We start from the raw sequence: 56681 nt of genomic DNA on the forward strand, positions 1-56681 counted from the left end.
CGAGAGCTTGGTTCGTGTCCCGGTCGGCCACCCGGTTTCCCTGGCGACTTGGAGAACTTTACACGCCCCGGAAGGGCCCCGAAACAGGGGGGTACCTTAACTGCGTTTCCGCAGGTCAAGGCCCCTGTTTCGGGCCCGGGCCGCGGTCAGCCCCCGACGCGCACGCCGGCGACGTTGCGCTTGCCCTTGCGGACCACGAGCCAGCGGCCGTGCAGGGCGTCGTCCGCGGACGGCTTCCACTCCTCGTCGGCGATCTTCGTGTTGTTGACGTACGCGCCGCCTTCCTTGACGGTGCGGCGCGCGGCGCCCTTGCTGTCGACGAGCCCGGCGGCGATCAGCAGGTCGACGATCGTCGACTCACCGTTCGGGTCCACCTTGCCGTTCGGCACCTCGGCCATGGCGGCGTCGAGGGTCGACGAGTCGAGTTCGCGCAGCTCTCCCCTGCCGAAGAGCGCCTGGCTCGCGGCGATGACCTGCCGGGTCGCCGCCTCGCCGTGCACCAGCGTCGTGAAGTCCTCCGCCAGCTTCCGCTGCGCGGACCGCAGGTGGGGGCGCTGTTCGGTGTCCTCGGCGAGCGCCGCGATCTCCTCCTGCCCGAGGAAGGAGAACATCTTCAGGTAGCGGATGACGTCGGCGTCGGCGACGTTCAGGAAGTACTGGAACCACGCGTACGGCGAGGTCATCTCCGGGTCGAGCCAGACGCTGCCGCCACCGGTGGACTTCCCGAACTTGCGCCCGTCGGAATCGGTGACCAGGGGCGCGGTCAGCGCGTGAACATGCCCGCCGTCGGTCCGGCGGATCAGGTCGACACCGCCGACGAGGTTGCCCCACTGATCAGAGCCGCCGATCTGCAGCTTGCAGCCGTATTCGCGGTAAAGGTGCAGGTAGTCCTGCGACTGCAGCAGCAGGTAGCTGAACTCGGTGTAGGAGATGCCGTCGGTTTCGAGGCGGCGCTTCACCGTCTCCCGGTTCAGCATCATGTTGACCGGGAAGTGCTTGCCGACGTCGCGCAGGAACTCGACCACGCTCTGCTTCGCGGTCCAATCCAGGTTGTTCTCGATCACCGCGCCCGTCGGCGAGTCGTCGAAGTCGACGAACCGCTCCAGCTGCCCGCGGATCCGGTCGGCCCACGCGGAGACCGTGTCCACCGTGTTCAGGGTGCGCTCACCGGTGTCGCGCGGGTCGCCGATCATCCCGGTGGCGACCCCGGCCAGCACGATCGGCCGGTGTCCGGCGCGCTGGAAGCGCGAGAGCATCAGCAGCGGGACCAGGTTGCCGGCGTGCAGGCTGGGTGCGGTCGGGTCGAATCCGCAATAGAGCGTGAGGGGTCCTTGGTCGAGGTCTCGCCGCAGTGCGTCGGTGTCGGTGGATTGCGCGATGAGGCCGCGCCAGGTCAGCTCGTCAAGGATGTGCTCGCTCACGCCTGTAGATCCTCCCGCACCAGGTCAACCGACTATCGGCCGGGGGCCGCCGCCCGTCGCTTGCCGCCCCGGCGATAGGTGGAGACGGCGGGTGAGCCGTCGATCCAGAACCGCCACGGCGTGTCCATCGCCATCGCGACGCCGACGCGCGGCCCGGTGCGGATGGCCGTTTCCGGGACGCGTTCACCGGTGAACAGCCGGACGGGGGACGCGGGATCGGTCAGATCGACGCCGTTCTCGGCCCGGTCGATGCCGAGCACCGAGGTGAGGATGGCCGGTCCCTTGGCGAGTTCGCCGTTGCCCCGCGCCGACGGACGGCGCGCCTTGGCGATGTCCGCGCCGGCCACCACTTCCCCGGCCCGCAGCAGCACGGCACCCGGCTGCCCGTCTTCGGTGCCGACGACGTTGGCACAGAAGTGCATGCCGTAGACGAAGTACACGTACAGATGTCCCGCCGGGCCCCACATGACCGCGTTGCGCGGGGTCTTGCCGCGATAGCAGTGCGACGCGGGGTCGTCGAGTCCGCGATAGGCCTCGACCTCCACCAGGCGGACCGCGACGGTGCCGTCGGGACCGGTCGCTTCGAGCACCGCGCCGAGCAGGAGCGTGGACAGCTCCACCGGATCCAGCGCCAGCTCCCGCCGGGTGAACTGTCTGCCGGTCACCACGTTCCGCACTCTCCTTTTGCCCGCGATCTCCCTCAGCCGACCCTATCCCGGACCGGGGCCATCGACGCTTAGCGCACGGTTAGTGAGCCATGCCACGGTCGGTGCCCTGGGTCCCCGAAGAAAGGCCAAAAATGTCCGTCAAGACGTTTCTCACGCGTTTCGCCGTCCTCGGGACGCTCACCGCGGCGGCGTCGACCGCGCTCATGACCGGAACGGCCTCCGCGGCCTCCGAGAAGGTCTGTAGTTCCTACTACTGCAACACCACGAACGGGACGGCCAACTACGTGACGACCCTCGTCGCCTCGCGGAACTCGCCGCTCGTCGGCAAATACGGATACTTCAACGTGTACGGCCCCAACGGATTCAACTTGACCGGCCGGACGAGCACGGAGAGCCGCGACACGTTCGCGATCAGAAAGTCCTTCGATCCTGGCTCCCTGCTCTGTCTGCGCTTCTTCGAGAGTGTGGGAGGCGGTGCCTGGAAGCAGCGGGGTAACGCGGTGTGCACGACGACGCCGGTCGGCTGATCGCGACACGTCCGGGGTCGTGAGTGGTAAGTGCCGTTCTAACGGCACTTACCACTCACGACCCACTTGTCAGCTCAGCCAGGCGCGGTGTTCGGCGACCCGCGCGACCAGCCGGTCCCGCTGCTCGGCGACCCGCTCGGGAGCCGTGCCGCCGCGGGCGTTGCGCGAGCTCACCGAGCCCTCGACGGTCAGCACCTCGCGCACGGCGGGCGTCAGCGCCGGGTTGATCTTCTCGAATTCCTCGTCGGTCAATTCGTCCAGCCCGACACCGCGGCCTTCGGCCACGCGGACGCTCTCCCCCGCCGCTTCGTGCGCGACACGGAACGGAACGCCCTGGCGCACGAGCCATTCGGCGATGTCCGTGGCGAGGGTGAACCCGGCGGGCGCCAGTTCGGCGAGCCGGTCGGTGTGGAAGGTCAGCGTCTCGAGCATGCCCGCGATCGCCGGGAACAGCAGTTCCAGCTGTTCGACGGAGTCGAAGACCGGCTCCTTGTCCTCCTGCAGGTCCCGGTTGTACGCGAGCGGCTGCGCCTTGAGCGTCGCGAGCAGGCCGGTCAGGTTGCCGATGAGTCGTCCGGCCTTGCCGCGGGTCAGTTCGGCGACGTCCGGGTTCTTCTTCTGCGGCATGATCGAGCTGCCGGTCGCCCACGCGTCGTCGAGGGTGACGTAGCCGAATTCGGCGGTGTTCCAGATGATCACCTCTTCGGCGATCCTGGACAGGTTGACCGCGAGCATCGCGACGTCGAAGGCGAACTCGGCGACGAAGTCGCGCGAAGCGGTGCCGTCGATGGAGTTCTCGACACTGGTGTCGAAGCCCAGTTCCTCGGCGACGGCCTCGGGGTCGAGGCCGAGCGAGGAGCCCGCGAGCGCGCCGGAACCGTAGGGCGATTCGGCGGTGCGAGCGTCCCAGTCACGCAACCGGGTGACATCGCGCAGCAGGGACTGGCCGTGCGCGAGCAGATGGTGCGCGAGCAGGACCGGCTGGGCGTGCTGCAGATGCGTACGCCCCGGCAGGATCGCGTCCGGATGCCGGTCCGCCTGCGAAACCAGCGCGTCGACGACGCCCAGCGTGCCGGCGACGACCCGGCGGGCGGCGTCGCGCAGCCACATCCGGAACAGCGTCGCGACCTGGTCGTTGCGCGAACGCCCCGCCCGCAGCTTGCCACCGAGATCGGTGCCGGCCCGCTCCAGCAGGCCGCGTTCGAGCGCGGTGTGGACGTCCTCGTCGGCGACGGTCGGGGTGAACTCGCCCGAGGCGACGTCCTGCGCGAGGGTGTCCAGCGCGGCGAGCATGCCCGTCAGCTCGTCTTCGGTGAGAAGCCCGGCCTTCCGCAGCACTCGCGCGTGGGCCCGCGACCCGGCGATGTCGTACGGCGCCAGGCGCCAGTCGAAATGGGTCGAGGCGCTCAGTGCCGCCATCGCCTCCGCCGGTCCGCTGGCGAACCGGCCGCCCCACAGCTGCACCGGCTGCTCATTCCCGCTCACAACACTCCTCGGATTTCCTTGATTCTTCAGGCGACTGACCGGTCGAAGGTAGCGCCTGTGGTGAAGTCGTACAGCGCGCGCTCGTCGCGCGCGGAATTCACGACCACGTTCCCGCGGTGCAGGATCAACCGGACTTCGCCGGACACCTGCCCGAGGCTGACCTTTTCCAGTTCCTCGTGCGCGGTGACCAACGCGGCCGCGCCGGGACCCTCGTAGATCTCGCGGCCTTTGAGCCCGAAGGCGCCGATGCGGCGGTTCACCTGCTGGAAGGCCTCCAGCAGGGTCACGGTCTCCCCGTCGATGGCGACCGGCACCCCTTCGTCGAAGGTGACGACCAGCTTCTCCGGGTCATCCGGGAAGGCGAACCCCTCAGGCGTCACCTTCGGCCTCCTCACCGCCGTCCACCGTGGACGACCTTCGGGCCAGCGCCATGAAGCGCTCGGCCAGATCCTTGCCGGACAAGGGTTCTCTCGCGATCACCGCGACCGTGTCGTCGCCCGCGATCGAACCGACGACCTCCTCCAGCGCCGCCCGGTCGATGGCGCTGGCGAGGAACTGCGCCGCCCCGGGCGGGGTGCGCAGTACGGTCAGGTTCCCCGACGAATCCGCCGAAACGAGCAGCTCGGCGAGCAACCGTGAAAGCCGGGAAGTCCCGCCCTGCACTCCGCGTACCGGGCTGCCGTCCTCCGGGATGACGTACACGGGCGCGCCGGAATCGGCGCCCCGCAGCTTCACCGCGCCCAGTTCGTCGAGGTCGCGCGACAGCGTCGCCTGGGTGACGTCGATGCCTTCCGCGGCCAGGAGCTTCGCGAGCTCTGTCTGGCTGCGGATGGCCATCGTGGACACGAGTTCGGTGATCCGGGCCTGCCGGGTGACCCTGCTGCCGGTCATCGTCGCTTCTCGTCCAGGAGCCATACCAGCAGCGCCTTCTGCGCGTGCAGCCGGTTTTCGGCCTCGTCCCAGACCGCGCTCGACGGGCCGTCGATGACCTCGTCGGTGATCTCCCAGCCGCGGTGCGCGGGCAGGCAGTGCAGCACGATCGCCTCGTCCGCCGCCCGGCGCATCAGGGCGGCGTTGACCTGCAGCTCCCGGAACGGACCGACCCGGTCGAGACCGTCGTTCTCCTGGCCCATCGAGGTCCAGGTGTCGGTGACGACGACGTCCGCGCCTTCGACGGCGGCGTACGGGTCGGTGAAGACCGTGGTGCTGCCGCCGGTCTCGGTCGACCGGTGCTTGGCGTCGAGCATGACCTGCTGATCCGGCTGGAAGCCCTCCGGCGAGACGACGCGCACGTGCATCCCGGCCGTGGTCCCGCCCAGCAGCAGCGAATGCGCCATGTTGTTGGCGCCGTCACCGAGGTAGACGAGGGTGAGCCCGGCGAGCTTGCCCTTGCGCTCGCGGATGGTCATCAGATCGGTGAGCACCTGGCACGGGTGGAACTCGTCGGTCAGCGCGTTGATCACCGGGATGCTCGCCGCCGACGCCATCGCGTCGATGCGCTTCTGGGCGAAGGTCCGCCAGACGATCGCATCCAGGTAGCGCGAAAGCACCCGCGAGGTGTCCTCGATGGTCTCTTCGCGGCCGAGCTGCATGGAGCGTCCGTCGACGATCACCGGGTTCCCGCCGAGCTGGGCGATGCCCACCTCGAACGAGAACCGGGTCCGGGTGGAGTTCTTCTCGAAGATCGCCGCGACGGACTTGCCCTCCAGGGCGCGGGAGCTCAGCGGCTCGGCCTTCAACTGGTCGGCGAGGTCCAGGATCTCGGCCTGTTCGGCCGGGCTGAGATCGTCGTCGCGGAGAAAGTTGCGGAGCATCGGTTTCGTCTCTGTCCTAGGTGGTGGTGGAATCGAGCGCCCCGGGAAGGGCTTCGAGGAATCCGCTGGCCTCGTCGGCACTCAGGATCAGCGGTGGTGCCAGCCGGATGGCGTCCGGGGCGACCGGGTTGACCAGGTAGCCCGCCTCCTGCACGGCCTTGGCGACCGCCGCCGAGACCGGTTCGCGCAACGCGATGCCGAGCAGCAGCCCGGCGCCGCGGACCCCGGCCACCAGCGGATGGCCGAGCTCCTCCACGCGAGAGGCGATGTCCTTGCCCAGCGCGGAAACGTGGTCGTTCAGGTTGTCCTTGGCGATGGTCCTGAGCACGGCGAGCCCGGCGGCGCAGCAGATGGGATTGCCGCCGAAGGTGGTCCCGTGCTGCCCCGGCTTCACCAGTTCGCCCACCTCGCCGACGCCGATGACCGCGCCGATCGGCAGGCCGCCGCCGAGGCCCTTGGCCAGGGTGATGACGTCCGGGACGATGCCGGCGTGCTGGAAGGCGAACCACGCGCCGGTGCGGCCGATGCCGGTCTGCACCTCGTCGACGACGAGCAGCGTCCCGGTCGCCTTGGTGATCTCCCGCGCGGCCTGGAGGTAGCCGTCCGGCGCCGGGATCACTCCGGCCTCCCCGAGGATCGGCTCGACGAAGACCGCCGCCGTGTCGGTGTCCACCGCGGCGCGAAGCGCGTCGATGTCTCCGTACGGAACGTGGGTGACACCCGGAACCAGCGGCACGAACGGATCCCGCTTCGACGGCTGACCGGTCAGCGTCAGCGCGCCCATGGTGCGGCCGTGGAAGGCACCCTCGCAGGCGACGATCTTGGTGCGCCCGGTGAGCCTGCTGATCTTCAGCGCGGCTTCGTTGGCCTCCGCGCCGGAGTTGACGAACAGCACCTTCGCGTTGCCGGACAGACCGGCGACGTCCAGGAGCGTCTCGGCGAACTCGACGACGACCGGGTTCACGTAGAGGTTCGAGGTGTGCCCGAGTTTCGCGACCTGTTCGGAGACCGCGGCGACCACGGCGGGATGGGCGTGCCCCAGCGCGTTGACCGCGATCCCGCCGACCAGGTCGACGTACGGCTTGCCGTCGGCGTCCCAGACCTTCGCGCCCTCACCGCGGACCAGGGTCAGCGCCGGTGTGCCGTAGTTGTCCATGAGGGACGACTTCCAGTGCTCCTGGCCGTCTGCATTGGACTTGAGGGTGGTCACGGGAGCTCCGTTTCGGGGAAGACCATGGTGCCGATGCCACGGGAGGTGAAGACCTCGAGCAGCACCGAATGGGCGATGCGGCCGTCGATCACGTGCGCGCGGCGGACGCCGCCGCGGATGGCGCGCACGCAGGCCTCCATCTTCGGGATCATGCCGCTGGCGAGGCCGGGCAGCAGGGTTTCGAGGCGGTCCACGCGGACGCGGTCGACCAGCGAGCTACGGTCCGGCCAGTTGGCGTAGAGACCTTCGACGTCGGTGAGGACGACGAGCTTCTCCGCGCCCAGCGCGGCGGCGAGCGCGCCGGCGGCGGTGTCGGCGTTGATGTTGTGCACCACGCCGTCGACGTCCGGGGCCACCGTGGAGACCACCGGGATGCGCCCGGCGTTGACGATGTCGAGTACCGCGTCCGGGTTGACCTCGGAAACCTCGCCGACGAGACCGATGTCGACCTGCTCACCGTCCACAGTGGCCTGCTTGCGCTCGGCGGTGAACAGCCGCGCGTCCTCGCCGGAGATGCCGACCGCGTACGGGCCGTGCGCGTTGATCAGCCCGACGAGTTCGCGGCTGACCTGTCCGGTCAGCACCATGCGGACGATGTCCATCGTCTCCGGGGTGGTGACGCGCAGGCCGCCCTTGAACTCGCCTTCGACGCCGAGCCGGTTGAGCATGGCGGTGATCTGCGGGCCGCCGCCGTGCACCACGACCGGGCGCAACCCGGCCATCCGCAGGAACACCATGTCCTCGGCGAAGGCCTGCTTGAGGGTCTCGTCGATCATGGCGTTGCCGCCGTACTTCACCACGACGGTGGCGCCGTGGAAACGCTGCAGCCAGGGCAGGGCCTCGATGAGGATCGCGGCCTTCTCGGCGGCCGTCGCGAGCCGTTCGTCCGCGGGGATCGTGGATTCGGAAGGGCTCATGACGAGTACGCGCTGTTCTCTTCGACGTAGGCGTGCGAGAGGTCGGTCGTGTAGATCGTCGCCTCGCCTTCGCCCAGACCGAGGTCGACGACGATCGTGATGTCGCGTCCGGAGAGGTCGGCCTCGGAGCGGTCGGCGGCCGTGGTGCCCTTGGCGAACAGGGTGACGCCGTTGATCGTGATGGAGACCTTTTCCGGGTCGATCTCGGCGGGCACCCGGCCCAGCGCCATGGCGATCCGGCCCCAGTTGGGATCCGAACCGAACAACGCGGTCTTGACCAGGTTGTCCTCGGCGATCGTCCGGCCGACGGCGATCGCGTCGGCCTCGCTCGCCGCGCCGGTGACCATGACGTCGACGTACTTGGTGGCGCCCTCGGAGTCCGCGCGCAGTTGCAGCACGAGGTCGAGGCTGACAGTGGTGAGCAGTTCGGTCAGTTCGGTCTCGGACGGTTCGACGCCGCTGGCGCCGGACGCGAGGACGAGGACGGTGTCGTTGGTGGAGGTGCCGCCGTCGACGTCGAGCCGGTCGAAGGTGACGCCGGTGGCGGCACGCAGGGCCCGGTCGAGGACCTCCGGCGAGACGACCGCGTCGGTGGTGAGGACCGAGAGCATCGTCGCGAGGTTCGGGGCGAGCATGCCGGCGCCCTTGGCGAATCCGCCGACGCTCCAGCCGCTTTCGTGCTTCGCGACCGCCTGCTTCGGCTTGCTGTCGGTGGTCATGACCGCGGTGGCGGCGGCGAGATCGGTTTCGGCGCCGGTCCCGAGTTCCTTGACGGCGGTGTCCACGCCCGACAGCAGCGCGTCCATCGGCAGGCGCTCACCGATCAGGCCGGTCGAGCAGACGGCGACCTCGATCGCGCCCGCCTCGAGGAGTTCGGCGACCTTCTCGGCGGTCTTGTGCGTGTCCTGGAAGCCACCGGGGCCGGTGGCCGCGTTCGCGCCGCCGGAGTTGAGCACGACGGCCTTGAGCCGCTGCTGCTTCAGTACCTCCTGCGACCACAGCACGGGCGCGGCCTTGATCACGTTGCGGGTGAACACGCCGGCCGCGACCTGCAGCGGCCCGTCGTTGACGACGAGCGCGAGGTCGAGCTTGCCCTCGGCCTTGATCCCGGCGGCGACGCCCGCGGCGCGGAATCCCTTCGGCTGGGTGACGGTCACGGAGCGACTCCTACGGTCGGTAGTCCGGTGGTTTCGGGGAGGCCGAGCGCGATGTTCATCGACTGCACGGCACCTCCCGCGGTGCCCTTGGTCAGGTTGTCGATGGCCGCGACCACGATCAGGCGCCGGGTGTCGGCGTCGACGGTGACCTGCAGCTGGACGTTGTTCGAGCCGACCACCGAGGCCGACGACGGCCACTGGCCCGGCGGCAGCAGCTGGACGAACGGCTCGGCGGCGTAGGCCTTCTCGTACACCTCGCGGGCACCGTCGGCGTCCAGGTCGGCCTTGAGCGCGGCGCTCGCGGTGGTGAGGATGCCACGCGGCATCGGGGCGAGCACCGGGGTGAACGAGACCTTGACCTGCTCCCCCGAGATCGCCGAGAGGTTCTGTGCGAATTCGGGGGTGTGCCGGTGGGCGCCGCCGACGCCGTACGCGGAGGCCGAACCCATCACCTCCGAACCGAGGAGGTTCGGCTTGAGGCTCTTGCCCGCGCCCGAGGTCCCGGTCACGGCGACGACGGTGATCTCCGGTTCGATCAGGCCCGCGGCGAGCGCCGGGGCGAGGGCGATCGAACCGCCGGTCGGGAAGCAGCCGGGGACCGCGATGCGCTTGGTCCCGGCGAGACGCTCGCGAGCGCCGGGGAGCTCGGGGAGGCCGTACGGCCACTGTCCGGCGTGGTCGCCGCCGTACCAGCGCTGCCAGTCGGCCGCGTTCGCCAGCCGGTGGTCCGCGCCGAGGTCGACGACCAGGACGTCCGGTCCGAGCCGGGCGGCGATGGCCCCGGAGTGGCCGTGGGGCAGCGCGAGGAAGACGACGTCGTGCCCGGCCAGTGTCTCCGGGGTCGTCTCCAGCAGGACGCGGTCCGCCAGCGGCGCGAGGTGCGGTTGGTGCTGGATGAGCGGCGTCCCCGCGGAGCTGGCCGCGGTCAGCGCGCCGATCTGGACTTCGGGATGGGTCAGCAGCAGGCGCAGGAGTTCGCCGCCCGCGTACCCGCTGGCTCCGGCCACCGCGATCTTCACCGTCATACGAATGATTATGCACAGCAGTGCAAGTTCAATCAAACGGAAGCGCGCTCGAACACTGTCGCGTCGCTCACCCGATATAGGTCATCTGCTGTCCCCTTCCCAGGGCATCCTTACCGCATGACGGACACGCCCGCCCGGTTGCTCGGCCTGCTTTCGCTCCTGCAGACACCGCGTGAGTGGCCCGGCAGCGAGCTCGCGCGACGGCTGGAGGTCAGCCAGCGGACCATCCGGCGCGATATCGACCGGCTGCGTGAGCTCGGTTACCCCGTCGAGGCGTCGCGGGGCTCGGACGGCGGATACCGGCTGGGCGCGGGCGCGGCGATGCCACCGCTGCTGCTCGACGACGAGGAGGCCGTCGCGATCGCGGTCGGTCTCCGGAGCGCGGCCGGGCAGGCGATCTCGGGTATCGAGGAGTCTTCGGTGCGGGCACTGGCGAAACTCGAACAGGTGCTGCCCTCGCGGCTGCGTTACCGCGTCGGCGCGCTGGGCGCCGCGACCGTACCCCTGCCCGGAACCGGCCCCGCGGTCGATCCGGAACACCTCACCGTCTTCGCCGGCGCGATCGCCAACACCGAACGGACCCGGTTCGGCTACCGGACCGGCGACGGCACCGAAACCCGGCGGCATGTCGAACCGCACCGCCTCGTCTCGGCCGGGCGCCGCTGGTACCTGCTCGGCTACGACCTCGACCGCGACGACTGGCGGATCTTCCGGGCGGACCGGATCACCGGAGCACGAGCGACCGGCGGCCGGGCCACCCCACGGCGACCGCCTGCCGAGGACGTCGCCGCCTATGTCACCGAGAGGATGTACAGCCTCCTTCCCACCTACAGCGCGCGAGTGACCCTGCACGCGCCGATCAACCAGGTCGCCCCCGCGATCGGGGACCGCATCGGCGAACTCGAACCGCTCGACGACGGCACCTGCGTGCTGAACGCGGGAGCGGACACCCTCGACTGGCTCGCGTTCCGGCTGCTGGGGCTCGGCTGTGAGTTCACCGTGCACGAGCCGCCGGAACTGATCGGCCACCTCCGGGAGATGGCGGCGCGGATGAACCGCGCTACTTCGTCCACAGTGGACTGAGGGGTGGCCACGAGGGCGGGCCCTGCCCTCGTGGCCACCTGGATTCAGCCGAGTTCACCCACCTCTCGCTGACTGGGCGGGATCGGCAGGTACGCGCCCCGGCGCTCCGGGTCGCAGCCGACCCTGGGCAGCCGGGCCCGGATGCCACCCGGCGTCCGCTCGAACCGCCGCGCGATCTCCTCGACGCTTTCCCCGGCCAGCCAACGGCTTTCCAGTTCGGCGTCGAGTTCATCGGACCACGGCAGGCCCTGGTGCGCGGGACGGTCGGCCGATCTTCGGCGACCGTTCCGGCCGGTGCCCCGTCCGGCGAACGCCATCAGCGTGTCGGAAAGGACGGTCGCCAAGGCCGGTACGGCCTCGGCGTCGATATCGAGCCTGCCTTCGGCGACAGGCTCCTCATGCGGTCCGGCTCCGCCGACCATGACGGTCACCCAGCGGTCTTCCCCGGCCGCGCCGCCACCCTCACGGGCGGCGACCTCGATGCGGTAAACGGTGTCCTGCACGCGGATCTCGGTCCGGTGCTCTTCGACAATGGTCATGCCGGGGACGCTAACGGGCGGTGCCGACAATTCCCCGGCCCGGCGGCGGGAATCGGCGTCCGGACGGTGGATGACCGGTCCTTTCGGTGCGATCCGGGCCCAAAGGGTGCCGGTCATGACCACGCAATACCCGCATCCAGAGGACGAAATGCGAGTGCCCCGCTCCGGAAGGTATCCGAAGCGGGGCACCGAAAGGTCGCGAAGGGCGGTCAGGCTCAGAAAGGCAGCGCCTGGGCCAGCGCCTCCTTCTTCACCTCGGCGACGGACGAGGGCACGTCCGACTTCTTCGCCGTGGCCGACGCACCGTCCGGAACCGGCTGCGGGACCGGGGAGCACTGCACGTCCGAACCGTTGCCCGGCTTGCGCACGGGCAGCTTCCCGGTCAGCAGGTAATCCGCGATCTTGTCGTCCACACAGGACACACCGGACAACGAACCGGAGTGCGTGGTGCCGCCGGGCGCGCTGATCAGGCTGGAGTTCGGGTAACGCTTGCGGACCTCGAGGCTGCCGGGGTACGGCGTCGCGGCGTCGTTCTCCTCGTTGATCAGCAGGATTCCCGGCACCTTGCGCCCGTCGATCTCCACCGGCTTGCCCGGCTTCGCCGGCCAGTTGAGGCACGGCGCGTTGAACCAGGCGTTGCCCCAGGTCTCGAACGGCGCCCGGAAGTGCGTGATCCAGTTGTCGAACTTCCAGCGGTTCCAGTTCTGCGGCCACGCCACGTCGGTGCACTGCACGGCCGCGTAGACCGCGTACCCGTTGTCCTGACCCGGCGGGTTGGAGTCGTCGTACAGGCCCTTCAGGGTCTGCCAGTCACCCTTGTGGACCCAGCCGGAGAACGCGTTCGCGATGTCCTCCCAGCCGAAGACGTAGTACCCGGCCTGCAGGAAGATGTCCGTCCACTCGGAACCGCCGATGACACCGCCCGCGGGCTTGTCGTACAGCTTCTTCTGCTCGGCGTACCACAGCTTCTCCACCGCCGACGCGGTCTTGCCGAGGTGGTAGACGTCGTCGTACTTGGCGATCCAGCCGAAGTAGGTCTTGATGTTCTTGTCGAAGGCGATGTCCTGGTTCAGGTTCGCCTGGTACCAGACGTCGCGGGGATCGACCGTGCCGTCGAAGACCATCCGCCGCACGTTCTGCGGGTACAGCGAGCTGTAAACCTGACCGAGGTAGGTGCCGTAGGAGAAGCCGTAGTAGTTGATCTGCTTCTCGCCCAGCGCCTCGCGCAGGCTGTCGACGTCCTTCGCGACATCGATGGTCTTGATGTGGTCGAGGATCGCGCCGTTCTTGGCGCACGCCTTCGCGTAGCCCTTCGCCTTGTCGAGCCAGGTCTTCTCGATGGCCCGCGTGGTCGGCACGTACTGCGGGCGGTTGTAAGAGGCGTAGTTGCCGTCACAGGTCAGCGACGGCTTGCTCTCCCCCACCCCGCGCGGGTCGAAGCCGATCCAGTCGTACTCCAGACCCGCGCCCTTCGGCACGTACTGGCCGAGTGTCGAGAGGCCGAGGCCGGAGCCACCGGGGCCGCCGGGGTTGACCACCATGATGCCCTGCGACTGGGCGGACTTGTGCTTGACGCGCGAGACGGCGATCGAGATCTTCTCCCCGCCCGGCTTCGCGTAGTCCAGCGGGACCTCGAGGAAGCCGCATTCCGCGCCGGCCTTGACCAGGCTCGGACGGGTGCAGGCTCCCCAGCTGATGGGCTTCGGATCGAAGTCCGACGCCGAGGCGGCCGTGGCGGAGGGAGCGATCGCCATGGTGCCGACGCCGATCCCCGCGACCGCCAGGGCGGCAACGAATTTCTTCACTGTGTTCCTTTTCGTCCGCGTGCGACCCGGTCGGGCCGAAGCTACCGAGAACCGGCTTCAATCTCGCTGACCGACACGTCCGCCGCCATCCCTCTTTAGTCGGTATCCGGATCTCGATCCGGGCATATCCGTCTTGTCGGTCCCCTGTCGTACGCTCGCGGCGCCCGACTGGGAGAGGAGTGCGCGTGGACGTGGTGAAAAGCCTGGTATCGGCGGTTCGCAACGGTTTGGCCGGACTGGCCGATCCGGAGAAGGCGACGGCGATGCGGGCGTACATGAAGTCGGAAATGCCGTTCCTCGGTGTGCAGAAACCCGCTAGGGCGGCCCTGCTGAAATCGGTCTTCGCACACCATTTGCTACCCGATGAGGTGACTTTCTCCACCGCCGTGCTCACCTTGTGGCGCGAAGCGGAATTCCGCGAGGAGCGGTATGCCGCCATCGACCTTTCCGGTCACCGCGCCTACGCCCACCTGCAGGACAGCGGGCTGCTGGGCCTGTACGAAGAGATGATCGTGACCGGCGCCTGGTGGGACCATGTCGACGAACTCGCCATCCGCCGCGTAGGGCCGATCCTGCGGGCGGAGCCGGAGACGGTGGCCCCGCTCATGCTGACCTGGGCCTACGACGAGGACAGGTGGCGCCGCCGTACTTCGGTGATCTGCCAGATCGGCGCCAAAGACGCCACCGACACCGACCTGCTCACCCGCGCGGTCGAGGCGAACCTCGACGACAGGGACTTCTTTCTGCGCAAGGGGATCGGCTGGGCCCTGCGCGCGTACGCGAAGACCGAGCCGGACTGGGTGCGCGCGTTCGTCGCCGCGCATCCGGCGCTGTCCCCGCTGTCCCGTCGGGAGGCGCTCAAGCATCTGGGCGGTTGAGCACTAGGCGAGGAAAGGCTGTGAAGGTCTCTTTCCCTACTCTGAAGATCAGGGTCCCGGCAAAGTCGCAGAGTTGCTGGTCAGCGCCGCTCTTGGTGGTCCGGATGTGACATCGCTGGCGCCTTCGAGGTTCGAGTGTGGAGGATTTGGGACAGTGAACGTCCCAAATCCTCCACACTCGGGGTGCACCATGACGAAGAGGTGCCCGGACCCGCAAAATGCCGACCTTGCCGGGTCCCTGACTCTGAAGGTAGGGAATGAGGCCTTCACAGGCCAGGATATACGGCCAAACAGAAAGCAATCGGACATTTCTCCCGACGGGGTCCTTTGTGGACGGTCGGGAACTTCGGATGCCGCGCGTGAAGGCCCCCTTCCCTCGGTTGAGCCGAGGGAAGGGGGCCTTCACGCGCTGGGGAGCCGGGTCAGGCTCGCAGGCTCGCGCCGAAGCGCTCACCGGCGACCGCGATGGCGGCGTCGCGGGCCTTCGTGGCCTCGTCGACGGTCAGCGTGCGGTCCGCGGCGCGGAACCGCAGCTTGTACGCCAGCGAACGCTTGCCCTCGCCCAGCTGCTCGCCCTGGTAGGAGTCGAACAGCGTGATCTCTTCGAGCAGTTCGCCCGCGCCTTCGCGCAACGCCTCGGCGAGTTCGGCCGACGGCACGCTCGCCTCGGCGACGAGCGCGACGTCGAGCAGCACCGGCGGGTAGGCCGAGATCCGCGGCGCCGGACGTCCGTCCGGGATCGGGATCGCGTCCAGGTCGAGTTCCATCGCGACGGTACGCGGCGGCAGCCCGAGCGCCTCGACGACCTTCGGGTGCAGCTCACCGGCGTATCCGACGGGCCACTGTCCCACGCGCAGCTGCGCGCACCGGCCGGGGTGCCACGGCGGCTGGTCCGCGGCCGCCGTCGTCAGCTCGACACCGGAGGCCTGCGCGACCAGCCGGGCCGCCTGTACCGCGTCGGCCCAGTTCGCCTGCTCGCCCTCGCCCCACCAGCCCGCGCGGCCACGCTGGCCCGCGAGCACGACGGCGACGTGCATCGGCTGCGGCGGGACGGCCGCCTCCAGAACCGCGAGTTCCTCGTCGGCGGGCCGCCGGTCCACGCCGAGCGAAGGCATCGGGACCGGGTTCTCCGCGGGCAGCACGACCTGTCCGATGTGGAACAGCGACACATCCTTGAAGCCGCGGGAAACGTTGCGCTGCAACATTTCCAGCAGCCCCGGGAGCAACGTGCTCGCCATCCGGTCCTTGTCCGACTCCAGCGGGTTGCGGATCTGGACGGTGCGGCGGCGGACGTCGTCTTCGGGCAGCCCGAACGAATCCCAGACCGAAGCCGAGATGAACGGGAAGGGCAGCACCTCGACGTAACCCGCCTCGGCCAGCGCACGCGCGACCGAGCGGCGACGGCGCTGCGTGTCGGTGAGGCCGCGGCCTGCCGGAGCGTCGGGCAGCACCGACGGGATGCTGTCGTACCCCTCCAGCCGGAGCACCTCCTCCACCAGGTCGGCGGGCTGCACCAGGTCACCGCGCCAGCTCGGCGGGACCGCGGTCACCAGCGCGGTGCCGTCCTCGGCCGTGCCGACGTTGACCTTGCAGCCGATCTGCGAGAGGCGCCTGACCGTGACACCGCGTTCGTAGCGCACGCCGGCGACCTGGTCGGGCAGGCTGATCGGCATGGTCACCGGCGGGTTCGGCTCCACGCCGCCCTCGTCGGTGCGGCCGGGCAGGATCGAGCCGTCGCCGTACTGGCGCAGCAGGCGGGCGGCGAATTCGACGGCCACCGCGCACAGCTGCGGGTCGGTGAACCGCTCGAACCGCTTGGCCGCCTCGGAGAACAGCTTGTGACGGCGGGCCGTCCTGCTGATCGACGACGGATCCCAGTGCGCGGCCTCGAGCAGGACGTCGGTGCTTTCGGGGGTGATCTCGGTCGACGCGCCACCCATCGTGCCCGCCAGCGAGATGACGCCGGTGTCGTCGGCGATCACCACGTCGTCCGCGTCGAGGGTGCGCTCGACATCGTCCAAAGTGGTCAGTTTCTCGCCCGGCTTCGCCTTGCGCACCACCAGATCGCCCTTGACCGACGCGGTCGCGAAGGCGTGCAGCGGATGCCCGAGTTCGAGCATCACGTAGTTGGTCACGTCGACCGCGAGCGAGATCGAGCGGATCCCCGCCAGCATCAGCCGGCGCCGCATCCACCACGGCGTCGGCGCGGTCGCGTCGAGGTCCTTGACCCGGCGCAGCACGAACCGGCGGCAGCCCTCGGTGTCCTCGATGTGCACCGGCCAGGCGTCGGTCTCGGCCTCGGGGACGTCGATGGACGCCGGGTCGCCGAACGGGACGTCGAGCGCGTTGGACAGTTCACGGGCCAGGCCGCGGACCGACAACGTGTAGCCGCGGTCCGGGGTCTGCGTGACCTCGATGACGGTGTCGTCGAGGCCCAGCAGCCGGTTCGCGTCCTCGCCGGGGGTGGCGGTGCTCGGCGGCAGCACCAGGATGCCGGAGTGGTCGTCACCGATGCCGAGTTCGCGCGCGGAGCAGATCATGCCGTCGCTGAGCCGGCCGTAGGTCTTGCGCGAACCGATCTCGAAGCCGCCGGGCAGCACGGTGCCGGGCAGCGCGACGACCACCAGGTCGCCCTCGGCGAAGTTCGTGGCGCCACAGATGATCCCGCGGGTCTTGATCCCCGTCGGGCCGTCGTCCTCGAAGGGGCCTTCGTCATCGTCGTCGTCATCCGCGTCGACGTTCTCGTCGGGCTTGTCGGTGCCTTCGTCGGACTCGCCGACGTCGACCCGGCAGAACCGGACCGGCTTCTTGAACTCGGTCAGCTCCTCGATCTCGGCCACGCGGCCCACGACGAGCGGGCCGGTGACCGGTTCGAGCTTGCGGACGTCGTCGACCTCGATGCCGATGCGCACGAAGGCGTCGGCCAGATCCTGGGGGGTGACCTCCTCGTCGACGTCGAGGTGTTCGGTCAGCCAGCTGGCTGGGACCTTCACTCAGGCCTCCGTTCCGAAGGGCAGGGTGAACCTGATGTCGCCCTCCACCATGTCGCGCATGTCCGGGATTCCGTTGCGGAACTGCAGCGTGCGCTCGATACCCATGCCGAAGGCGAAGCCCGAGTAGACCTCGGGGTCGACGCCGCAGGCACGCAGGACGTTGGGGTTGACCATGCCGCAGCCGCCCCATTCGACCCAGCCGGCGCCGCCCTTCTTCTCCTCGAACCAGACGTCGACCTCGGCCGACGGCTCGGTGAAGGGGAAGAAGTGCGGGCGAAGGCGGGTCTTCGAGCTTTCGCCGAACATCGCGCGGGCGAAGGCGTCGAGGGTGCCCTTGAGGTGCGCCATCGTCAGGCCCTTGTCCACCGCGAGTCCCTCGACCTGCGAGAACACCGGGGTGTGCGTGGCGTCGAGTTCGTCGGTCCGGTAGGTGCGGCCGGGGCAGACGACGTACACGGGAAGGTCGCGGTGCAGCAGCGTGCGGGCCTGTACCGGCGAGGTGTGCGTGCGCAGCACCAGGCCGGAGCCCTCCTCACCGAGATAGAAGGTGTCCTGCAGCTGGCGCGCGGGATGGTCCTTGCCGAAGTTCAGCGCGTCGAAGTTGAACCACTCGGCCTCGAGTTCCGGACCGTCGGCGACCTCGTAGCCCATCGCGACGAAGGCGTCGGCGATCCGCTCCGACAGGGTCGCGATCGGGTGCCGGGCACCACGGGGCACCCGGTCCCACGGCAGCGTGACGTCGACGGTCTCCTCGCGGAGCACCTTTTCGTCACGCTCGACCTGGAGCACGGCACGGCGTGCGTCGAAAGCGGCCTGGATGCTCTGGCGCGCTTCGTTGACCCGCTTCCCCGCGTCGGCCTTCTCCTGCTTCGGCAGGGCGCCGATCTCGCGGCGCGCGAGAAGCAGCGGAGACTGGTCCCCGAGGTGGGCGGGTTTGACCGCCGCCAGCGCGTCGAGATCCGCCGCGGCGGCGAACTCCGTTTCGGCCCGCTTGACGGCGGCCGTCAACGTTTCCGGCGCGAGCGCTCCCGCCTGGGGATCCTGCTTGTCGTTGGCTTCGGACATAACTCCTCGGCGTCCGCTGGGACTGGTCCGGTGCACGCGAGCGCACACATGGGTTTAGCAGCTGCTGAATTCTATGGGACAGCGAACAGTGGCCCCCGATCACCCTCGGGCTGGGCACACCGTCACCCGGGAGTGCGAAATACGCGCGTTACGCCGTAAACAAGGTGCTGGAACGAACACCGCGTTCCATGAGGGCTCCCCTGTGTCGTGATCCGAAAGGCGTAGTGCCCACGACTCTACGTGGTCGCGCCCCGGGAGGCCATCGCATTCCCGCTCAGCGTCCGGCGAAGGCGCCCTCGAAGTCCACCTTGCCGAACTCCTCAGGGACGATCCCGTCCGCGGCGTAGCGGTACAGAGCGGTCTGATAGATCCCGGCCAGCGTCGTGCAGACGATGGACACCAAGAACCCCCACACGAGTGAAAGGCCGACGGCGACGAAGATCGTGATGGTGCCGCCGAGCAGGAAGGCCGCGCCCATGATGACCGTGAATCCGGCCAGCGACAGCAGAAAGCCGACCAACCCGATACCGAACCTTCCGGCGGCCTGCTCGCCCCAGGTCCGTTTGAGCAGCTCCGCCGAGCGCTTGGCCCCGTGCCGGACACCGGCGTCCTCGATCATCATCACCGGCAGGACGAGGTAGGTGATCAGGTTCCACGCCGCGCCGATCAGCCCGCTGACGAAATAGCCGACGAACGCGAAACGGCGCTCGATCTCGCGGAGGATCAGGGAAACCGTCGCCGTCACCGCCGCCCAGCCCAGCAGGGGCAGCCATCGGCGCCCCGCTTCGGCCAGACCGGCGGCCACCCGCGGGTCGTCACCACGAAGAGCGACGTCGGCCTGCGAGATGAGCGCGGCGTTGAAGAACACCGTGACGAACGCGGCCGCGAGGTAGAACAGGCCGAGCATCACGTACGAACCCGGCGTCAGCCGGGAGTGCTCGGCGATCTCGGCGTGGGAGATCCAGTAGCCCGAGCCGAGGAACACCGCGGCGACCAGCAGCCCGGCGACGGCCGCGAGCACCGGGAAGACGGCGAGTTCCTTGCGGGACCGCAGAACTCGCCAAGAAGCACCGAACAAGGCGAAAGAACGGGCGATACGCCCCATGATTCCCCCAGTGAATCATCGGAAATGGTGGAGGGGCAGCCTAGCGAGCCGTCCGCGACGCCATCGCGTTGGTGTACACGCAGATCGCCGCGGCCGTGGCGAGGTTCAGGCTTTCCGCCCGGCCGTACATCGGAATCCTGACCGCGAGGTCGACGGCGTCGAGCACCGTCCCCGGCAGGCCGTGCGCCTCGTTGCCGAAAACCCAGGCGACGGGCTGGTCGAAGGTCACCTGATCGAGTTCGGTGTCGGCGTAACCGTGTGCGCCGAAAGTGCGGAGACCGGCGGCGGAGCAGGCCTTCAAGGCCGCGTCGACGTCCCGGATCCGTGTGATGGCGGGGTGGAACAGGCTGCCGGCGGCCGCGCGGACGCATTTGCCGTTGTGCGGATCGACGCTGTCGCCCGCGAGGACGACCGCGTCCGCGCCGGCGGCGTCCGCGACCCGGATCACGGTGCCCGCGTTGCCGGGGTCCGCGACGTCGACGAGGACGACGACGAGCTTCGCGCCCGGCTTCAGGACAGTCTCTTGTGGACGGTCGACGAGCGCGCAGACCGCGACGATGCCCTGCGGCGTCACGGTCTCGGACAGCCCCTCGGCGGCGCGGTCGGAGATCGGCGAGACGGGGACACCGGCCTCGTGCGCGGTGACGAGCAGGCGTTCGTGCTGCCCGGCGGCGCGTTCGGTGACGAACAGCTCGTGCACCGTGCCGCCGTCTTCGAGGGCGTGGGTGAGCGCGGCTTCGACCGCGTTCGCGCCCTCGGCGAGGAACCGCCCGGTCTTCTCGCGTTCCGCCCGGCGGGTGAGCTTGCGCGCAGCAACAACCCGGGGCGTCCGTTCGGTGAACGGAGCCGCCCCGGGTTGCGGAAGAGCGCGGTGGCCGGTCAGGCCGACTTCTTCTCTTCGGTGTTCACGTTGGCCTTGGCCAGCTCGGCCAGCGCGGCGAACGCGGCGGCGTCGTTGACGGCGAGGTCCGCGAGGATCTTGCGGTCGACCTCGACACCCGCGGTCTTGAGACCCTGGATGAAGCGGTTGTAGGTGACGCCGTTGGCGCGAGCGGCCGCGTTGATACGGGTGATCCACAGCTGGCGGAAGTCACCCTTGCGGGCACGGCGGTCCCGGTAGGCGTAGTTCAGCGAGTGAAGCGTCTGCTCCTTCGCCTTGCGGTACAGCCGCGAACGCTGGCCGCGGTAGCCGCTGGCGAGCTCGAGAGTCGCGCGACGCTTCTTCTGGGCGTTGACAGCCCTCTTGACGCGTGCCACTGGGTCCATCCTGTCGATCTGGGGGCGCGCTGGCGCGCCCGGCGTTTACAAAGTGCGGGGTGTCAGCGGCCGAGAAGGCGCTTGACGCGGCCGACGTCGTTCTTGGCGATCTCGGTCGTGCCTTCGAGGCGACGGGTGAGCCTGTTGGACTTCTTCTCCATCAGGTGGCGGCGGCCGGCCTTCTGGCGGCGCAGCTTGCCCGAACCCGTGACGCGAACTCGCTTCGACGTCCCGCTGTGCGTCTTCATCTTCGGCATTACGTTGTCCTCTTTCGTGCGGCGGCACACCGGTGATTTCCGGTGTGCCGCTGACATGTGCTGGTCGGCGCTACGCGTCGGCGGGCGGCTCTGGCGAGTCGTCCTTGGCCGGCTTCGCGGCCTTGATCGGCTTCACGTTCTTGTGCGGGGCCAGCACCATGATCATGTTGCGACCGTCCTGCTTCGGCGACGACTCGACGAAACCGAGCTCGGTCACCTCGTCGGCGAGCTTCTGCAGCAACCGGAACCCGAGTTCCGGCCGGGACTGCTCGCGACCGCGGAACATGATCGTGACCTTGACCTTGTTGCCTGCCGCCAGAAAGCGCGACACGTGACCCTTCTTGGTCTCGTAGTCGTGCTGGTCGATCTTCGGCCGCAGCTTCTGCTCTTTGATGACGGTGAGCTGCTGGTTGCGGCGGGACTCGCGGGCCTTCTGCGCACTCTCGTACTTGAACTTGCCGAAGTCCATGAGCTTGCATACGGGCGGGCGTGCCTGCGGAGCAACCTCGACGAGGTCGAGATCGTTCTCCTGTGCCAGCCGCAGCGCATCTTCGATCCGGACGATGCCGACCTGTTCACCGGCGGGTCCGACGAGGCGGACCTCCGGTACCCGGATTCGGTCGTTGATGCGTGTCTCGGAGCTGATGGGGCCTCCCTGGTTCGAGGTAAATTCTTCTACCGTTTCGACCTGGTGCCCACATACCTAAGGCCCCGGTACCGTGCGGTACGCGGGGCCCACTCTTCCGATCGTGTTCGATCTCCAGAATCGAACACACCGCCTCGACGCCCGAAATCGTCTTGGCGAGACCGGACCCGGACACCTGGTGTTGCGGCGGTGACACGGGTGGGAGCGGGGCTCCACTTGCCGCCCCCGATCGCTCGGGGGCTGGTCGCTCGTGGAAGGGTACCAGACGTGTCAGATGAACCCGTTCAGCAACCCCCGTATTCCCCGGACGTCCGCGACCTGGAGGACATCCCGAGCGTCGAGGTGATCAGCAGGGCGGCCGTCATGCTGCTCTCCGCCGGCGCCGAACGGCTCGGCCTCGCCGACGAGGACCCGGCCAACTCTCCGCACCGCGACCTCGACGAGGCCCGTCGCCTGATCACCGCCCTCGCCGGGCTGGTCACCGCGTCGGCAGAGTACCTCGGCCTGCACGCGGGCCCGTTGCGCGACGGGCTGCAGTCGCTGCAGAAGGCGTTCCGCGAGGCTTCGGCCGTGCCGGACGCCCCCGGGCAGGGACCGGGCGAGAAGTACACGGGACCCGTTTACTAGCGGACCGGGCAGCCCCCGTGCCATGAAGGGGCCTTTCCTCTCATCCCATGCGGCGAAGGGCGCTTTCCTCGCATGAGATGAGAGGAAAGGCCCCTTCAGCCCCCGTCGCATCCCAGACCACGGTCCGTGAAGGCCCGACTCCAGGCCAAGGCGTGTTCTGAACGGGACTTTCATTGCGAAATTTGCAATGAAAGTCCCGTTCATGGCGTTTGCCGGGCGGCGAGGTGGGCCCCGCACGACGCCCCGCGCTTGTCATCCCTTCAGTTGACAGCTAACATTTCAGATGTGAGTGGGTTGGCGAAGGTGCCGAGGTCCCTCCTCAGGGACGAGGCCTACGAGAACATCCGCCGGGCGATCATCGACGGGACGCTGCCGCCGGGGACGAACCTGCGCGACGGCGATCTGGCCGATCAGCTGGGTCTCTCCCGCGCGCCGGTGCGCCAGGCGCTGCTGCGCCTCGTCGAGGACGGCCTCGTGGAGTCGAAGCCCCAGAGCTACACGCGGGTGGCGGGGTTCGTCCCCGACGACGTCCGTGACGCCCTGCAGCTGGTCCGCACCCTGCACGAGTTCGCGGTCCGGGCCGGCGCGCCCCGGATGGGCGCGACCGAGGTCGCGGTGATGCGCGCGGCCAACACCCGGTTCGCCGAAGCGATCGCCGCCGGGGACATCGCGGCCGCGATCGCCGCCGACGACGAACTCCACGACGTCCCGGTGAACGCCGCGCGCAACCGGGCGGTCGCCGCGACCTTGGCTCGCTACACCCCGCTGCTCCGGCGTCTCGAATACGCCCGTTTCGGCTCGCTGCCCGCACACCGGTCGGTCCAGCGTCATACGGAGCTGATCGACGCCATCGAAGCCGGGGACGCCGACGCGGCCTGCTCGATCACCGCCACGATCTGGACCGAACTCGAAGCCCTCCTGGAGACGTCATGACCCTCGCCGATTTCCCGCGCTACCCGCTGCTGTTCGGCCCCTCCCCCGTGCACCCGCTCGACCGACTCACCGCCCACCTCGGTGGCGCGAAGGTCTGGGCGAAACGCGAGGACGTCAACTCGGGTATCGCGTTCGGCGGCAACAAGACCCGGAAGCTCGAATACCTGGTCGCCGACGCGCTCGCCGCCGGGGCGGACACGCTGATCTCGATCGGCGGCGTCCAGTCCAACCACACCCGCCAGGTCGCCGCGGCCGCCGCGCGGGCCGGGCTGAAGGCCGTGCTGGTCCAGGAGAGCTGGGTGGACTGGAACGACCCGCTCTACGACAGGGTCGGCAACATCCAGCTCTCGCGCATCCTCGGCGCCGACATCCGGATGGTCGAAGCAGGGTTCGGCGTCGGCTTCAAGGAGAGCTGGGAGAACGCGGTCAAGGAGATCGAGGCCTCCGGCGGCAAGCCGTACGCGATCCCGGCGGGCGGATCGGACCACCGCCTCGGCGGGCTCGGTTTCGCGAACTGGATGGTCGAACTCGAAGCACAGGAGGCCGAACTCGGCGTCTTCTTCGACACGGTGGTCGTCTGCTCGGTCACCGGCAGCACCCAGGCCGGGATGGTCGCCGGGGCGGCGCTTTCCGGGAAGCCGCGGCGGATCCTCGGCATCGACGGTTCGGCGAAACCGGCCGAGACCCGCGACCAGATCACCCGTATCGCCCGCGCGACCGCGGAGCTGATCGGCGCCGGCGAGATCGGCGAGGTCGAACTGGACGAGCGCTATCACGCGGGGATCTACGGCATCCCGGACGAGTCCACTTTGGACGCCATCCGGACGCTGGCGCGGCTGGAGGGCGTGCTCACCGATCCGGTGTACGAGGGCAAGTCGATGGCCGGTCTGATCGACCTCGTTTCGCGCGGGGAGATCGCGAAGGACTCGAACGTCCTCTTCGCGCACCTGGGCGGGCAGCCCGCGCTCAACGGGTACACGAGCGTGCTCTGACCGCTGCCATGAAAGGTCCTTTCCTTGCGAAATTTGCAAGGAAAGGACCTTTCATGGCGCGTGGATCAGTCCGTCACGGCCAGGACGTCGATCTCCACCAGCAGCCCGGCAGGCAGGCCGACGTAGACGGTGGTGCGGGCCGGGTGCGGCGCTTCGCCGATCAGCTTGTTGTAGACCTCGTTGAACGCGCCGAAGTGGTCGACGTCGGTCAGGTACACGCGCACCATCATCGCGTCGGCCAGGCTCGAACCGGCGGCCTCGAGCACCGCTTCGATGTTCTTGAACGTCTGCTCGGTCTGCTCGCCGACGGTCTCGCCGACGATGGCGCCGGTGGCCGGGTCGAAGGCGACCTGGCCGGCCACCTGCAGGATGTTGCCCTTGCGGACCGCCTGCGAGAACGCGGCCACCGGCGTCGGCGCGTTCTCCGTGCTGATCGCGGTCTTGCTCATTCCAACTTCCCCTTTCGGTTCCCCGTCCATCCACTGTGGACGGAAGCTTCCTCGGCCGCGGCGAGCAGCTCGGGTACGAGCGCCATCAGGCCGTCGTAGTCGAGCAGTACCTTCGGCACCGAGACCGACACGGCGGCCAGCACCACGCCGCCCGGGCCGCGGACCGGCGCGGCGACGCAGTGGATGAAGTCCTCGTGTTCGGCGTTGTCCACCGCGTAGCCGCGGTCGGCGACGAGATCCAGTTCGGTCTCGTAGGCCGACGGCGTGGTGATCGTGTTCGGCGTGCGTGTGAAGAAGTCGATCCTCGACACCACGTCGGCCCGCTTCTCCGGCGTCATCGCCGCGACGAGCACCTTGCCGACGGCGGTGCAGTGCAGCGGGGCGCGTTTGCCGATGCGGGAGTACATCCGCACCGAATGCCTGCCTTCGAACTTGTCGATGTAGACGACCTCTCCGTCCTCATAGGACGCGAGGTGCACGGTGTGCCCGGTCCGCGCGTTGAGCCCGGCGAGCGCGGATTGCGCGGTGCGGCGGACGTCGCGGTCCTCCAGCGCCTGCTGGGCGAGGTCGAAGAGAGCACTGCCCAGCCGGTAGTACCGCTGGCCTTCCCTGCGCACGAAGTGGTGCGTCTCCAGGGTGCGCAGCAATCGCAGCACAGTCGACTTGTGCACGCCGATCTCCTCGGCGAGCTGGTCGAGTGTCTTCGGCTCGCGGGCGAGCCCGCTCAGCAGGGTGAGCGCCCGGTCCAGGCTCTGACTCATCCGCTCACCAATCCCTTGTCCGTCAGCTTCGCCGCCGCCCATGCTGCCTCATCCGCGGCGAGGAGTGTTTCGACGACGGATTCCGGGAGCGGAGTCCCCACGTCGTCGTGGGTCAGCAGGGTGGCCGCGGCCTGCAGATGACCGCGGCGGAGCCGGGTCGCGGGGTCGTCACCGCGCAGGGTGGCGGCGAGGAAACCGGCCGCGAACGCGTCACCGGCGCCGACCGGCTCCACGACTTCGACCTGGAGCGCGGGTGAGAACAGGGGTGGCTCGTCGCCGTCGACGAGCGTCACCCCGCGGGCCCCGTGCTTGACGACCAGCGTCTTCGGCCCGGGCACCGCGGCACGCAGCCGTTCCGGGTCGCCGGTCCCCCACACCCGCTCGGCCTCGTCCTCGCCCGCCAGCACGATGTCGGCGCGGGCGGCCAGTCCGGCCAGCACAGACGGATCGCGTCCGGTCCACAGCGCGGGCCGGAAGTTCACGTCGAACGACACCAGCGTGTCGCCCCGCGGTCGTTCCATCAGGGCCCGCACCAGGTCGAGACAGCCGTCCGACAGCGCGGGGGTGATCCCGGACAGGTGGATGACGCGCACCCCGTCGAGGTCGAGTTTCCCCAGCAGCCCGGCGTCCATCCCGGACGCGGCGGACCCTTTGCGGTAGTAGCGCACGGGGCTGCCGTCCGCTCCGCTCTCCTTGATGTACAGCCCGGTCGGGCGCGTCGGATCGACCACGACCGCGCTGACGTCCACCCCCGCTTCACCGATCTCCCGCACCAGCGCGCGGCCGAACGGATCGTCGCCGACGGCACTCACCCACGCACTGGCGAAACCCAGTGCCGGGAGATGACAGGCGACGTTCGATTCGGCTCCGCCGATGGTCCGCACCCACTTCCGTACCTCGTCGGGCGGCCCGGATTCGGCCGGTACGAACAAGGCCATCGACTCCCCGATGCACAACACGTCGGGCGCGCTCGTCACTTTCCGCGTCTCCTCGTTGTCACTGTCGTCACCCCGTTGACCGTTAGCGGACCGGATGCTACACCTATCCCACGCAATATGCGCAACGTCCGTTGCAACATACGCAACCGAGGTGAACCTCATGTTCCAAGCCGGCACCATCGATTCCGCCGCGGTCGCGGCCATCCGGGAGGAACGCGTCGACTGGCGCTTCCGCTCGGTGGCGCCTTCGCTGTCCGGGCTCACGATCGGCGAAGCCGCCGCCCGCGGCGCGAAGCTGTTCGACGACGGCTTCCTCGGCCCGTTCGTGGTCCTCGACGAAGAGGCCGTCGAACACAACCTCCGCACGATGGCGGGCTGGTGCGCCGAACGCGGGGTCGCGCTGGCCCCGCACGGCAAGACGACGATGGCGCCGCAGCTGTTCGAGCGGCAGCTGAAGCACGGTTCCTGGGGCATCACCTGCGCGAACGCCGGACATCTGCGGATCTACCGGGCGTTCGGGGTCTCCCGAATCCTGCTGGCGAACCAGCTGCTCGACCCGTCCGGCCTGAAGTGGCTCGCCGCGGAGCTGGACTCCGACGACGACTTCGAGTTCGTCTGCTGGGTCGACTCGGTCCGCGGTGTCGAGCTGATGACCGAGGCCCTGCGTGGTGCCCGCCGCAAGGTGGACGTCCTGGTCGAACTCGGCGCCGAGGGCGGCCGCACCGGTGTCCGCGACACCGAGACCGCGCTCGCCGTCGCCGAGGCCGCGCACGCGAGCCCGGCCCTGCGGCTGCGGGGTTCCGGCGGCTACGAAGGCGCGCTTTCCCACCACACCGACGAAAAGTCGCTCCAGCTGATCAGCTCCTATGTGGACGGTCTGCGCGAACTGGTCTTCGCGTTCGCCGAAAAAGGGCTACTCGACGACGCCGGCCAGATCATCGTCACCGGTGGCGGCAGCGCCTACTTCGACCGCGTCGCCGACGAGCTCACCAAGGACTGGGGCGACCTGGACGTCCTGCCGATCCTGCGCAGCGGCGCCTACGTGACCCACGACGACGGCTTCTACCGGGTCATCTCGCCGCTCGGCGAACATCCGCGCATCGGCGGCGTCGCCTCCTTCCGTCCCGCGCTGCGCGCCTGGGCCCAGGTGACGTCGAAGCCGACGGACGAACTCGCGCTGCTCACCATCGGCAAACGCGACGCGTCCTTCGACGAAGGCATGCCCGAGCCGCGCCTGATCCGCAAGGGCGACGGGCCGCCGTCCGCGCTCGAAGGTCATTCCATCCAGAAGATGAACGACCAGCACGCCTTCCTCACGTTGCCCGCGTCGTCGCCGGTCGAGGTCGGCGACTGGATCGCGCTCGGCCTGTCGCATCCGTGCACCGTGTTCGACAAATGGCCCCTCATCCCGGTCGTCGGCCCCGACGGCGAGACCGTGCTCGATTTCGTCCGCACCCATTTCTGATCCGTCCTCCACCGCCGCAGAGGAAGAATCACCATGGACATCGTTGTCCGCTCCGCACTGGTCGCCGACGGCACCGGGGATCCGCTCACCAGGCACGACGTGGGCATCTCCGACGGCCGGATCGCCAGTGTCGCCGAACCCGGCTCGCTCGCGGGCCGCCGCACCATCGACGCCGACGGACTCGTGCTCGCGCCCGGGTTCATCGACATGCATTCGCATTCCGATCTCCAGCTGCTCGCGAACCCGGACCACCTCGCGAAGCTCTCGCAGGGCGTCACGACCGAGGTCCTCGGGCAGGACGGGCTCTCGTACGCGCCCGTGAACGACGACGTCCTCGCGTCGCTGCGCCAGCAGCTCGCCGGATGGAACGACGACCCGGCAGGCTTCGACTGGAACTGGCGCTCGGTCGGGGAATACCTCGACCGGCTCGACGCCGGGGTCGCGGTCAACGCCGCCTACCTGGTGCCGCAGGGCACCGTCCGGATGCTCACCGTCGGCTGGGAAGACCGGCCCGCGACCGAGGCCGAGATGAACGCGATGAAGGAACTCATCGCGACCGGGCTGGCCGAGGGCGCCATGGGCATGTCGTCCGGGCTCACCTACACGCCCGGCATGTACGCCACCACCGAGGAACTCGTCGAGCTGTGCCGGGTCGTCGGGGAGAACGGCGGTTTCTACAGCCCGCACCACCGCAGTTACGGCAAGGGCGCGCTGGAGGCGTTCGGCGAGATGGTCGACGTCTCCCGCCGGTCGGGCTGCCCGCTCCACCTCGCGCACGCCACGATGAACTTCTCGGTGAACAAGGGCAGGGCACCCCAGCTGCTGGAGCTGCTCGACCAGGCGCTCGACGACGGCTGCGACATCTCGCTGGACACCTATCCCTATCTTCCCGGCGCCACTTACCTTTCCGCGCTGCTGCCGAGCTGGTCGACCGAAGGCGGCCTCGACGCCACCCTGGCGCGGCTGTCCGATGTGGACACCCGTGAGCGGATCCGCGCCGAGATCGAGGAGACCGGCTCCGACGGCGCTCACGGGGTGCCGATCGACTGGGACGCCATCGAGATCAACGGCGTCCGGCGGGACGAGAACTCCCACCTCGTCGGACATTCCGTCGCCGCTTCGGCCCGGCGGGCCGGGAAACCGGCCGCGGACCTGTACTTCGACGTCCTGCTCTCGGAAAAGCTCGGCACCTCCTGCCTGATGCACGTCGGGCACGAGGAGAACGTCCAGGCGATCATGCGCCACCGCACGCACACCGGTGGCAGCGACGGACTTCTCGTCGGAGCCCGGCCGCATCCCCGCGCGTGGGGCACGTTCCCGCGTTATCTCGCCCGCTACGTCCGCGAACTCGGCGTTCTCGACCTCGCCGAATGCGTCGCCCACCTCACCGGCCGTGCCGCGAAACGCCTGCGGCTGACCGATCGGGGTCTCGTCCGCGCCGGATACGCGGCGGACCTCGTGCTGTTCGACCCGGAAACCGTCGCCGACACCGCCACGTTCGACGAACCGCGGCAGCAGGCCGCCGGTATCCCCCATGTCTTCGTCAACGGTGTCGCCGCCATCGACGATGGTCAACCGACCGGCGCCCTCGCCGGCCATTCACTGCGCAACCCCGGGAGTGTCCGATGATCGATTGGCTCCAACATTCGACGGGAGGTCTCCTGACCCTCGCCGCCGTCTCGATCGCGGTGTTGCTGTTCCTCATCATCAAGGTCAAACTCGAGCCCTTCATCGCGCTGATCGTGGTCGGCCTGCTGACCGCGCTGGCCGCGGGACTGCCGGTCGGCCAGATCGTCGGTTCCGCGCAGAAGGCGTCGGACTCCCTGCTGGAAAAGGGGTTCGGCGGGATCCTCGGGCATATCGCCGCGATCATCGGTCTCGGCACCATTCTCGGGTCCATTTTGGAGCGTTCCGGTGGGGCGAAGGTGCTCACCGGCGCGCTGCTGCGTGCCATCGGTGAGAAGCGGGCCCCGCTGGCGATGGGTCTCGCGGGATTCGTCTTCGGCATCCCGGTCTTCTTCGACATCGGCATCTTCGTGCTGGCACCGCTGGTCTACGTCGCCGCCAAACAGGGCGGCCGTTCGCTGGTGCTGTACGCGCTGCCGTTGCTCGCCGGTCTTTCCATCACGCACGCGTTCCTCCCGCCGCACCCCGGCCCGGTGGCCGCGGCCGGCCTGCTGCACGTGGAACTCGGCTGGATCATCCTGATGGGCCTGGTCTGCGGTATCCCGGCGTTCCTCGTCGGCGGCGTCGCGTACTCGACCTGGATCGGCAAACGCGTCGACGTCGAGGTCCCCGCGGAATTCCTGGTCGCCGAGGAAGAGGGCGAAAAGGAGGAGAATCCGCCGTCGCTCCGCCTGGTGCTGGCGATCATCGCGGTCCCGCTGGTGCTGATCCTCGCCGGGACCTTCGGCAGCATCTGGCTGCCCAAGAACTCCGCGCCCGCCGGTGTGGCCGCGTTCATCGGTACCCCGGCGGTGGCGCTGACGATCTCGGTACTGCTCGCGTCGTGGCTGCTGGGCCTGCGCCGCGGTCTGACGGGTAAAGACTTGAGCGAGCTTTCCGCGAAGTCGCTTCGCCCGGTCGCGATGATCCTGCTGGTGGTCGGTGCGGGCGCGTTCTTCGGTGCCGTGCTGTCCGCCACCGGTATCGGCAAGGCCGTCGCGGGATCGCTGGACAACGCCGGCCTGCCGGTCATCCTCGCCGCGTACGTGATCAGTTGCGGGATGCGGATCGCGCAGGGCTCGGCGACCGTCGCGATCGTGACCACGAGCGGCATCGTCGCGCCGACGGTGGCGACGCTGGGCTATTCCCAGATCCAGCTCGCGCTGCTGGTAGTCGCGATCTCGGCCGGGTCGATCATCGCCTCGCACGTGAACGATGGCGGGTTCTGGATCATCTCGCGGTACTTCAACATGACCGTGCCGCAGACCCTGAAAACCTGGACCATCCTGGAAACCGTCCTTTCCGTTTCCGGTTTCGGCGTGGCAGCATTGCTCATGGCAGTGGTTTAAACCACCCGACATCTGGGAGAAATCACGATGACCGGACTCGATCGACGCACCTTCCTCGGCGCCGTCGGAGCGGCTGGACTCACCACCGTTCTCGGTTCCCAGCTCGCGAACGCTTCCGAACAGACCTGCGGACCGAAGGGAACCGGGGCCATCTACGTCAGCAGTTACACCAGTTCCGGGCACGGGCTCGATGTCGCTCACCGGGACGCGGCGACCAACGCGCTCGTCGTCGACCGGACCATCCCGGGGATCAGCAACGCCTCCTGGTTCGACATCAGCGCCGACCGCAAGACGCTGTATGTGACCAATGAGGACGAGAACGGCCAGATCTCCGCGCTGAGCCTCACCGATCCGGCGAAACCGAAGCTCCTCAACAAGAAGTCGGCGAAGGGCAAGCACCCGACGCATCTGAGCGTCCACTCGAGCCAGAAGTACGTGCTGGCCGCGAACTACAGCAGCGGCAGCGTCGTCGTCCTGCCGATCCTCGCGGGCGGGAAACTCGGCGACGTCGTCGATCTGGCCCAGCACAAGGGCGCCGAACGTGACGCGCACGCCCATCAGGTGGTCAACGATCCCACCGGCAAATGGGTGCTCGCGGTCGACCTCGGCGCGGATTCGGTCTACGTCTACAAACTCGACGTCGCGACCGGGAAGCTCAAGCTGAACCAGCAGCTGAAGCTCCCGTCGGGCGCGGGACCCCGTCACCTCACTTTCCATCCGAACGGCAAATACGCCTACATCCTCGGCGAACTCCGGGCCGAGGTGACCGTCGCGGCCTGGAATCCGGTCACCGGGAAGCTGACCGCCGGCCAGGTCGTCCCGGCCGTCCCGGCGGGCACGCCCGGCGCGCAGTATCCCGGCGAGATCACCATCTCCAAGGACGGAAGGTTCGTCTACGCGTCCGTGCGCGGTTCCGACACGATCGCGTCGTTCGGCGTCGGCGAGGACGGGAAGTCCTTGAAACTACTGGGGAACGCGCCCGTCGGCGGCGTGTACCCACGGCACATCACGCTGGACCCGGCCGAGCGCTGGTTCTACGTCTCGAGCGACAAGTCCGGCACGCTCAGCTGGCTGCCGCGCGATCCCGACACCGGTCTCCCTGGCGCCGTCGCCGGGAAACTGGCGCTCGCCCAGGTCAATTCCGTCTTTTTCACCTAAGGAGAAACTCCCATGAGAACTCGCGTCCTCATCGCGGGCCTCGCGGCGACCGGCCTCGTCGCGGGCTGCGCGCCGGCCCAGAACACCCCCGCCGCGAGCGGGGGTGACGAGAAGTCCGGCACGGTCCGGGTCTGGCTGTTCGACGAAGCCAACCGCGCGCCCAAGGAGGCCGCGGTCAAGGAGGCGATCGCCGAGTTCAAGGCGGCGCATTCCGGGGTCGAGGTCGACGTCCAGTGGATCCCGGTGGAAGGCCGCGCGGACAAGTTCTCCGGCGCCTTCAACGATCCGGCCAGCGCGCCGGACGTCGCCGAGTTCGGCAACACCGACGTCTCCAGCTACGCCGCCACCGGCGCGCTGGCCGACCTGACCGGCGATCTCTCGTCGTGGAAGGAAGGCGCCGACATCCTCCCGGCGGTACTGGAGACGGCGAAATCCGGCGGCAAGACCTACGGGCTGCCCTGGTTCACCGGCATCCGCGCGTTGTACTACCGCACGGACCTCTTCACCGAACTCGGCCTCAAGCCGCCCGCGACGCTGGCGGAGCTGACCGAGACCGCGAGGACCATCCGCGCCAGGAAGCCGGAGCTGTACGGCATCTCCGTCGGTGGCAAGTACACCTACGCGATGTTGCCGTTCGTCTGGGCGAACGGTGGCGAGATCGCGAAGCAGGACGGCGGCAAGTGGAAGTCAACTATGGACTCCGAACAGGCCAAGGCCGGGGTGACGGCGTACGCGAACCTGCTGAAGGCGGACATCTGCCCGCCGGAGCAGTGCGCCAACCTCACCGGGACGCAGAGCATCACGGCCTTCGCCGGCGGCAAGGCGGGGATGTCGATCGGTGGCGACTTCAACCGCAAGGCCGTCGAAGCCGGTCAGGTCAAGGGGAAGTACGCGATCATCCCGATCCCGGGCACCGAGGCGGGCAAGATCGCCCCGGCGTTCGCGGGCGGCAACCTGCTCGGCGTGTTCAACGCGACCAAGCGTAAGAGTCTCGCGGTCGAGTTCACCGAACTGCTCGGTGGCGCCAAGTACCAGGAGAAGATGTACACCGCCATGGGCAACCTGCCGACGCTCGCCAGTGTCCAGCAGAAGGTCGCCGCGAGCGACCCGTCGGTCAAGCCGTTCGTCGACACGCTCACCGCGGGCACGAAGTTCGTCCCCGCCACCGCGGCGTGGTCGAAGATCGACGCGCAGAACGTGCTGCCGACCGCGATCCAGCAGATCGCGACCGGTGGCAAGGATCCGGCGGCCGCGCTGGCCACCGCGACCGCCGAGATGAACAAGGCGTTCGGCTGATCCCATGGTGATCAAGGAAATCCCGCGCACCGCGGCCTCGCCCGCCCCGGCCCGGCGGTCACCCCGCCGTCGCCGGGACGGGCGGGCCGCGCTGCTCTACCTGGCACCCGGCGGCATCCTGCTGCTGGCGATGCTGGTCTACCCGATCTACCAGCTCGTCCTGATCTCGTTCTACGACTACGGCCAGCCGCAGGCCGTCGGCAACGCTCCGCTGGTGTTCCTCGGCTTCGGCAACTACGTCGAACTGCTGGAGAACGTCCAGTTCTGGGAAGTGCTGGCCAAGACCCTCGGTTTCACCGCGGTCTGCGTCATCGGCAGTCTCGCGCTCGGGACGGGGCTCGCCGTGCTGGCGACCCGGGTCCGGGCCTGGGCGCGGGTCCCGCTGTTCCTGGCGGCGCTGGCCGCGTGGGCGACACCGGCGATGGCGGGCTCGTACGTCTGGCTGTTCCTGTTCGACGCCGACTTCGGCCTGGTCAACGAGGTGCTTTCGGGCCTCGGGTTCACCGGCATGGCGAACCACTCGTGGACCTTCGACACCTACAGCACGTTCGGCCTGGTGGCCGCCGAGGTCATCTGGTGCTCGTTCCCGTTCGTCATGGTGACGATGTACGCGGGGCTCAAGGGCGTGCCGGAGGAGGTCATCGAGGCCGCGTACCTCGACGGCGCGTCGACCTGGCGCACCACCTGGTCGATCACCCTGCCGATGGTGCGGCCGCTGCTGACCATCGCCACGATCCAGTCGATCATCTGGGACTTCAAGATCTTCACCCAGATCTACGTGATGACCAACGGCGGCGGCGTGGCCGGGCGCAACCTCGTGCTCAACGTCTTCGCCTATCAACAGGCCTTCGCCGGACAGGAATACGGTCTCGGCGCGGCACTCGGAGTCGTGATGACCTTGCTGCTGCTGTCCATCACCGGGTTGTACGTCCGGTCGCAACGCCGGAGCGCGGGATGGGTGTGATCACGGCTCCCGCCCGGAGCGCCCGCCGGGTCAAACGGCCCGGCAGGCTGATCGCCGAGATCATCTGCGTGGTGATCGCGGGGATGGTCGCGTTCCCGGTGTACTGGATGGTGCTTTCGGCGTTCAAACCCACCGGGCAGATCCAGGCGGAGAACCCGCGCCCCTGGACGCTCACGCCGACGCTGGAGCATTTCGAACGGGTGCTCAGCGGCGAGGGCTTCGCGATGTTCTTCCTGAACAGCGTGATCGTGGCGGTCGTGGTGGTGGCGTTGTCGCTGCTGCTGTCATTCCTCTCGGCGGTGGCGCTGACCCGGTTCAACTTCAAGGGCAAGACCGTCCTGCTGGTGATGGTGCTGGTGGCCCAGATGGTGCCGGTGGAGGCGCTGACCATCCCGCTGTTCTTCCTGATGCGCTCGGTCGGCGACGTCGCTCCGGCGTTCGGCACCAACCACCTCGGCTCGCTGATCCTGGTGCACCTGGCGTTCAGCCTGCCGTTCGCGATCTGGATGTTGCGCGGCTTCGTCGCCGCGGTGCCGCAGGAACTGGAAGAGGCGTCGAAGATCGACGGGGCGAGCCGCATGCGGTTCACCTGGCAGATCCTCTTCCCGCTGGTGGCACCCGGGCTGGTGGCGATCAGTGTGCTGGCGTTCATCCACGCCTGGAACGACTTCCTGTTCGCCAAGACGTTCATCATCTCCAACACCGAGAATCAGACGCTCCCGCTGGCGATTCTCGTGTTCTTCAAACCGGAGGACACCGACTGGGGCGCGGTGATGGCGGGTTCGACCCTGATGACCATCCCCGTGCTGGTGTTCTTCATCCTTGTCCAACGACGACTCGTGTCCGTCATGGGCGGCGCGGTGAAGGGCTGACATGCCGGGATTCGAAACGCTCCTCCCCCGTCCCGTCTCGGTGGAACCGCTGCCGGGAGAATGCCCGGTACCGTCCGAAGTGGACGTCCGCGTGGCGGCCGGGCTGCCCGCCGAGGGCTACCGGCTGGAGATCGACCCCTCCGGTGTGACCCTGCACGTGGCCGACGCGGCGGGCGAGTTCTACGGCCGTCAGACGCTCCGGCAGCTCATCGGGCCGGACGCGTTCCGGGCCGCGTCCCTCCACAACGGACGGAAGATGATCCCGTGCGGTGCGGTCACCGACCATCCGCGGTTCGGTTGGCGCGGCTGTCTGCTCGACGTGGCAAGGCATTTCCGGACCAAGGCCGAGGTATTCCGGTTCATCGACCTGATCGCCGCGCACAAGCTCAACGTGCTCAACCTGCATCTGACCGACGACCAGGGCTGGCGGATCGAGATCCCCGAGTTCCCGAGGCTGACCGAGGTCGGCGGCTGGCGGAAGTCGTCCATGGTCGGGCGGCACGACGGACCGGAACGCGACGGGCGTCCGCACGGCGGGTTCTACACGACCGATGATCTCCGCGAGATCGTCGCCTACGCCGCCGCGCGTGCGGTGACGGTCGTCCCGGAGGTCGACATCCCCGGTCACGCGCGGGCCGCGATCGCCGCCTATCCCGAACTCGGGCCGGAAACCGCCGAACCATGGGAGGTCTGGACGAGCTGGGGCATCAGCACTTCACTGCTGAACACGGAGAAGTCCACAGTGGACTTCTTCAAGGGTGTCTTCGACCACGTGCTGAAGATCTTCCCTTCGGAGGTCATCGCCCTAGGCGGCGACGAGGTGCCCGGCGCGACCGAGGACCACGGCCGGTTCGTCCGCGAGATCGCGCGGCACCTGGTGGACCGAGGCCGTCGTCCGCTCGGCTGGGACGAGGTGCTGGAAGCGGGCGACCTGCCGCCGATGGTCATCGGCTCGTGGCAGAGCGAGGCGGCCGGGGCGCGGGCGGCGGCCGCCGGGCACGACGTCGTCATGTGCCCCGAGGACCACGTGTACCTGGACCACCGGCAGTCCGACCACCTCGACGAGCCGATCCCCGTCGGCTACCTGAGGACCTTGGAGGACTTCTACGGCTACGAGCCGGTGCCCGCCGATTTCCCGGCCGGGAAGTCGATTCTCGGTACCCAGGCGCAGGTCTGGTCGGAGCATCTCGACACCGTGCGGCGGGTGGACTACGCCGCCTTCCCGCGGCTGTGCGCGTTCGCCGAGGTGGCGTGGAGCAGCCCGGAGGGGCGGGACTACGCGGAATTCCTGCCGCGGCTGCGGGATCACCATCTGCCGCGGCTGGACGCGCTGGGCGTCGAGTACCGGCCGCTCGACGGGCCGCTTCCCTGGCAGACGCGGCCGGGAGTCCCGGGACGGCCTCGGTAGAAGTTGTGCCGCGCGGGCGGCTTGGTTTCCACGCCTTACCGCTCATTCCGGTGTGCCTTCCTTGCGCTTGGGTACCGGAAGGGGGCCATCATGGAGTGATGAGTGATCAGTCCGGGGTGGTGCGCCCTGGGCAGGGTGGGGTTTTCGTGGCCTGGGGTGTCCTGAAGGCCCCCTTTCGGACGTGGAACGTCTCGAAGGTTCCCTTCAGAACGGGATCTGGGCCCGTGTTTCGGAGCCGGTGTCCCCAATGCGGCATTGGAGACCTTGAACGTCTCCAATGCCACATTGGAGACACATTTGCCCTACCCCTCTTCCGGAAGGAAGTTCCTCCGCATCTCGCCGACCACGAGCTACCGGCCGACTCCTACTGCGAACAGGCCTACGATCTGCGCCCATGGTTCGGCCGGCGTTGACGGCGGCCAGTCCACCTCGACGAAGCGCGGCCGGTAGATCCGCACGTCCTCGAAGTTGTCACCGTGGTCCAGGCTGTTCACGTTGTACGACACCACAAGCTTCCCCGGACGGCTCAGCTGCGGATGCGCCGTCGCGTCGTAGACGATCCGCCGGTCGCTCGCTTCGGGTGCCCGGTAAAGAACCCGCGGCTCCCCGAACGGCCCGGTCGGCGAACTCGCGGTGTAGCCGAGCATCACCGGGCTGAAGCCGGGGCTGGTGTCCATGGTGATCAGCACGTACTCGCCACCGACGCGGGTCACCGAGAACGCGGTCCCGATCCCGGACAGCATCCGGGCGGAATCCTCCTCGTGCGGCGACCAGCCCGAGCCGGTCCAGAACCGCCACGGCCCGCGAAGGCCACCAGCGGGCACCCTGGCGAGCCGAAGCCGGCCCTGTTCGGCGCCGTAGATATAGGTGTATCCACCGTCTTCGAGCAGTTCCGAACCCCAGGCGACGCGCTCGCTGACCGGGATGACCAGCAGCTCGGACGGCGTCAGCGCGGGCAACCGGAAGGTGGCCAGCGACGTCCCGGCGCTCTTGAAGTCGAGTCCGCCGGATCCGGTGGTCCGGTACCGGTTGTAGAGCACCCGCAGGACGTCGCCTTCGACCACGCCGTCGCCGACCCAGTAATGCTCGGGCGAGCCCACGGGCCCGATCAGTGCCTTCGGGTCCTCAGCGGTACCGCCGTGCAGTGTCTCCCCGAGGGTGCCGTCGCGTTCCTGGACGACCAGGGTGTTGCGGGCGATCGGGCTGTCCGGCGGGCGGCTGTGGTCCGGGTTCACCTGGCCCAGGAAAGTGTCCGAGAAGAGCCACGCGGTGCGTCCGTCCGGCAGCGGGACCGACACCGTGCGGTCGCCGCCGGTCCAGTGACCGCCCTGATCGCCGTAGGTGTTCCAAAGCTCGTTCAGCCCGGTCTCGGGAATCACCGGCCGCGGCACAGGCGCGACCCCGCTGCTCGCCAGCACCGCACTGAGCAGCAGCGCGGCCGGTACGAGAATCCGCGACGCCCGGCGCATCGGATCATGCTAGAGCGGCGGACGTCTTTGTACGAGCCTTGTGCGGACGCCGGTTAGCTTCCGTGGGATGTCCTGGAAACTGCTTTCCGTGAGCGTGCTCGCCGCTGTCGCGTGCACCGGGTTCACGACGGCCGAAGCCGCTTCGAAGACTTACTACGTCGACCAAGTCGCCGGCAGCGACACCGCGAGCGGCACCTCGCAACAGACGCCGTGGAAATCATTGGCGAAGGTCTCCGCCACCACGTTCGCGGCGGGCGACACCGTTCTGCTGCGCCGCGGCGGAGCCTGGTCGGGCGGCCTCACCGTCAAGGGCTCGGGCGTCACGATCGGCGCGTACGGCACCGGCGCCCGCCCCATCGTCAAGGGCAACACCGAAGCCTGCGTGGACCTGCCCGGAAACGACAACGTCGTCCAGGATCTGCAGATCGGTGTCGCCGCCGACGCCGGTCGCTGCTCGTGGGCCGGGGTGAAGGTGACCGGAGACCGCAACAAGGTGCTGTCGAACCTGATCACCGGCGCCGGAGCGGGCGTGTACCTCGCGCCGTCGGCGGATCGCACCGAGGTCACCCAGAACGACCTCGTCGACAACAACCACATGACCGTCGTGACCCCGGGCGGCAACGACGACTCCGGCGCGTTCGCCGTGCTGGTCCAGGGCAACGACTCCGACATCGGCTGGAACCGGATCAGCGGCTCGATCGCGAAGGCCGACGACTTCGGTGGCCTCGACGGCGCCGCGGTCGAGATCTTCTACGGATCCCGCAACGTCGTCCACCACAACATCTCCGAGGACAACGAGACCTTCACCGAACTCGGCACGGACACCAAGGATCCCGACGGCGTCTCGACCGGCAATGTCTTCGAGTACAACGCCGTCTTCGGCGCCAAGACGCGCGGCGGGATCATCACGCGCGGGGCCGCGGACGGCAACGGCCCGGTCCTCGGCACCGTGTTCCGCAACAACTCTCTCCAGCTCAGCAACGCCGAGTCGGAGGGTTTCGTCTGCTACGGCGGCTGCACGAACCAGATGCTGAGGATGACGCAGAACGTCGTCCAGGCGGCGTACAAGGTCGGTTACGCGGACTCGACCTTCACCGCCACCGACCACAACGTCTACTTCGGCGGGCTCCGGCAGTTCACGGCGGGCGCGACGGACAAGGTGGCCGATCCGAAGTACACCTCGGCCACGAACCTGATCCTGCGGTCGGGCAGCCCGGCGATCGACCTCGGCACCACGAAATACGCCGACCGTGACGTCGACGGGAACGTCGTGTACGCCGGTGCCCGGGTGGACGCGGGCGCTTACGAGTTCTCGGGTTAGAAAATCTCGTGAGTGGTAATGACGGTTAGAACCGTCATTACCACTCACGAGGAATCAGTTGTAGATGCGCTGCATGGTGCCGGCCGCGAGGAACCCGTTGGCCCACAGCGAGTTGACCTTCGACACCTCGGTGGCGTTCGGCTTCGCGTTGGTGCAGGACGGGCCGGGGCCACCACCGGACATCAGCTCGGAGCACGGACCCTCGTAGTGGTCCGGCAGGCCGAGCGCGTGGCCGGTCTCGTGCGCGGCGATCCGCGTCTGGTCGTACTCCTTCGCCTGGGTGTAGTCGATGAAGATGGTGCCGCGGCCGTGACCGTCGGTCTGGGCGTACGAACCCGACGGGTCGTTGCCTTCGGTGTAGCGCAGGGTGGCCCCCGACGAGCTCTCCTGCAGCTTCACGTTGGACACCGAGTTGTTCCAGTTCGCCGCGCCCGCCTGGATGGCGGCACGGAAGCTGGGCGCTTCCGAGGCGTCGTAGTAGACCGTGGTCACCGCCGCGGCCTGCTGAGCAGGCTGGACCGCGGCCGTGGCCTGACCGGCGGTCACCGGGACGGCGAGCAGCGCCAAGCTCACGGACGCGGAGACGAAGAACTTCCTTGCCATGGACCCACTCCTTGTGAGGACAACGGAATGGTTCGTGAATCTAGGAGCGGAACCCGCTGGTGGGCACCGACTTTCGTCGCTTCCGACGGCTGGTGATTTACCAACACTTTCGTCCTATTGACATGCACACGTTCGCATACGACGATGTTCGGCCGGACCCGTTCAGGGCCGCAGCACCAGCTTGCCCGAGGTGGTCCGCGCCTCCAGTTCCGCGAGCACCCGGGGCCCGTCCGCGAGGTCGTGGACCGTCGGCGTTCCCGGCGCGCAGACACCGACAGCGACAAGCTCGCGCAGCTCGTCCATCAGATCCGCGAAGATCCCCGGCGCGTGTTCGATCAGGACACCGAGGTGCAGGCCGATCAGGTGGATCTGGTGCCGGAAGTTCAGTTCGCGGTTGGTGATCGCGGCTTCTCCCCCGGCGACGCCGTAGACCACGACCCGTCCGGTGACCCGTTTGGCGGCGGCGAGGCTCGCGGAGAAAGTCGCCCCGCCGACGGACTCGAGAACGAGATCCACCACGCCGGGATCCTCTCCGTAGCCGAGAACGCGATCGGCGCCCAGCGTCCGCACCAGGTCGTGCTTGCCCGGCGACGCGGTGCCGATGACGGTCGCGCCGTAATGCTTCGCCAGCCGGACCGCGGCCTGGCCGACCCCGCCCGCCGCCGCCTGCACCAACACGGTCTCCCCGGCGGCCAGCCGCCCGAGCGGTTTGAGCGCGGCGAGCGCGGTGGCCCAGTTCAGCAGCAAGCCGGATGCCTGTTCGTCCGACCAGCCCTCCGGCACCGGGACCACGCCGGCCGCGGGCATGACCATGTACTCGGCGAAGGCCCCGCCACCGGTTCCGACGACGTGGTCGCCGAGCGCGACTCCGGTCACCGCCTCCCCCAGGCCGACGATCTCCCCCGCGGCCTCGAAGCCTGCGATGTACGGCGCCTTCGGACCGCCTTCGTAGGTGCCCCGGGTTTGCATGACGTCGGCGAAGTTGACGCCCGCCGCGGTGACCTTCAGCAGGATTTCGCCTGGTCCCGGCACCGGAACGGACGCGTCGGTGATCAGGTGGAGATCTTCAGGACCGTTCGCGGAGTCCTGTCGCAACGCGCGCATCGAAGTCATGGCCGCACGCTAAAACCCTCACGTTTGCGTCAGGGTCAAGTCGCGCAGGTAAGCGTCGAGGGCGTCGCGATTGCGGGTCATGAGCGCGATCCGCCGGTCGAGCACTTCCCGCTGCCGCGCGACCTCGCCGATCATGTACTCGCACGGCGCCTTCGGCCGGACTTCCCCCGGCCCGTCGAGGTACGGGAGGACTTCGCGGATCAGCCTGACCGGCAGACCGGCGTCGAGCATCCCGCGGATCTGCAGCACCGCCTCGACCGAGCCTGGACAGAAGTCGCGGTAGCCATTGCCCTCGCGGCCCGGGCTGATCAAGCCCTCTTCCTCGTAATAGCGCAGCGCGCGGACACTGACCCCGGTCCTCCGGGCGAGTTCCCCGATCTTCACCCTGTTCAAGGTAACCCGTGCGCCGCGGTATAGGTCGTTATACGGTTTTCGGTTTGTACCAGACCTCGGGGCGGCCGACCTGGCCGTAGCGGGGTTCGCGCTGGGCGAGGCCGTTGTCGGCGAGGTATTCGAGGTAGCGCCGCGCGGTGACCCGGGAGGCGCCGATCGCGGTCGCGGCCGCCCCGGCGGACAGGCCGTCCGCGGCCGAAGCGAGGACTTCGGTGATGGCCTCGAGGGTCTGCGCGCTCATCCCCTTCGGCAGCGACTGCCGCTCGGTGGTGCGCAGGGTGCCGAGCGCCCGGTCGATCTCGGCCTGTCCGGTGACCTCTCCCGACGCGCCGTGGAACTCCGCGTAGCGCTCCAGTTTTTCCCGCAGAGAGGCGAAAGTGAACGGTTTGAGCAGGTACTGCACCACCCCGACGGACACCGCGGCCTTGACCAGCGCCAGATCCCGCGCCGAGGTCACCGCGATGACATCGATCGGGAGACCGGCCGCGCGCAGCGACCGGCAGACCGCGAGGCCGTGTGTGTCGGGGAGATAGAAGTCCAGCAGCACCAGGTCGACCGGCTCGCGTTCGCAGAACCGCAGCGCGTCGGCGCCGGAGTGGACGACACCCGCCACGGTGAAGCCGGGCATCCGCTCGACGTACACCCGGTGAGCGTCGGCGGCCACCGGTTCGTCCTCGACGACCAGGACCTTGATCATCGTGTCGGCTCCTTCGGCGGCTGCGGCGCCTTCAGTGGCAAGCGCACGGTGAACACCGCGCCCTCGTCGCGGCCGACGTCGATCGTCCCACTGTGCCGCCGCACCGCCTGACCCACCAGTGCCAGGCCGAGCCCGTGGCCGTCCTCGGGTTTGGTGGACCAGCCGCGCCGGAAGACGTCCTCGACGTCGTCCACGCCGGGCCCGGTGTCGGCGACTCGCAGCAGCAACTCCTCGGCGTCCGAGCGCACGGTCACCTCGACGCCGGGTCGCCCGCCGCTACCGGCGTTGCCCGCCGCGGCGTCGATCCCGTTGTCGATCAGATTGCCGAGGATGGTCACCAGATCGCGCGGCGGGACACCGGTGTCCGAATCCTCCATGACGGTGTCGGGCGTGATCGTGAACTCGACGCCGCGCTCGCTCGCCTCCGCCGCCTTGCCCAGCAGCAACGCCGCGAGCACCGGTTCGGCGACCGCGCCGACCACCCGGTCGGTGAGTTCCTGCGCCAGCGCGAGTTCCTCGGTCGCGAACTCGACGGCCTGTTCGGGACGGCCGATCTCGACCAGCGAAACGACCGTGTGGAGCCGGTTCGCCGCCTCGTGCGCCTGGGAGCGCAGCGCTTCCGCCAGTCCGCGCACGGTGGTCAGCTCACCGGTCAGCGCCTGGAGTTCCGTGTGGTCGCGCAGGATCACGACGGTGCCCATCGCCTTTCCGCGCGAGCGCACCGGCGCCGTGCTGACGACGAGCACCCTGGCCTCGGTGAGATGGAGTTCGTCGGTGCGCTCCTCCCCCGAGGTGAACATCTCGACGAGGTCTTCCGGAATGTCCAATGCGGACAGTTCCCGGCCGACCGGATCACCGTCGACGCCGAGCAGCGCGCGAGCGCCGTCGTTGCACAGCACCACCCGCCCGTCACCGCCGACGAGCAGCAGGCCTTCGCGCACCGAATGCAGCACGGCTTCGTGGTATTCGAACAGGTTGCTCAGTTCCTCGGGCGCGATCCCCCTGGTCTGCCGCCGGAGCCGGGCGCTGACCAGATAGCTGCCGATCCCGCCGACCACCAGGACGGCCGCCGCGACCCCGATCAGCGGCCACAGGCGTTCCCGGAGTTCGGCGTCGATCATTTCGACGGTGATGCCGACCGACACCAGCGCGACGACCTGCCCGGCGGCCCCGCGCACCGGGACCACGACGCGTTCGGACGGGCCGAGCGAACCGGCGTAGGTCTCGACGACCTTGCCGCCGCGTTGCGCCTCGCCGATGTTCCCGATGAACGGCTGCCCGATCAGCGCCGGATTCGGGTGTGTGTAGCGGATGCCGTTCTTGTCCATGATGGTCACGAAGTCCACGTCCGTATCCGCGCGGACACTCTGCGCGAACGGCTGCAGTGTCCGGGTCGGCTCCGAAGTGGACAGCGCGGCCAGTACCCCTGGCGCGTCCGCGACGGCTTCGGCGACCGCGGTCACCTTGTCCCGCGCGCGGTCTTCGGTGGCGCGGACGGAATCGAGGTAGGCGAAGGTCAACCCGGCCGCGACGAGCACGAAAAGCACGACGAGCTGGAGAATCAGCAGCTGGCGGGCGAGACTGCCACGCCTGGTCCGGGTCCGCGTCGTCGAGGGCACCCGCTCATACCAGCACACCGGCGGACCGGCCGCTCGCACCGCATGGCCGGAATTCCCCTAAAGGCACTCGCGCGAACTCAATGAACACAACCGTGACCCAGCTCACCTGGCCGGGTGATAGTGACCGGCAATCCCGGACACCATCCTGAGCTGGAGGCAAAGGTGCCTACAACGCCCGACGCGGCGCCGCGTCGCCGAGACAAAATGCATTACCTGTACCTGGCCGTGATCGCGGCGGTGGTCCTCGGCGTCATCGTCGGGTTCGCCGCTCCGGGTGTGGCCAAGGAGCTCAAGCCGCTCGGCACGGGCTTCGTCAACCTGATCAAGATGATGATCTCCCCCATCATCTTCTGCACCATCGTGCTCGGTATCGGATCGGTGGCGAAGGCCGCGAAGGTCGGCAAGGTCGGGCTGCTGTCGCTCGGCTACTTCCTGATGATGTCGACGTTCGCGCTCGCGATCGGTCTCATCGTCGGCAACCTCCTGCACCCGGGCGCCGGGCTGCACCTCGACCCGGCGGCCGCTGCGAAGGCACACAAGCAGGCCGAGGGCGGCGAAGGCACCGTCGACTTCCTGATGAGCATCATCCCCACCAGCTTCGGTTCCGCCTTCACCGAAGGCCAGGTGCTGCAGACGCTGCTGGTCGCGCTGCTCGCCGGATTCGCCGTGCAGAAGCTGGGCACCAAGGGCGAGCCGATCCGCCGCGGCATCGAGCACATCCAGCGGCTCGTGTTCCGGATCCTCGCCATGATCATGTGGGCCGCCCCGGTGGGCGCGTTCGGCGCGATCGCGGCGGTGGTCGGCGAAACCGGCTGGGGCGCGCTGCGCAGCCTCGCCGTCATCATGATCGGCTTCTACCTGACCTGCCTGGTGTTCGTGTTCGGCGTGCTCGGCTCCGTCCTGTGGCTCGGCGCCAGGATCAACATCTTCACCCTGCTCCGCTACCTCGGCCGCGAATTCCTGCTGATCCTGTCGACCTCGTCGTCCGAATCGGCCCTGCCGCGCCTGATCGCGAAGATGGAGCACCTCGGTGTCTCCAAGCCGGTCGTCGGCATCACCGTGCCCACCGGGTACTCGTTCAACCTCGACGGCACGGCCATCTACCTGACCATGGCGACGCTGTTCATCGCCACGGCGCAGGACCAGCCGCTGGGCGTCGGCGAGCAGATCTCCTTGCTGCTGTTCATGATCATCGCGTCGAAGGGCGCGGCGGGCGTCAGCGGCGCCGGGATCGCCACCCTCGCCGGCGGGCTCCAGTCGCACCGGCCGGAACTCGTCGACGGCGTCGGGTTCATCCTCGGCATCGACCGGTTCATGTCCGAAGCCCGCGCGCTGACCAACTTCGCGGGCAACGCCGTCGCGACCGTCCTGGTCGGAACGTGGACCAAGGAGTTCGACCGCGACCGGGCCAACCTGGTCTTCAGCGGCCAGGCCCCGTTCGACGAAGCCACCCTGATCGACGATCACGCCTCGGGCCCCCACGAGGACCGTGACGAAGACAGGGAGAAAGCCGTGGCACGCGTTTAGCCGTCGGCGAGAAGGAAACCGCGGTGCGAGGGTCCCCCGTCCTCGCACCGCGGTTCCTCGTTTCCGGGAAACTCACGGGTATGCCGGACGCCATCGACCGCTACGTGATCTCGCGGTACTCGAAGCTGCTGCACGGCAACTTCGACGGGATGATGCGCGGCCCCGAACGCGAGGTCTTCCTGCGCGACCTGGCCGAGGACGCCGCGCGGATCACCGACGAGGAACTGGCGTTCCTGTTCGACCACGGCTGGCGGGAACGGATCACCGCCGCGTGGCTGATCGGCACCGATCGGCGCACCGCCTGGCGCGGGCGGATCCGGGAACTGTTCCTGGAAAGCGACCTGGTCTTCGCCGGCCAGGGTTACTGTTTCGCGCTCGCCCGGTTCGGCACCTTCGCCGACGCCGAGATCCTCGTGTCCTATCTGGACCACTACCTCGCGCGGCCGGAGCTGCGCTACGACCAGGCGTGGGCGCTCGCCGCCCTGCACCACATCGACGCCGACCTCACCACCGCGTACACGTCCCGCTACCTGCGGCCGGGCGGCCTGTGGGAAAGCTGGTCGGCGGAGAACAGCACGGACCTGGCGTTCCAGAAGTGGCATTTCGACCTGCTGTGCTCACACGTCCAGCGGGCCGTGCACGCGGTGGCCGTCAGGCGCTGACCTTCTCGTCGTAGACGACGCGGGAGGCCGCGATCGAGTCCCGGTGGCGTTCCGCCCAGTGCAGCAGGCCGCTCAGCGACGCGTACAGCTCCTTCGCCATCGCTGTCGCCTCGTACTCCACCTTCGGCGGCACGGTCGGGTAGACGGTGCGGACGAGCAGGCCGTCGCGTTCGAGGTTGCGCAACGTCAGCGTGAGCATCCGCCTGCTGATCCCCTCCACCGACCGCTCCAGCTCGGTGAACCGCACGGGACCGCGCGTGGCCTCCAGCAGGATGCCGATCGCCCACTTCCCGCTGATCCGGTTGATCACCTCGAGCACGGTGCACACCTCGAGTTTTTCGGGATCGACGACCCTGGCCTGCGCGGTCACATCGGTGTTCCCCTGGGACATGAAAGTGCCTCCTTCCGGCAGGGAACAGAGTCACACAAGATGAGCGCTGTAACAAGTGATGCACCAAGGCATCACCTGGGGAAATTCTCCACGGAATTCACAGAGGGGTCCCTCCATGCCTCGACGCGCTCTCGCTCTCGCCGTACTCACCGCCGTTTCGCTGATGGTCGTCCTCGACGGTTCGATCGTCGCCGTCGCGCTACCCGCGATCCAGAACGACCTCGGCTTCACCTCGTCCTCGCTCGCCTGGGTGGTCAACGCCTACTTGATCGCCTTCGCCGGGCTCCTGCTGCTGTCCGGCAGACTGGGCGACCTGCTCGGCCGAAAACGGGTGTTCCTCACCGGGCTCGGTGTTTTCACCCTCGCTTCGCTGCTTTCCGGTATCGCCCAGGACCAGACCCAGCTCATCGCGTTCCGCTTCCTGCAGGGCGCGGGCGGCGCACTCGCTTCGGCCGTCGTACTCGGCATGATCACCACGCTCTACCCGGAACCGCGGGCGCGAGCGAAGGCCATCGGCGTCTACAGCTTCACCCAGGCCGCGGGATCATCCATCGGGCTCATCGCGGGCGGCACGCTCACCCAGCTGCTCGACTGGCACTGGACCTTCTTCGTCAACCTGCCGATCGGCGTGGTCGCGCTGGTGATGGCCGTCCGGCTGCTCGAAACCGACCGCGGCGCGGGACTCCGCGGCGGCACCGACGTCATCGGTGCCGGACTGGTCACCGGCGGCCTGATGCTGCTGGTCTACACGATCGTCAAGGCCGAGGAGTACACCTGGGCCGACGCCCGCACCCTCGGCCTGCTCGCCGTGTCGCTGCTGTTGCTCGCCGGGTTCGTGCTCCGGCAGGCGAAGACCAGCGAGCCGTTGCTGCCGCTGCGGATCTTCCGCGTCCGGGCGGTGTCCGGGGCGAACACGGTGATGGTCCTGATGGTCGCCGGGCTGTTCGGTTTCCAGTTCATCACCGCGCTCTACCTCCAGCGGGTCCTGCAACTCGACGCGCTGAGCACCGGGTTCGCCTTCCTGCCCGCGCCGGTCTCGATCGCGGTGATGTCGCTGGTCTTCGCCGAGAAGCTGAACCACCGGTTCGGGGCGCGGACGGTGCTCGTCACCGGGCTTTCGCTGGTCGCACTGGCACTCGGCTTCCTCGCCACGGTCGAAGCGGACGGGAACTACGCGACGGACGTCCTGCCCGCCCTCGTCCTGATGGGCGTCGGATTCGGCGCGGCGATGCCCGCGCTGATGGGGCAGGCGATGTCCGGCACCTCGCCCGCCGACGCCGGGGTCGCTTCGGGTCTGATCAACACCACGCAGCAGATCGGCGCCGCGGTCGGTACCGCGATCCTCGCGACCGCCGCCGCGTCCCGGACGGGATCACTGCTGGCGGAAGGCGTTTCCGCGCCCGAAGCGTTGACCAGCGGCTACCGGACCGCGTACGCGCTGAGCGCCGGACTGCTCGCTCTCGCCGTCTTCGTCGCGGCCGTGGCCCTGCGCGGGCGCGCGCCTCAGGAAGCCTCCCCGGTGATGGTCGCGTAGGCCCATTCGGAGAGTTCGCCGCCGAGACGCACCTCGGCGGCGCCTCCGGGTTTCCAGACCCCGCTGCCGCCGAACGCGGCCATGCCGCCGGTCTTGCCGGAATACTGGGAAAGCACCACCCACATCCCGTGGCCCGCCGCAACGCCGACCTGGTCGAGCAACCGGTCTTCCTGTCCCTCACTGAAAAGCGCGCTGAGGACGTAGACCTCGGCCCCGGCCTCGGCGAGTTCCCTGGGGTGCTCCGGATCGGCGGCGTCGAGACAGATCGCCAGGCCGAGCCGCCTGCCGCCGACCTCGATGATCACCTGCCGCTCACCGGCGTCGAACAGCTCTTCCTCACTGTTGTGCAGGTTCCGTTTCGCATACGTGGCAACGGTCTCCCCGGCCGGGCCGAGGACGAGCGAACCGATGTACCGCCGGCCGTCCTCCAGGAGCGGGAGCCCGATGACGGTGTGCACCGCGCTGGCCCGGCAAGCCTCACGGAGCGGCTCGAGACGCGGATCGTCCGGCGTCAGCCAGAGCCCGTCGTCGGCGGCGATCGCCTCGAATTCGAGACCGGTCAAGGAAAGTTCGGGGAAGACGCAGAGATCGGCGTCCGCGATCCGCAGCAGCCTCGCGTGTTCGGCGATGTTCGCGGAAAGGTCGGCGGGAACGGTGAACGGCTGCACGGTGGCGACACGCAACGTCATACCCGGGACCCTATCCCGCGAGGCCGAGCAGATACCCCCGTAATCCCTGTTGGCCGCGTCGCATCATCAGCGCGTGGTTGATCCGGAACACCGGCCTGGCGACACTGTCGAGCTTGCGCAGCAACGGTTTCCGGGCTTCGACCTCTTGGGTGATCTCCAGCCGGGTGCCGCTTTCCGCCGGGCTCAGCGCGCCGGCCAGCGTCCCTTCCAGATCCCCGCTGAGCAGGACCCGCACCCGGCCCTCGTGTTCGTCCTGCCGGTCGCGGTGCATCCGCACCGTCAGCGCGTACGGCAACCTCGACCGGCAGACGAGTTCGGCGGTGTCTTCGTCGACCTTGCTGACCGACCGGACGTCGCGCCACCACAGCGGATACGCGGCGAGGTCGACGACGGCGTCGAAAACCGCCTTGGGTGAGGCCGGGAGCACCCACGTGTCGCGGAAGCGGTATCGACCGCCTCCGCGCCCCGTGAGCGAACCCGTCATACCTGCGCCGACACCAGGTTCCGGCCGTCCAGGGTCACGACGTCGACCGAAGCCACGTCGTCCGGGGCGACCAACGCCGAACCGTCGATCCCGGTGCCCTCGCGTTCCCCCTTCGCCGAAACCAGCCAGCTGCCCGCGCTGACCCGCTCACCGCTCTTGGTCACCACGACGAGCTGACACTTCTCGCCTTCACGGACACCTTCGGCCTTCGCGTGGAGCCGGACCCAGCCCGCCGCCGGGACGACCCGGACCGCCAGCTGCGCACCCGTCTGCCGGTCGGTGGCCGCGAGATCGCGGGTGCCCGGTACCGGGGCGGTCACCGTCGGCACCGGCAGGGCCACCGTCGACGGTTCGGGCGACGTCTGCCGCCCGACCAGCACACCGGCGCCCAGCGCCACGACGACCAGCACGGCCGCCCCGGCCACGGCGAGGAACCGCCGCGGCTTGCGCTCCTGAGCGCCTTCTTCTTCGCGGACCTGACGCAGCGTGCGCTGCAGAAGCAGGTCGCCTCCGTCGGGCGGCCCTTCGAGGAACGCCTCCGGCGGCACCTCGTCGAGGTGATACCGCAGCTCCGCCAGCTCACGCACCTCACGCCGGCACGTCGGGCAGTTCGCCAGGTGCGTCTCGAACGTCGCCGCCTCCGCCGGGGTGAGGCCGCCGAGGACGTAGGCGGCGAGCTGGCCCTGGTCGTGTCCCACCGCACTCATCGCGCTACCTCCTTCCCGGTTCCCGACATCACGGCTCTGAGCGCTCGTAACGCGTAATAAGATCTCGACTTAACGGTACCCGGGGCGACGCCCAGGGATCTCGCCGCTTCGGCCACCGTCCGGCCCCGGTAGTAGATCTCCACCAGGACCTCACGATGTTCCGTGGACAGGCCGTCCATCGCCCCGAGCACGGCCATGGAATCCACGACGCTCTGCGCGTGATCCCGCTCCACCGCCGGGGTCGGCACGCCTTCCTCGGGCTCCGGCACTTCCGGCGGCCGCGCCGCCCTGGCCCGCGCGCGGTCGGTGATGATGTTGCGGGCGACCGTGAGCAGCCAGCCCCGCACCGAGCCTTTCGCGTCGTTCTGCAGGTCTTCGGCATGTTTCCAGGCCCGGACCAAGGTCTCCTGCACGACGTCCTCCGCGGCCGCGCGGTCCCCGGTCAGCCTCGTCGCGTACGCCAGCAGGCTTCTCCCGTGTTCGGCGTACAAGTGCCGGACCAGGTCCTCGCCCTTGGCCTTTTTCGGCCGCCAGCCACCGATCGCCACTCGTGTCCTCCCGACGGTCTTCTGGGTCGGCGAGGACAGTACTGCAACCCGCAGGGGCAAGGTGGATCGCTCGGCGCGCGCCGCGATCGAACTGTGCATCGGCACCGGCCTCTCCTCGGTTCTCCATGGCCGCCTCCTCTTGCCTCCCACACGGACGGCTTCGCGGAACGGTTCAACCGGGTCTTGCCGGGGGCTTGTCGATCACCGGGCGCGCTCGTATGCTGACGCCTCCGGACTCCGCCGCCGCCTGATTCCCGGGAGGGACGAGGCGTGCCAAGGAAACTCGCGGCCGTTCTGCTGCTGGTGGCGTTCGTGTCGGGCTGCGGCGAAGAACCCGGTTTCCGCGCGACGCTGACGGATCCGGTGAACGTCGAGCTGAGCTGGCCCGACGACGATCCGAACGCCGCAGGCCGGGTCGTCGAGTACACCACCGATCCGCACGGGGACTACACGATCCTGCGGTTCGTGCCGCCACGGCAGACGACCTACCGGCATCCGGACCTGATCCCGGAAACGCGGTTCTACTACCGGATCCGGCCCTTCTACGGTGCCGTCTCGGCGGCCGTCACGGTTTCGGGACCGGCCACTCCCGCCGCCTCCGGACCCGCCGTACCGCTGCGGGCGGGTGATCGAGCGGCGGCTCCCGCGTCTTTCCGGGCCGAGCCCGCGCCGGAGGAGATGGTGCGGTTCAGCTGGGCCGACCACTCCAGCGACGAAGACGGTTTCCTCGTGGAGATCAGGAAGCCGGGTGCTCCCGACTTCGTGCCCGTCGAGATGTCGGATCCGGGGACGACGTCGGCCGGGCTCGCTTCGCTGCCGGGCGAGGAGGGCTCCTCGTACCGGCTGCGCGCCTTCTACTACGGGCCCGCTTCGCCGGTGCTGGGCCGGACCACGGGGAAGGGCTAGTTCCCGCTTCCGAATGCTATGAAAGGTCCTTTCCTTGCAAAATTTGCAAGGAAAGGACCTTTCATAGCATTGGCGACCTCAGCCGAGAACGGTCTTCAGGAACTCGCCTGTGTAGCTCTCGGGCACCGAAGCGACATACTCCGGGGTGCCCTCGGCGATCACGGTGCCACCGCCCGAACCACCCTCGGGCCCCATGTCGATGATCCAGTCCGAGGTCTTGATGACGTCGAGGTTGTGCTCGATGACGATCACCGTGTTGCCCTTGTCCACCAGCCCGTTGATCACGCCGATCAGCTTGCTGATGTCCTCGAAGTGCAGACCGGTGGTCGGCTCGTCGAGGATGTAGACCGTCTTGCCGGTGGACCGCTTCTGCAGTTCACTGGCGAGCTTCACGCGCTGCGCTTCACCACCGGACAGCGTCGGCGCGGGCTGCCCGAGCCGGACGTAGCCGAGGCCGACGTCGACGAGGGTGGCCAGGTGCCGGTGGATCGCCTTGATCGGCTCGAAGAACTCGGCCGCCTCTTCGATCGGCATGTTCAGCACGTCGGAGACGGTCTTGCCCTTGTAGTGCACTTCGAGGGTCTCCCGGTTGTACCGGTCGCCCTTGCACACCTCACACGGGACGTAGACGTCCGGCAGGAAGTTCATCTCGATCTTGATCGTGCCGTCACCGGCGCAGGCCTCGCACCGGCCGCCCTTGACGTTGAAGGAGAACCGGCCCTGCTGGTAGCCGCGCACCTTCGCCTCGGTGGTCGCGGCGAACAGCTTGCGCACGTGGTCCCAGACGCCGGTGTAGGTCGCCGGGTTGGACCGCGGGGTGCGGCCGATCGGCGACTGGTCGACGCGGACCAGCTTGTCCACGTTCGCCAGGCCGTTGACCCGCGTGTGACGGCCCGGGACCTGGCGCGCGCCGTTGAGCTTGTTCGCCAGCACGGTCGCGAGGATGTCGTTGACCAGGGTGGACTTGCCGGAACCCGAGACACCGGTGACCGACACCAGGCAGCCGAGCGGGAACGACACGTCGAGGCCGCGCAGGTTGTGCTCGCGGGCGCCGACGACGGTCAGCTGCCGCTTCTTGTCGACCGGGCGCCGGATCGCCGGAACCTCGATCTTGCTACGGCCCGACAGGTACGCGCCGGTGATCGAGTCCTTGTTCCGCAGGATCTTCTTGTACGGTCCACTGTGGACGATGTGGCCACCGTGCTCACCGGCGCCGGGGCCGATGTCGACCACCCAGTCGCTGGAGCGGATGGTGTCCTCGTCGTGCTCGACGACGATCAGCGTGTTGCCGAGGTCGCGCAGCCGGACCAGGGTCTCGATCAACCGGTGGTTGTCCCGCTGGTGCAGGCCGATCGACGGTTCGTCCAGCACGTAGAGCACGCCGACCAGACCGGAACCGATCTGCGTGGCGAGCCGGATCCGCTGCGCCTCGCCGCCGGACAGCGTCCCGGAGGCGCGGTCGAGCGAGAGGTAGTTCAGCCCGACGTCGAGCAGGAAGCGCAGCCGCGCCTGGATCTCCTTGAGCACGGCGCCGGCGATCACCTGCTCGCGTTTGCCCAGCTCCAGCTCGTCGAGGAACTGCGACGCCTCCGCGATCGACAGGGCGCAGACCTCGGCGATCGACCGGTCGCCCTGGGTCTTGTGCTCCAGGGTGACCGCGAGGATCTCCGGCTTGAGCCGCGTGCCCTGGCAAGCGGGGCACGGGACCTCGCGCATGTAGCCCTCGTACCGCTCGCGCATGTACTCGGATTCCGTCTGCTCCTGGCGCCGCTCGAGGAACGGGATGACACCCTCGAAGGCCGCGTAGTACGAACGCTGGCGGCCGTAGCGGTTCTTGTAGCGGACGTGGACCTGCTCGTCGACGCCGTGCAGGACGGCCTTCTGCACCTTCGCCGGCAGCTTGCGCCACGGCGTGTCCATGCGGAAGCCGATGGTCTCCGAAAGCGACTCGAGCAGCCGGATGAAGTAGTCCGCGCTCTGGCCGCCCGCCCACGGCGCGATGGCGCCTTCACCGAGCGACAGCTCGTCGTCCGGGACCACCAGTTCCGGGTCGACCTCCTTGCGGACGCCGATACCGGTGCACTCGGGGCAGGCGCCGTAGGGCGCGTTGAAGGAGAACGACCGCGGCTCGAGGTCCTCGATCGCCAGCGGATGCCCGTTGGGGCAGGCCAGGTTCTCGGAGAAGCCGCGCACGCGGTGCGGATCGTTGTCCGGCAGGTCGACGAACTCCAGCTCGATCAGGCCGTCGGCCAGCCGGAGCGCCGTCTCGACCGAGTCGGTGAGCCGCTGCCGTGAGCTCGTCTTCACCGAGAGCCTGTCGATGATGACGGCGATCTGGTGCTTTTCCTGCTTCTTCAGCTTCGGCGGGTCGGTGAGCGGATGGATCGTCCCGTCGACCACGACGCGCGCGTAGCCCTGCTGCTGCAGGTTCTCGAAGAGGTCGAGGTACTCCCCCTTGCGCCCGCGCACGACCGGCGCGAGCACCTGGAAGCGAGTGCCCTCCTCCATGGCGAGCACCTGGTCGACGATCTGCTGCGGGGTCTGCTTGCTGATCGCCTCCCCGCACTGCGGGCAGTGCGCCTTGCCGGCGCGGGCGTAGAGCAGGCGCAGGTAGTCGTAGACCTCGGTGATGGTGCCGACGGTCGAACGCGGGTTGCGCGAGGTGGACTTCTGGTCGATCGACACCGCGGGCGACAGGCCCTCGATGAAGTCGACGTCCGGCTTGTCCATCTGGCCGAGGAACTGGCGCGCGTAAGCCGACAGTGACTCGACGTAACGGCGCTGCCCCTCGGCGAAGATGGTGTCGAAGGCGAGGCTCGACTTCCCGGACCCGGACAGGCCGGTGAACACGATCAGGCTGTCGCGGGGCAGGTCGAGATCCACGCCGCGGAGGTTGTGCTCGCGGGCGCCGCGAACAACGAGGCGATCAGCCACGCCAGGGTCCCTTCAGGTTTCATTCTCAGCTGCGGTCGCCGGCCCGGTCGATAGCTGCACGGGCGGCCGCTTCCATGCTACGAGGCACCACCGACAGAAACTGGTTCCGAGTCCTTGACCTGCGGTTTTCCAGGCTTTTCGCGTCGATCCCGGCGAGCGGTGAGCCACCGGTGGACCGGCCGTTCCACACCCGCGGTGACCGCCCAGCCCGCCAGTACGGCGGCGGCCAGCACGATGGGGAGACGCAGCCAGCCGGGGACGCCGACGTTCAGCAGGGCACGGGCCAGGATGTAACCCAGTTCCTGGTGCACCAGATAAAGACCATACGAGATGCCCGCGAGCCAGGTGACAGCCGGGGCGATCCGGGCGAGGCCGGGGAACCGCCAGTCCGGTCCGCGCGCGGCCAGGCACACCAGCAGCACCATGATCGCGAAGCCGATCGCCGAGGGCCAGCGCTCGGGATCGTTGGGCAGCGACTGGTGGAACGGGAAGACCTGCAGGTCCTGCGCGGCGCAGGCGGCGAGCAGGAAGAGCACGAGATGCCAGTGCGCCAGCCGCCGTTTCGCCCACAGCCAGATCGCGATGCCGATGGCGAAGACGTGCACGCGGTGCAGTCCCAGGCCGTAGAAGAAGGTTTCCGCGAGCTTCGGCGTCGAAACCGGGTGGAACACGACGAACCGCAGGAGCAGCGGGACCAGGACCAGTGCCCAGAGCAGCCCCACGGTGAGCCGGTGGGTACGCCACCGGCGCGGCCACAGCAGGGCCGCGGCGGTGAACGCCATGAGCTGCACCGGCAGCGTCCAGTACGCGCCGTCGAGGTAGTAGAAGAGTTCGTAGCGCCAGCCCCATTCCTGGACCATGCCCAGGTTGGCGAGCAGGTCGGCGCCGGTGGGGACGTACCACGGCGAGGGATCGGCCGGCGGTCCCTGCGGGATGCCGAACAGGAAGCCGGTGAGGCCGGGCGGGAACGGCAGGCCGCTGAAGCGGATCGTCGCGTACCGGGCGACGACGTAGGTGACGATCACGGCGACCAGGTACGCGGGCACCAGCCGCGCGATCCGGTTCCACAGCCACCGCCGAGGTTCACCCTTCCGAAGACTCGCGCACACGAAGTAGGCGGAAATCACCAGAAGGATGGCCGCACCGAACTGAGCGGTGACCCGAAAGGGGTACCCCACCAGTTCGGGATGCAGAAGAGCACCCTGATGGGTCACGTGCCCGAGCATGACCGCGAAGACGGCGACCACGCGAAGCAGGTCCCAGCTGATCCGGCGCGGGGTGCGCGTTCCGGTCGGCGGCGAAGGGTCGGGCACGGGTGTCCTGTGGTTCGGCTGGCGGGGCGGGGCGAGCCTACGTCCCGCGCCTGTGCGTCGCCTGTGCGGGTGGAACCGATTGCAGGCGAACGACTACCGTGTGCGCTGTGAACATCGTCGAGACCTACACCGGGCATGTCGAACCCGGCGGTGACGCCGCCCGTCGCACCCTGGACGCGCTCACCATCACGAAGCTGTCGGTCGGTCCGATGGACAACAACGCGTATCTGCTGGTCTGCCGCGCCGAGAACGAGGCGCTGCTGATCGACGCCGCGAACGACCCGGAACGGATCTCCGACCTCATCGGCCACGGCCCCGACAGGCCCGCGCTGAAGACCGTCGTGACCACCCATCAGCACCAGGACCACTGGCAGGCACTCGGCGCCGTCGCCGGCGCGAACGGCTCGAACACCGCCGCCCACCCGCTGGACGCCGAACCGCTGCCGATCCCGCCGGACTTCCTGGTCGAGCACGGCGACACGATCAAGGTCGGGCAGGTCACCCTCGAGGTGATCCACCTGCGCGGCCACACCCCCGGCTCGATCGCGCTCCTGTACCGCGACCCGGCCGGGCACCCGCACCTGTTCACCGGCGACTCGCTGTTCCCCGGCGGCGTCGGCAAGACCGGTTCGCCGGAGGACTTTTCTTCGTTGATCGATGATGTGTCGTCGCGGATCTTCGACGAGCTGCCGGATGAGACTTGGTTCTATCCGGGGCATGGGGACGACTCGACGCTGGGTGAGCAGCGGCCGCATCTGGCCGAGTGGCGCGAACGCGGCTGGTGAGCTGGCGACGTTCCCGAACGGGGCTGCCTTAGATAGGCGGCCCCGTTTCGCTGTAAGGCAGTTATTAAGGGGTAAGGCAAAGTTGTCGTGACCGACACCCCAACTCCGCGTTCTCCCGAAGCCGCTGCTGCCGATCATGTCACGGAAAGCCACTTTCGGGACATGTAGTGTCCCGAAAGTGGCTTTCGCGGCACCTCGGTGAAGACTCCGGGAGCCGGGCATGTCTCCAATGTGGCATTGGAGACACTGAGCGCCCC

At 68.7% G+C, this 56681-nt stretch carries 55 protein-coding genes; 20 read left to right on the forward strand and 35 right to left on the reverse strand.

Features of this window, described 5'->3' with window-relative positions:
• Positions 1-146 precede the first annotated feature (146 nt).
• Positions 147-1421, reverse strand: coding sequence for a tyrosine--tRNA ligase (gene tyrS / locus L324_RS24300; protein ID WP_037313083.1), 1275 nt, complete (start codon positions 1419-1421; stop codon positions 147-149).
• Between the two features lie 32 nt (positions 1422-1453).
• The gene (locus L324_RS24305) at positions 1454-2089 is read right to left on the reverse strand and encodes a DNA-3-methyladenine glycosylase (protein WP_152546982.1); all 636 of its coding nucleotides are present in this window, start codon (positions 2087-2089) and stop codon (positions 1454-1456) included.
• Positions 2090-2220: 131 nt separating this feature from the next.
• Here L324_RS24305 and L324_RS24310 point away from each other — a divergent pair, with 131 nt between their 5' ends.
• Positions 2221-2616 carry a hypothetical protein gene (locus L324_RS24310; RefSeq protein ID WP_051174079.1) on the forward strand — a complete coding sequence of 132 codons (396 nt, stop codon included), beginning with the start codon at positions 2221-2223 and terminating at the stop codon, positions 2614-2616.
• Positions 2617-2685: 69 nt separating this feature from the next.
• Here L324_RS24310 and argH read toward each other — a convergent pair whose 3' ends face one another.
• The 8 genes from argH to argC are packed head-to-tail and all read right to left on the reverse strand — an operon-like array spanning position 2686 to position 10224.
• The gene (gene argH, locus L324_RS24315; RefSeq protein ID WP_037313086.1) at positions 2686-4101 is read right to left on the reverse strand and encodes an argininosuccinate lyase; all 1416 of its coding nucleotides are present in this window, start codon (positions 4099-4101) and stop codon (positions 2686-2688) included.
• Between the two features lie 26 nt (positions 4102-4127).
• The gene (locus tag L324_RS24320; protein WP_037313089.1) at positions 4128-4481 is read right to left on the reverse strand and encodes an adenine nucleotide alpha hydrolase family protein; all 354 of its coding nucleotides are present in this window, start codon (positions 4479-4481) and stop codon (positions 4128-4130) included.
• Complete coding sequence (locus tag L324_RS24325; protein WP_037313092.1) at positions 4471-4992, reverse strand: arginine repressor; 522 nt, start codon at positions 4990-4992, stop codon at positions 4471-4473. Before L324_RS24325 ends, L324_RS24320 begins: the two co-directional genes overlap by 11 nt.
• Positions 4989-5915 carry an ornithine carbamoyltransferase gene (gene argF / locus L324_RS24330; RefSeq protein ID WP_037313095.1) on the reverse strand — a complete coding sequence of 309 codons (927 nt, stop codon included), beginning with the start codon at positions 5913-5915 and terminating at the stop codon, positions 4989-4991. The genes L324_RS24325 and argF overlap by 4 nt, the downstream gene beginning before the upstream one ends.
• 16 nt (positions 5916-5931) lie before the next feature.
• Complete coding sequence (locus L324_RS24335) at positions 5932-7125, reverse strand: acetylornithine transaminase (RefSeq protein ID WP_037313097.1); 1194 nt, start codon at positions 7123-7125, stop codon at positions 5932-5934.
• Entirely contained in the window at positions 7122-8042 is a 921-nt protein-coding gene (argB, locus tag L324_RS24340; protein WP_037313100.1) for an acetylglutamate kinase, read from the reverse strand. The genes L324_RS24335 and argB overlap by 4 nt, the downstream gene beginning before the upstream one ends.
• Positions 8039-9199 carry a bifunctional glutamate N-acetyltransferase/amino-acid acetyltransferase ArgJ gene (gene argJ, locus L324_RS24345; protein WP_037313104.1) on the reverse strand — a complete coding sequence of 387 codons (1161 nt, stop codon included), beginning with the start codon at positions 9197-9199 and terminating at the stop codon, positions 8039-8041. Before argJ ends, argB begins: the two co-directional genes overlap by 4 nt.
• Positions 9196-10224, reverse strand: a complete 1029-nt coding sequence (argC, locus tag L324_RS24350) for an N-acetyl-gamma-glutamyl-phosphate reductase (protein WP_037313107.1) — start codon at positions 10222-10224, stop codon at positions 9196-9198. Before argC ends, argJ begins: the two co-directional genes overlap by 4 nt.
• Before the next feature lie 117 nt (positions 10225-10341).
• Between argC and L324_RS24355 the strand changes: the two genes are divergently transcribed.
• Complete coding sequence (locus L324_RS24355) at positions 10342-11307, forward strand: helix-turn-helix transcriptional regulator (protein ID WP_037313110.1); 966 nt, start codon at positions 10342-10344, stop codon at positions 11305-11307.
• A 44-nt stretch (positions 11308-11351) separates the two neighbouring features.
• Here L324_RS24355 and L324_RS24360 read toward each other — a convergent pair whose 3' ends face one another.
• Together L324_RS24360 and L324_RS24365 are read right to left on the reverse strand one after the other, a co-directional pair.
• The gene (locus tag L324_RS24360) at positions 11352-11846 is read right to left on the reverse strand and encodes a hypothetical protein (RefSeq protein ID WP_037313113.1); all 495 of its coding nucleotides are present in this window, start codon (positions 11844-11846) and stop codon (positions 11352-11354) included.
• Positions 11847-12061: 215 nt separating this feature from the next.
• Positions 12062-13651: an alpha/beta hydrolase gene (locus tag L324_RS24365; RefSeq protein ID WP_037313116.1), complete on the reverse strand. Its 1590-nt coding sequence runs from the start codon at positions 13649-13651 to the stop codon at positions 12062-12064.
• A gap of 185 nt (positions 13652-13836) precedes the next feature.
• Here L324_RS24365 and L324_RS24370 point away from each other — a divergent pair, with 185 nt between their 5' ends.
• Entirely contained in the window at positions 13837-14529 is a 693-nt protein-coding gene (locus tag L324_RS24370; RefSeq protein ID WP_037313118.1) for a DNA alkylation repair protein, read from the forward strand.
• 422 nt (positions 14530-14951) lie between these two features.
• Here L324_RS24370 and pheT read toward each other — a convergent pair whose 3' ends face one another.
• The 7 genes from pheT to infC form a co-directional block, all read right to left on the reverse strand.
• The gene (pheT, locus tag L324_RS24375) at positions 14952-17522 is read right to left on the reverse strand and encodes a phenylalanine--tRNA ligase subunit beta (RefSeq protein WP_037313121.1); all 2571 of its coding nucleotides are present in this window, start codon (positions 17520-17522) and stop codon (positions 14952-14954) included.
• A complete protein-coding gene (gene pheS / locus L324_RS24380; protein WP_037313125.1) occupies positions 17523-18587 on the reverse strand; it encodes a phenylalanine--tRNA ligase subunit alpha in 1065 nt (354 codons plus the stop codon). It lies immediately after the preceding gene.
• 274 nt (positions 18588-18861) lie between these two features.
• Positions 18862-19692, reverse strand: coding sequence for a DUF6159 family protein (locus L324_RS24385; RefSeq protein WP_037313129.1), 831 nt, complete (start codon positions 19690-19692; stop codon positions 18862-18864).
• 40 nt (positions 19693-19732) lie between these two features.
• Positions 19733-20575 carry a TrmH family RNA methyltransferase gene (locus L324_RS24390; protein WP_081736462.1) on the reverse strand — a complete coding sequence of 281 codons (843 nt, stop codon included), beginning with the start codon at positions 20573-20575 and terminating at the stop codon, positions 19733-19735.
• Positions 20572-20949, reverse strand: coding sequence for a 50S ribosomal protein L20 (gene rplT / locus L324_RS24395; protein ID WP_037313135.1), 378 nt, complete (start codon positions 20947-20949; stop codon positions 20572-20574). Before rplT ends, L324_RS24390 begins: the two co-directional genes overlap by 4 nt.
• Positions 20950-21011: 62 nt before the next feature.
• Positions 21012-21206, reverse strand: a complete 195-nt coding sequence (rpmI, locus tag L324_RS24400; RefSeq protein ID WP_007028043.1) for a 50S ribosomal protein L35 — start codon at positions 21204-21206, stop codon at positions 21012-21014.
• 70 nt (positions 21207-21276) lie between these two features.
• Positions 21277-21852, reverse strand: coding sequence for a translation initiation factor IF-3 (infC, locus tag L324_RS24405; RefSeq protein WP_044851966.1), 576 nt, complete (start codon positions 21850-21852; stop codon positions 21277-21279).
• A gap of 267 nt (positions 21853-22119) precedes the next feature.
• Between infC and L324_RS24410 the strand changes: the two genes are divergently transcribed.
• From L324_RS24410 to L324_RS24420, 3 genes are all read left to right on the forward strand, one after another.
• Complete coding sequence (locus L324_RS24410) at positions 22120-22479, forward strand: DUF1844 domain-containing protein (RefSeq protein WP_037313143.1); 360 nt, start codon at positions 22120-22122, stop codon at positions 22477-22479.
• Between the two features lie 294 nt (positions 22480-22773).
• A complete protein-coding gene (locus L324_RS24415; RefSeq protein ID WP_037313146.1) occupies positions 22774-23412 on the forward strand; it encodes a GntR family transcriptional regulator in 639 nt (212 codons plus the stop codon).
• Positions 23409-24404: a 1-aminocyclopropane-1-carboxylate deaminase gene (locus L324_RS24420; protein ID WP_037313148.1), complete on the forward strand. Its 996-nt coding sequence runs from the start codon at positions 23409-23411 to the stop codon at positions 24402-24404. The genes L324_RS24415 and L324_RS24420 overlap by 4 nt, the downstream gene beginning before the upstream one ends.
• A gap of 65 nt (positions 24405-24469) precedes the next feature.
• Here the strand turns inward: L324_RS24420 and L324_RS24425 are convergent, their stop codons facing one another.
• The 3 genes from L324_RS24425 to L324_RS24435 are packed head-to-tail and all read right to left on the reverse strand — an operon-like array spanning position 24470 to position 26591.
• Entirely contained in the window at positions 24470-24853 is a 384-nt protein-coding gene (locus tag L324_RS24425; protein ID WP_037313152.1) for a RidA family protein, read from the reverse strand.
• Positions 24850-25614, reverse strand: coding sequence for an IclR family transcriptional regulator (locus L324_RS24430; protein ID WP_037313154.1), 765 nt, complete (start codon positions 25612-25614; stop codon positions 24850-24852). The genes L324_RS24425 and L324_RS24430 overlap by 4 nt, the downstream gene beginning before the upstream one ends.
• Positions 25611-26591 (reverse strand): sugar kinase, encoded by a 981-nt coding sequence (locus tag L324_RS24435; RefSeq protein ID WP_152546983.1) that lies wholly within the window; start codon positions 26589-26591, stop codon positions 25611-25613. The genes L324_RS24430 and L324_RS24435 overlap by 4 nt, the downstream gene beginning before the upstream one ends.
• Before the next feature lie 121 nt (positions 26592-26712).
• Between L324_RS24435 and L324_RS24440 the strand changes: the two genes are divergently transcribed.
• From L324_RS24440 to L324_RS24475, 8 genes are read left to right on the forward strand one after another with little or no spacing between them, the layout of a single operon-like run.
• Positions 26713-28017: an amino acid deaminase gene (locus tag L324_RS24440; RefSeq protein WP_037313157.1), complete on the forward strand. Its 1305-nt coding sequence runs from the start codon at positions 26713-26715 to the stop codon at positions 28015-28017.
• Between the two features lie 33 nt (positions 28018-28050).
• Positions 28051-29646, forward strand: a complete 1596-nt coding sequence (locus L324_RS24445; protein ID WP_037313160.1) for an N-acyl-D-amino-acid deacylase family protein — start codon at positions 28051-28053, stop codon at positions 29644-29646.
• Entirely contained in the window at positions 29643-31031 is a 1389-nt protein-coding gene (locus L324_RS24450; protein ID WP_037313162.1) for a GntP family permease, read from the forward strand. Before L324_RS24445 ends, L324_RS24450 begins: the two co-directional genes overlap by 4 nt.
• Positions 31032-31058: 27 nt before the next feature.
• Positions 31059-32189: a lactonase family protein gene (locus tag L324_RS24455; protein WP_037313165.1), complete on the forward strand. Its 1131-nt coding sequence runs from the start codon at positions 31059-31061 to the stop codon at positions 32187-32189.
• 12 nt (positions 32190-32201) lie between these two features.
• On the forward strand, positions 32202-33485 hold the full coding sequence (locus L324_RS24460; protein WP_037313167.1) for an extracellular solute-binding protein: 1284 nt from the start codon (positions 32202-32204) through the stop codon (positions 33483-33485).
• A gap of 4 nt (positions 33486-33489) precedes the next feature.
• Complete coding sequence (locus L324_RS24465; protein WP_037313169.1) at positions 33490-34449, forward strand: carbohydrate ABC transporter permease; 960 nt, start codon at positions 33490-33492, stop codon at positions 34447-34449.
• Complete coding sequence (locus tag L324_RS24470) at positions 34440-35321, forward strand: carbohydrate ABC transporter permease (protein WP_037313171.1); 882 nt, start codon at positions 34440-34442, stop codon at positions 35319-35321. The genes L324_RS24465 and L324_RS24470 overlap by 10 nt, the downstream gene beginning before the upstream one ends.
• A 1-nt stretch (position 35322) precedes the next feature.
• Positions 35323-36729, forward strand: coding sequence for a beta-N-acetylhexosaminidase (locus L324_RS24475; RefSeq protein ID WP_152546984.1), 1407 nt, complete (start codon positions 35323-35325; stop codon positions 36727-36729).
• A gap of 350 nt (positions 36730-37079) precedes the next feature.
• Here L324_RS24475 and L324_RS24480 read toward each other — a convergent pair whose 3' ends face one another.
• Positions 37080-38198, reverse strand: a complete 1119-nt coding sequence (locus L324_RS24480; protein WP_051174080.1) for a DUF5005 domain-containing protein — start codon at positions 38196-38198, stop codon at positions 37080-37082.
• 67 nt (positions 38199-38265) lie between these two features.
• Here L324_RS24480 and L324_RS24485 point away from each other — a divergent pair, with 67 nt between their 5' ends.
• Entirely contained in the window at positions 38266-39519 is a 1254-nt protein-coding gene (locus L324_RS24485; RefSeq protein ID WP_037313174.1) for a choice-of-anchor Q domain-containing protein, read from the forward strand.
• 54 nt (positions 39520-39573) lie between these two features.
• Here L324_RS24485 and L324_RS24490 read toward each other — a convergent pair whose 3' ends face one another.
• The 5 genes from L324_RS24490 to L324_RS24510 form a co-directional block, all read right to left on the reverse strand.
• A complete protein-coding gene (locus L324_RS24490) occupies positions 39574-40122 on the reverse strand; it encodes a snapalysin family zinc-dependent metalloprotease (RefSeq protein WP_037313177.1) in 549 nt (182 codons plus the stop codon).
• 162 nt (positions 40123-40284) lie between these two features.
• The gene (locus tag L324_RS24495; RefSeq protein ID WP_037313180.1) at positions 40285-41235 is read right to left on the reverse strand and encodes an alcohol dehydrogenase catalytic domain-containing protein; all 951 of its coding nucleotides are present in this window, start codon (positions 41233-41235) and stop codon (positions 40285-40287) included.
• Positions 41236-41253: 18 nt separating this feature from the next.
• Positions 41254-41619: a MerR family transcriptional regulator gene (locus L324_RS24500; protein ID WP_037313182.1), complete on the reverse strand. Its 366-nt coding sequence runs from the start codon at positions 41617-41619 to the stop codon at positions 41254-41256.
• A 37-nt stretch (positions 41620-41656) separates the two neighbouring features.
• Positions 41657-42325, reverse strand: coding sequence for a response regulator (locus L324_RS24505; RefSeq protein WP_037313185.1), 669 nt, complete (start codon positions 42323-42325; stop codon positions 41657-41659).
• Positions 42322-43944: an ATP-binding protein gene (locus L324_RS24510; protein ID WP_037313187.1), complete on the reverse strand. Its 1623-nt coding sequence runs from the start codon at positions 43942-43944 to the stop codon at positions 42322-42324. Before L324_RS24510 ends, L324_RS24505 begins: the two co-directional genes overlap by 4 nt.
• 204 nt (positions 43945-44148) lie before the next feature.
• On the opposite strand from L324_RS24510, the gene L324_RS24515 reads away from it, so the two are divergent.
• Both L324_RS24515 and L324_RS24520 read left to right on the forward strand, forming a co-directional pair.
• Complete coding sequence (locus L324_RS24515) at positions 44149-45471, forward strand: cation:dicarboxylate symporter family transporter (RefSeq protein WP_037313189.1); 1323 nt, start codon at positions 44149-44151, stop codon at positions 45469-45471.
• Positions 45472-45494: 23 nt separating this feature from the next.
• Positions 45495-46133 carry a DUF6000 family protein gene (locus L324_RS24520; RefSeq protein ID WP_235783637.1) on the forward strand — a complete coding sequence of 213 codons (639 nt, stop codon included), beginning with the start codon at positions 45495-45497 and terminating at the stop codon, positions 46131-46133.
• On the opposite strand, the gene L324_RS24525 is transcribed toward L324_RS24520, so the two are convergent.
• Positions 46123-46524, reverse strand: coding sequence for a winged helix-turn-helix transcriptional regulator (locus L324_RS24525; protein WP_037313195.1), 402 nt, complete (start codon positions 46522-46524; stop codon positions 46123-46125). The genes L324_RS24520 and L324_RS24525 overlap by 11 nt on opposite strands.
• Before the next feature lie 115 nt (positions 46525-46639).
• On the opposite strand from L324_RS24525, the gene L324_RS24530 reads away from it, so the two are divergent.
• The gene (locus tag L324_RS24530) at positions 46640-48058 is read left to right on the forward strand and encodes an MFS transporter (protein ID WP_037313196.1); all 1419 of its coding nucleotides are present in this window, start codon (positions 46640-46642) and stop codon (positions 48056-48058) included.
• On the opposite strand, the gene L324_RS24535 is transcribed toward L324_RS24530, so the two are convergent.
• The 4 genes from L324_RS24535 to L324_RS24550 are packed head-to-tail and all read right to left on the reverse strand — an operon-like array spanning position 48028 to position 50486.
• On the reverse strand, positions 48028-48747 hold the full coding sequence (locus tag L324_RS24535; RefSeq protein ID WP_235783638.1) for a carbon-nitrogen hydrolase family protein: 720 nt from the start codon (positions 48745-48747) through the stop codon (positions 48028-48030). The genes L324_RS24530 and L324_RS24535 overlap by 31 nt on opposite strands.
• 10 nt (positions 48748-48757) lie before the next feature.
• Positions 48758-49231 (reverse strand): SRPBCC family protein, encoded by a 474-nt coding sequence (locus L324_RS24540; RefSeq protein WP_037313198.1) that lies wholly within the window; start codon positions 49229-49231, stop codon positions 48758-48760.
• Positions 49228-49938 carry an anti-sigma factor family protein gene (locus L324_RS24545; protein ID WP_037313200.1) on the reverse strand — a complete coding sequence of 237 codons (711 nt, stop codon included), beginning with the start codon at positions 49936-49938 and terminating at the stop codon, positions 49228-49230. Before L324_RS24545 ends, L324_RS24540 begins: the two co-directional genes overlap by 4 nt.
• Entirely contained in the window at positions 49935-50486 is a 552-nt protein-coding gene (locus L324_RS24550) for a sigma-70 family RNA polymerase sigma factor (RefSeq protein WP_161780883.1), read from the reverse strand. The genes L324_RS24545 and L324_RS24550 overlap by 4 nt, the downstream gene beginning before the upstream one ends.
• A 270-nt stretch (positions 50487-50756) precedes the next feature.
• Between L324_RS24550 and L324_RS24555 the strand changes: the two genes are divergently transcribed.
• Positions 50757-51392, forward strand: a complete 636-nt coding sequence (locus L324_RS24555; RefSeq protein ID WP_037313202.1) for a fibronectin type III domain-containing protein — start codon at positions 50757-50759, stop codon at positions 51390-51392.
• 78 nt (positions 51393-51470) lie between these two features.
• Here L324_RS24555 and uvrA read toward each other — a convergent pair whose 3' ends face one another.
• Both uvrA and L324_RS24565 read right to left on the reverse strand, forming a co-directional pair.
• Complete coding sequence (gene uvrA, locus L324_RS24560) at positions 51471-54326, reverse strand: excinuclease ABC subunit UvrA (RefSeq protein ID WP_037313204.1); 2856 nt, start codon at positions 54324-54326, stop codon at positions 51471-51473.
• Positions 54327-54403: 77 nt separating this feature from the next.
• Positions 54404-55639 (reverse strand): acyltransferase family protein, encoded by a 1236-nt coding sequence (locus L324_RS24565; RefSeq protein ID WP_037313206.1) that lies wholly within the window; start codon positions 55637-55639, stop codon positions 54404-54406.
• Between the two features lie 107 nt (positions 55640-55746).
• On the opposite strand from L324_RS24565, the gene L324_RS24570 reads away from it, so the two are divergent.
• A complete protein-coding gene (locus L324_RS24570) occupies positions 55747-56424 on the forward strand; it encodes an MBL fold metallo-hydrolase (protein ID WP_037313208.1) in 678 nt (225 codons plus the stop codon).
• The last annotated feature ends 257 nt before the right edge of the window (positions 56425-56681 follow it).

The organism is Amycolatopsis orientalis DSM 40040 = KCTC 9412 (genome assembly GCF_000478275.1).
In the GTDB taxonomy this organism is placed as follows: domain Bacteria; phylum Actinomycetota; class Actinomycetes; order Mycobacteriales; family Pseudonocardiaceae; genus Amycolatopsis; species Amycolatopsis orientalis.

Excerpts from the sequence above, each read along its gene's own strand:
- L324_RS24310 (WP_051174079.1), top strand. The coding sequence starts at position 2,221 with ATGTCCGTCAAGACGTTTCTCACGCGTTTCGCCGTCCTCGGGACGCTC.
- L324_RS24325 (WP_037313092.1), bottom strand. The coding sequence starts at position 4,992 with ATGACCGGCAGCAGGGTCACCCGGCAGGCCCGGATCACCGAACTCGTG.
- argF (WP_037313095.1), bottom strand. The coding sequence starts at position 5,915 with ATGCTCCGCAACTTTCTCCGCGACGACGATCTCAGCCCGGCCGAACAG.
- argB (WP_037313100.1), bottom strand. The coding sequence starts at position 8,042 with ATGAGCCCTTCCGAATCCACGATCCCCGCGGACGAACGGCTCGCGACG.
- argC (WP_037313107.1), bottom strand. The coding sequence starts at position 10,224 with ATGACGGTGAAGATCGCGGTGGCCGGAGCCAGCGGGTACGCGGGCGGC.
- L324_RS24355 (WP_037313110.1), top strand. The coding sequence starts at position 10,342 with ATGACGGACACGCCCGCCCGGTTGCTCGGCCTGCTTTCGCTCCTGCAG.
- L324_RS24360 (WP_037313113.1), bottom strand. The coding sequence starts at position 11,846 with ATGACCATTGTCGAAGAGCACCGGACCGAGATCCGCGTGCAGGACACC.
- pheS (WP_037313125.1), bottom strand. The coding sequence starts at position 18,587 with ATGTCCGAAGCCAACGACAAGCAGGATCCCCAGGCGGGAGCGCTCGCG.
- L324_RS24385 (WP_037313129.1), bottom strand. The coding sequence starts at position 19,692 with ATGGGGCGTATCGCCCGTTCTTTCGCCTTGTTCGGTGCTTCTTGGCGA.
- rpmI (WP_007028043.1), bottom strand. The coding sequence starts at position 21,206 with ATGCCGAAGATGAAGACGCACAGCGGGACGTCGAAGCGAGTTCGCGTC.
- L324_RS24420 (WP_037313148.1), top strand. The coding sequence starts at position 23,409 with ATGACCCTCGCCGATTTCCCGCGCTACCCGCTGCTGTTCGGCCCCTCC.
- L324_RS24425 (WP_037313152.1), bottom strand. The coding sequence starts at position 24,853 with ATGAGCAAGACCGCGATCAGCACGGAGAACGCGCCGACGCCGGTGGCC.
- L324_RS24430 (WP_037313154.1), bottom strand. The coding sequence starts at position 25,614 with ATGAGTCAGAGCCTGGACCGGGCGCTCACCCTGCTGAGCGGGCTCGCC.
- L324_RS24440 (WP_037313157.1), top strand. The coding sequence starts at position 26,713 with ATGTTCCAAGCCGGCACCATCGATTCCGCCGCGGTCGCGGCCATCCGG.
- L324_RS24445 (WP_037313160.1), top strand. The coding sequence starts at position 28,051 with ATGGACATCGTTGTCCGCTCCGCACTGGTCGCCGACGGCACCGGGGAT.
- L324_RS24450 (WP_037313162.1), top strand. The coding sequence starts at position 29,643 with ATGATCGATTGGCTCCAACATTCGACGGGAGGTCTCCTGACCCTCGCC.
- L324_RS24455 (WP_037313165.1), top strand. The coding sequence starts at position 31,059 with ATGACCGGACTCGATCGACGCACCTTCCTCGGCGCCGTCGGAGCGGCT.
- L324_RS24460 (WP_037313167.1), top strand. The coding sequence starts at position 32,202 with ATGAGAACTCGCGTCCTCATCGCGGGCCTCGCGGCGACCGGCCTCGTC.
- L324_RS24465 (WP_037313169.1), top strand. The coding sequence starts at position 33,490 with ATGGTGATCAAGGAAATCCCGCGCACCGCGGCCTCGCCCGCCCCGGCC.
- L324_RS24470 (WP_037313171.1), top strand. The coding sequence starts at position 34,440 with ATGGGTGTGATCACGGCTCCCGCCCGGAGCGCCCGCCGGGTCAAACGG.
- L324_RS24475 (WP_152546984.1), top strand. The coding sequence starts at position 35,323 with ATGCCGGGATTCGAAACGCTCCTCCCCCGTCCCGTCTCGGTGGAACCG.
- L324_RS24480 (WP_051174080.1), bottom strand. The coding sequence starts at position 38,198 with ATGCGCCGGGCGTCGCGGATTCTCGTACCGGCCGCGCTGCTGCTCAGT.
- L324_RS24485 (WP_037313174.1), top strand. The coding sequence starts at position 38,266 with ATGTCCTGGAAACTGCTTTCCGTGAGCGTGCTCGCCGCTGTCGCGTGC.
- L324_RS24490 (WP_037313177.1), bottom strand. The coding sequence starts at position 40,122 with ATGGCAAGGAAGTTCTTCGTCTCCGCGTCCGTGAGCTTGGCGCTGCTC.
- L324_RS24495 (WP_037313180.1), bottom strand. The coding sequence starts at position 41,235 with ATGACTTCGATGCGCGCGTTGCGACAGGACTCCGCGAACGGTCCTGAA.
- L324_RS24505 (WP_037313185.1), bottom strand. The coding sequence starts at position 42,325 with ATGATCAAGGTCCTGGTCGTCGAGGACGAACCGGTGGCCGCCGACGCT.
- L324_RS24515 (WP_037313189.1), top strand. The coding sequence starts at position 44,149 with ATGCATTACCTGTACCTGGCCGTGATCGCGGCGGTGGTCCTCGGCGTC.
- L324_RS24525 (WP_037313195.1), bottom strand. The coding sequence starts at position 46,524 with ATGTCCCAGGGGAACACCGATGTGACCGCGCAGGCCAGGGTCGTCGAT.
- L324_RS24530 (WP_037313196.1), top strand. The coding sequence starts at position 46,640 with ATGCCTCGACGCGCTCTCGCTCTCGCCGTACTCACCGCCGTTTCGCTG.
- L324_RS24535 (WP_235783638.1), bottom strand. The coding sequence starts at position 48,747 with ATGACGTTGCGTGTCGCCACCGTGCAGCCGTTCACCGTTCCCGCCGAC.
- L324_RS24540 (WP_037313198.1), bottom strand. The coding sequence starts at position 49,231 with ATGACGGGTTCGCTCACGGGGCGCGGAGGCGGTCGATACCGCTTCCGC.
- L324_RS24545 (WP_037313200.1), bottom strand. The coding sequence starts at position 49,938 with ATGAGTGCGGTGGGACACGACCAGGGCCAGCTCGCCGCCTACGTCCTC.